At 62.8% G+C, this 56041-nt stretch carries 54 protein-coding genes and 2 tRNA genes (1 of these 56 cut by a window edge); 28 read left to right on the plus strand and 28 right to left on the minus strand.

What is annotated here, in order from left to right; all coding sequences use genetic code 11:
* Positions 1-48: 48 nt before the first annotated feature.
* The 4 genes from LOZ77_RS08695 to LOZ77_RS08710 all read left to right on the plus strand — a co-directional run bounded on the left by LOZ77_RS08695 (position 49) and on the right by LOZ77_RS08710 (position 2752).
* Positions 49-1794 carry a histidine kinase dimerization/phospho-acceptor domain-containing protein gene (locus LOZ77_RS08695; protein ID WP_230281724.1) on the plus strand — a complete coding sequence of 582 codons (1746 nt, stop codon included), beginning with the start codon at positions 49-51 and terminating at the stop codon, positions 1792-1794.
* A 73-nt stretch (positions 1795-1867) separates the two neighbouring features.
* Positions 1868-1943: transfer RNA gene (locus tag LOZ77_RS08700), tRNA-Ile, on the plus strand.
* 23 nt (positions 1944-1966) lie between these two features.
* Positions 1967-2043, plus strand: a tRNA-Pro gene (locus LOZ77_RS08705).
* 145 nt (positions 2044-2188) lie between these two features.
* On the plus strand, positions 2189-2752 hold the full coding sequence (locus LOZ77_RS08710; protein WP_230281725.1) for a superoxide dismutase family protein: 564 nt from the start codon (positions 2189-2191) through the stop codon (positions 2750-2752).
* 64 nt (positions 2753-2816) lie between these two features.
* Here the strand turns inward: LOZ77_RS08710 and LOZ77_RS08715 are convergent, their stop codons facing one another.
* The gene (locus LOZ77_RS08715; RefSeq protein WP_230281726.1) at positions 2817-4211 is read right to left on the minus strand and encodes a M20/M25/M40 family metallo-hydrolase; all 1395 of its coding nucleotides are present in this window, start codon (positions 4209-4211) and stop codon (positions 2817-2819) included.
* Positions 4212-4390: 179 nt separating this feature from the next.
* Between LOZ77_RS08715 and ettA the strand changes: the two genes are divergently transcribed.
* Entirely contained in the window at positions 4391-6064 is a 1674-nt protein-coding gene (gene ettA, locus LOZ77_RS08720) for an energy-dependent translational throttle protein EttA (RefSeq protein ID WP_230281727.1), read from the plus strand.
* A gap of 14 nt (positions 6065-6078) precedes the next feature.
* Entirely contained in the window at positions 6079-6327 is a 249-nt protein-coding gene (locus tag LOZ77_RS08725; RefSeq protein ID WP_370638074.1) for an acylphosphatase, read from the plus strand.
* A gap of 10 nt (positions 6328-6337) precedes the next feature.
* Here LOZ77_RS08725 and LOZ77_RS08730 read toward each other — a convergent pair whose 3' ends face one another.
* Positions 6338-7603, minus strand: a complete 1266-nt coding sequence (locus LOZ77_RS08730) for a chloride channel protein (RefSeq protein ID WP_230281815.1) — start codon at positions 7601-7603, stop codon at positions 6338-6340.
* A 333-nt stretch (positions 7604-7936) separates the two neighbouring features.
* Here LOZ77_RS08730 and LOZ77_RS08735 point away from each other — a divergent pair, with 333 nt between their 5' ends.
* Both LOZ77_RS08735 and LOZ77_RS08740 read left to right on the plus strand, forming a co-directional pair.
* Entirely contained in the window at positions 7937-8962 is a 1026-nt protein-coding gene (locus LOZ77_RS08735) for an RcnB family protein (RefSeq protein WP_230281728.1), read from the plus strand.
* A 200-nt stretch (positions 8963-9162) separates the two neighbouring features.
* Complete coding sequence (locus tag LOZ77_RS08740; RefSeq protein ID WP_230281729.1) at positions 9163-9837, plus strand: 2OG-Fe(II) oxygenase; 675 nt, start codon at positions 9163-9165, stop codon at positions 9835-9837.
* Here the strand turns inward: LOZ77_RS08740 and LOZ77_RS08745 are convergent.
* Both LOZ77_RS08745 and LOZ77_RS08750 read right to left on the minus strand, forming a co-directional pair.
* The gene (locus LOZ77_RS08745; protein ID WP_230281730.1) at positions 9834-10244 is read right to left on the minus strand and encodes a metallopeptidase family protein; all 411 of its coding nucleotides are present in this window, start codon (positions 10242-10244) and stop codon (positions 9834-9836) included. The genes LOZ77_RS08740 and LOZ77_RS08745 overlap by 4 nt on opposite strands.
* Positions 10241-11875: a lysine--tRNA ligase gene (locus LOZ77_RS08750; RefSeq protein ID WP_230281816.1), complete on the minus strand. Its 1635-nt coding sequence runs from the start codon at positions 11873-11875 to the stop codon at positions 10241-10243. The genes LOZ77_RS08745 and LOZ77_RS08750 overlap by 4 nt, the downstream gene beginning before the upstream one ends.
* Positions 11876-12300: 425 nt before the next feature.
* Between LOZ77_RS08750 and LOZ77_RS08755 the strand changes: the two genes are divergently transcribed.
* Both LOZ77_RS08755 and ppk2 read left to right on the plus strand, forming a co-directional pair.
* Positions 12301-12729 (plus strand): hypothetical protein, encoded by a 429-nt coding sequence (locus LOZ77_RS08755; RefSeq protein ID WP_230281731.1) that lies wholly within the window; start codon positions 12301-12303, stop codon positions 12727-12729.
* Positions 12730-12735: 6 nt separating this feature from the next.
* The gene (ppk2, locus tag LOZ77_RS08760) at positions 12736-13518 is read left to right on the plus strand and encodes a polyphosphate kinase 2 (protein ID WP_230281732.1); all 783 of its coding nucleotides are present in this window, start codon (positions 12736-12738) and stop codon (positions 13516-13518) included.
* Positions 13519-13729: 211 nt separating this feature from the next.
* On the opposite strand, the gene LOZ77_RS08765 is transcribed toward ppk2, so the two are convergent.
* A complete protein-coding gene (locus LOZ77_RS08765; RefSeq protein WP_230281733.1) occupies positions 13730-13936 on the minus strand; it encodes a hypothetical protein in 207 nt (68 codons plus the stop codon).
* A 176-nt stretch (positions 13937-14112) separates the two neighbouring features.
* Between LOZ77_RS08765 and LOZ77_RS08770 the strand changes: the two genes are divergently transcribed.
* The gene (locus LOZ77_RS08770; RefSeq protein WP_169749280.1) at positions 14113-15462 is read left to right on the plus strand and encodes an IS1380 family transposase; all 1350 of its coding nucleotides are present in this window, start codon (positions 14113-14115) and stop codon (positions 15460-15462) included.
* A gap of 103 nt (positions 15463-15565) precedes the next feature.
* Here LOZ77_RS08770 and LOZ77_RS08775 read toward each other — a convergent pair whose 3' ends face one another.
* The gene (locus tag LOZ77_RS08775) at positions 15566-16546 is read right to left on the minus strand and encodes an SIR2 family protein (protein WP_230281734.1); all 981 of its coding nucleotides are present in this window, start codon (positions 16544-16546) and stop codon (positions 15566-15568) included.
* Between the two features lie 11 nt (positions 16547-16557).
* Positions 16558-17613: a ribonucleotide-diphosphate reductase subunit beta gene (locus LOZ77_RS08780; RefSeq protein ID WP_230281735.1), complete on the minus strand. Its 1056-nt coding sequence runs from the start codon at positions 17611-17613 to the stop codon at positions 16558-16560.
* A gap of 402 nt (positions 17614-18015) precedes the next feature.
* On the opposite strand from LOZ77_RS08780, the gene LOZ77_RS08785 reads away from it, so the two are divergent.
* Together LOZ77_RS08785 and LOZ77_RS08790 are read left to right on the plus strand one after the other, a co-directional pair.
* Positions 18016-18237 carry a hypothetical protein gene (locus LOZ77_RS08785; RefSeq protein ID WP_230281736.1) on the plus strand — a complete coding sequence of 74 codons (222 nt, stop codon included), beginning with the start codon at positions 18016-18018 and terminating at the stop codon, positions 18235-18237.
* Between the two features lie 292 nt (positions 18238-18529).
* The gene (locus LOZ77_RS08790) at positions 18530-18748 is read left to right on the plus strand and encodes a DUF2171 domain-containing protein (RefSeq protein ID WP_230281737.1); all 219 of its coding nucleotides are present in this window, start codon (positions 18530-18532) and stop codon (positions 18746-18748) included.
* Between the two features lie 98 nt (positions 18749-18846).
* On the opposite strand, the gene LOZ77_RS08795 is transcribed toward LOZ77_RS08790, so the two are convergent.
* Genes LOZ77_RS08795 through LOZ77_RS08815 form a run of 5 tightly spaced genes read right to left on the minus strand, consistent with a single transcriptional unit; the run spans position 18847 to position 24962 of the window.
* Complete coding sequence (locus LOZ77_RS08795; RefSeq protein ID WP_230281738.1) at positions 18847-19146, minus strand: polyhydroxyalkanoic acid system family protein; 300 nt, start codon at positions 19144-19146, stop codon at positions 18847-18849.
* 5 nt (positions 19147-19151) lie between these two features.
* On the minus strand, positions 19152-19616 hold the full coding sequence (locus LOZ77_RS08800; RefSeq protein ID WP_230281739.1) for a PaaI family thioesterase: 465 nt from the start codon (positions 19614-19616) through the stop codon (positions 19152-19154).
* A 48-nt stretch (positions 19617-19664) separates the two neighbouring features.
* Positions 19665-21470, minus strand: coding sequence for an acyl-CoA dehydrogenase C-terminal domain-containing protein (locus tag LOZ77_RS08805; protein WP_230281740.1), 1806 nt, complete (start codon positions 21468-21470; stop codon positions 19665-19667).
* Between the two features lie 25 nt (positions 21471-21495).
* The gene (locus tag LOZ77_RS08810) at positions 21496-23829 is read right to left on the minus strand and encodes a 3-hydroxyacyl-CoA dehydrogenase/enoyl-CoA hydratase family protein (protein WP_230281741.1); all 2334 of its coding nucleotides are present in this window, start codon (positions 23827-23829) and stop codon (positions 21496-21498) included.
* The gene (locus LOZ77_RS08815; RefSeq protein WP_230281742.1) at positions 23829-24962 is read right to left on the minus strand and encodes a thiolase family protein; all 1134 of its coding nucleotides are present in this window, start codon (positions 24960-24962) and stop codon (positions 23829-23831) included. Before LOZ77_RS08815 ends, LOZ77_RS08810 begins: the two co-directional genes overlap by 1 nt.
* A gap of 407 nt (positions 24963-25369) precedes the next feature.
* On the opposite strand from LOZ77_RS08815, the gene LOZ77_RS08820 reads away from it, so the two are divergent.
* From LOZ77_RS08820 to LOZ77_RS17880, 5 genes are all read left to right on the plus strand, one after another.
* A complete protein-coding gene (locus LOZ77_RS08820; protein ID WP_230281743.1) occupies positions 25370-25744 on the plus strand; it encodes a DUF2147 domain-containing protein in 375 nt (124 codons plus the stop codon).
* Between the two features lie 50 nt (positions 25745-25794).
* Entirely contained in the window at positions 25795-27093 is a 1299-nt protein-coding gene (locus tag LOZ77_RS08825; protein WP_230281744.1) for an OmpP1/FadL family transporter, read from the plus strand.
* 68 nt (positions 27094-27161) lie between these two features.
* Positions 27162-28820 carry a long-chain fatty acid--CoA ligase gene (locus LOZ77_RS08830; RefSeq protein WP_230281817.1) on the plus strand — a complete coding sequence of 553 codons (1659 nt, stop codon included), beginning with the start codon at positions 27162-27164 and terminating at the stop codon, positions 28818-28820.
* A gap of 187 nt (positions 28821-29007) precedes the next feature.
* Complete coding sequence (locus tag LOZ77_RS08835) at positions 29008-29367, plus strand: MerR family DNA-binding transcriptional regulator (RefSeq protein WP_230281818.1); 360 nt, start codon at positions 29008-29010, stop codon at positions 29365-29367.
* A 200-nt stretch (positions 29368-29567) separates the two neighbouring features.
* The gene (locus LOZ77_RS17880; RefSeq protein ID WP_304506020.1) at positions 29568-30326 is read left to right on the plus strand and encodes a hypothetical protein; all 759 of its coding nucleotides are present in this window, start codon (positions 29568-29570) and stop codon (positions 30324-30326) included.
* Positions 30327-30356: 30 nt separating this feature from the next.
* Here LOZ77_RS17880 and LOZ77_RS08850 read toward each other — a convergent pair whose 3' ends face one another.
* On the minus strand, positions 30357-31535 hold the full coding sequence (locus tag LOZ77_RS08850) for a DUF2279 domain-containing protein (protein ID WP_230281746.1): 1179 nt from the start codon (positions 31533-31535) through the stop codon (positions 30357-30359).
* Between the two features lie 191 nt (positions 31536-31726).
* A complete protein-coding gene (locus LOZ77_RS08855) occupies positions 31727-33712 on the minus strand; it encodes a ribonucleoside-diphosphate reductase subunit alpha (RefSeq protein ID WP_370638075.1) in 1986 nt (661 codons plus the stop codon).
* A gap of 465 nt (positions 33713-34177) precedes the next feature.
* On the opposite strand from LOZ77_RS08855, the gene LOZ77_RS08860 reads away from it, so the two are divergent.
* Positions 34178-34414 carry a GlsB/YeaQ/YmgE family stress response membrane protein gene (locus LOZ77_RS08860; protein ID WP_230281748.1) on the plus strand — a complete coding sequence of 79 codons (237 nt, stop codon included), beginning with the start codon at positions 34178-34180 and terminating at the stop codon, positions 34412-34414.
* Here the strand turns inward: LOZ77_RS08860 and nadB are convergent.
* Positions 34411-36015: an L-aspartate oxidase gene (gene nadB, locus LOZ77_RS08865; RefSeq protein WP_230281749.1), complete on the minus strand. Its 1605-nt coding sequence runs from the start codon at positions 36013-36015 to the stop codon at positions 34411-34413. The two genes, LOZ77_RS08860 and nadB, sit on opposite strands and share 4 nt — an antisense overlap.
* A gap of 267 nt (positions 36016-36282) precedes the next feature.
* Between nadB and LOZ77_RS08870 the strand changes: the two genes are divergently transcribed.
* The gene (locus LOZ77_RS08870) at positions 36283-37464 is read left to right on the plus strand and encodes an acetyl-CoA C-acyltransferase family protein (protein WP_230281750.1); all 1182 of its coding nucleotides are present in this window, start codon (positions 36283-36285) and stop codon (positions 37462-37464) included.
* Positions 37465-37617: 153 nt separating this feature from the next.
* Here LOZ77_RS08870 and LOZ77_RS08875 read toward each other — a convergent pair whose 3' ends face one another.
* On the minus strand, positions 37618-38097 hold the full coding sequence (locus tag LOZ77_RS08875; protein WP_230281751.1) for a glutathione peroxidase: 480 nt from the start codon (positions 38095-38097) through the stop codon (positions 37618-37620).
* A 118-nt stretch (positions 38098-38215) separates the two neighbouring features.
* Between LOZ77_RS08875 and LOZ77_RS08880 the strand changes: the two genes are divergently transcribed.
* Entirely contained in the window at positions 38216-39013 is a 798-nt protein-coding gene (locus LOZ77_RS08880; RefSeq protein WP_230281819.1) for a glutaredoxin family protein, read from the plus strand.
* Positions 39014-39026: 13 nt separating this feature from the next.
* Here the strand turns inward: LOZ77_RS08880 and LOZ77_RS08885 are convergent, their stop codons facing one another.
* A complete protein-coding gene (locus tag LOZ77_RS08885; protein ID WP_370638064.1) occupies positions 39027-39863 on the minus strand; it encodes an outer membrane protein assembly factor BamD in 837 nt (278 codons plus the stop codon).
* A 184-nt stretch (positions 39864-40047) separates the two neighbouring features.
* On the opposite strand from LOZ77_RS08885, the gene LOZ77_RS08890 reads away from it, so the two are divergent.
* Both LOZ77_RS08890 and LOZ77_RS08895 read left to right on the plus strand, forming a co-directional pair.
* Positions 40048-40896, plus strand: coding sequence for a metallophosphoesterase family protein (locus tag LOZ77_RS08890; protein WP_230281752.1), 849 nt, complete (start codon positions 40048-40050; stop codon positions 40894-40896).
* Positions 40897-41011: 115 nt separating this feature from the next.
* Positions 41012-41317, plus strand: coding sequence for a hypothetical protein (locus LOZ77_RS08895; protein ID WP_230281753.1), 306 nt, complete (start codon positions 41012-41014; stop codon positions 41315-41317).
* 19 nt (positions 41318-41336) lie between these two features.
* Here LOZ77_RS08895 and LOZ77_RS08900 read toward each other — a convergent pair whose 3' ends face one another.
* Positions 41337-41801, minus strand: a complete 465-nt coding sequence (locus tag LOZ77_RS08900) for a helix-turn-helix transcriptional regulator (RefSeq protein ID WP_230281754.1) — start codon at positions 41799-41801, stop codon at positions 41337-41339.
* 105 nt (positions 41802-41906) lie between these two features.
* Between LOZ77_RS08900 and LOZ77_RS08905 the strand changes: the two genes are divergently transcribed.
* A complete protein-coding gene (locus LOZ77_RS08905; RefSeq protein ID WP_230281755.1) occupies positions 41907-42587 on the plus strand; it encodes a murein L,D-transpeptidase catalytic domain family protein in 681 nt (226 codons plus the stop codon).
* A gap of 152 nt (positions 42588-42739) precedes the next feature.
* Here LOZ77_RS08905 and lepA read toward each other — a convergent pair whose 3' ends face one another.
* Complete coding sequence (gene lepA / locus LOZ77_RS08910) at positions 42740-44560, minus strand: translation elongation factor 4 (protein WP_230278836.1); 1821 nt, start codon at positions 44558-44560, stop codon at positions 42740-42742.
* Positions 44561-44702: 142 nt separating this feature from the next.
* Between lepA and LOZ77_RS08915 the strand changes: the two genes are divergently transcribed.
* Both LOZ77_RS08915 and LOZ77_RS08920 read left to right on the plus strand, forming a co-directional pair.
* Positions 44703-45518, plus strand: a complete 816-nt coding sequence (locus tag LOZ77_RS08915) for an alpha/beta fold hydrolase (RefSeq protein WP_230278837.1) — start codon at positions 44703-44705, stop codon at positions 45516-45518.
* 83 nt (positions 45519-45601) lie between these two features.
* A complete protein-coding gene (locus tag LOZ77_RS08920; RefSeq protein ID WP_230278838.1) occupies positions 45602-46921 on the plus strand; it encodes an FAD-dependent oxidoreductase in 1320 nt (439 codons plus the stop codon).
* A gap of 5 nt (positions 46922-46926) precedes the next feature.
* Here LOZ77_RS08920 and LOZ77_RS08925 read toward each other — a convergent pair whose 3' ends face one another.
* The 4 genes from LOZ77_RS08925 to LOZ77_RS08940 form a co-directional block, all read right to left on the minus strand.
* Positions 46927-47298: a hypothetical protein gene (locus LOZ77_RS08925; protein WP_230278839.1), complete on the minus strand. Its 372-nt coding sequence runs from the start codon at positions 47296-47298 to the stop codon at positions 46927-46929.
* 122 nt (positions 47299-47420) lie between these two features.
* On the minus strand, positions 47421-47867 hold the full coding sequence (locus tag LOZ77_RS08930; protein ID WP_230278840.1) for a hypothetical protein: 447 nt from the start codon (positions 47865-47867) through the stop codon (positions 47421-47423).
* A 37-nt stretch (positions 47868-47904) separates the two neighbouring features.
* Complete coding sequence (dnaN, locus tag LOZ77_RS08935; RefSeq protein ID WP_230278841.1) at positions 47905-49041, minus strand: DNA polymerase III subunit beta; 1137 nt, start codon at positions 49039-49041, stop codon at positions 47905-47907.
* A 276-nt stretch (positions 49042-49317) separates the two neighbouring features.
* Positions 49318-49617, minus strand: a complete 300-nt coding sequence (locus tag LOZ77_RS08940) for a hypothetical protein (RefSeq protein ID WP_230278842.1) — start codon at positions 49615-49617, stop codon at positions 49318-49320.
* A 155-nt stretch (positions 49618-49772) separates the two neighbouring features.
* On the opposite strand from LOZ77_RS08940, the gene LOZ77_RS08945 reads away from it, so the two are divergent.
* Entirely contained in the window at positions 49773-50504 is a 732-nt protein-coding gene (locus LOZ77_RS08945; protein WP_230278843.1) for a hypothetical protein, read from the plus strand.
* A gap of 23 nt (positions 50505-50527) precedes the next feature.
* Here the strand turns inward: LOZ77_RS08945 and LOZ77_RS08950 are convergent, their stop codons facing one another.
* The 5 genes from LOZ77_RS08950 to LOZ77_RS08970 all read right to left on the minus strand — a co-directional run bounded on the left by LOZ77_RS08950 (position 50528) and on the right by LOZ77_RS08970 (position 55201).
* Positions 50528-51754 carry a carbohydrate porin gene (locus LOZ77_RS08950; protein WP_230278844.1) on the minus strand — a complete coding sequence of 409 codons (1227 nt, stop codon included), beginning with the start codon at positions 51752-51754 and terminating at the stop codon, positions 50528-50530.
* A gap of 165 nt (positions 51755-51919) precedes the next feature.
* On the minus strand, positions 51920-52357 hold the full coding sequence (locus tag LOZ77_RS08955; RefSeq protein WP_230278845.1) for a peptidylprolyl isomerase: 438 nt from the start codon (positions 52355-52357) through the stop codon (positions 51920-51922).
* Between the two features lie 186 nt (positions 52358-52543).
* Positions 52544-53293, minus strand: a complete 750-nt coding sequence (gene fabG, locus LOZ77_RS08960) for a 3-oxoacyl-[acyl-carrier-protein] reductase (RefSeq protein ID WP_230278846.1) — start codon at positions 53291-53293, stop codon at positions 52544-52546.
* Positions 53294-53335: 42 nt separating this feature from the next.
* Complete coding sequence (fabD, locus tag LOZ77_RS08965; protein WP_230278847.1) at positions 53336-54289, minus strand: ACP S-malonyltransferase; 954 nt, start codon at positions 54287-54289, stop codon at positions 53336-53338.
* A 42-nt stretch (positions 54290-54331) separates the two neighbouring features.
* On the minus strand, positions 54332-55201 hold the full coding sequence (locus LOZ77_RS08970) for an LD-carboxypeptidase (protein WP_230278848.1): 870 nt from the start codon (positions 55199-55201) through the stop codon (positions 54332-54334).
* 66 nt (positions 55202-55267) lie between these two features.
* Here LOZ77_RS08970 and LOZ77_RS08975 point away from each other — a divergent pair, with 66 nt between their 5' ends.
* Positions 55268-56041, plus strand: the 5' portion of a protein-coding gene (locus LOZ77_RS08975; protein ID WP_230278849.1) for a Mur ligase family protein. Its footprint extends 651 nt past the window's final position; the window shows 774 of its 1425 coding nt (coding positions 1-774); it begins with the start codon at positions 55268-55270; its stop codon lies beyond the right edge, outside the window.

Genomic DNA, 56041 nt, shown 5'->3' on the forward strand with positions numbered 1-56041 from the left:
TAGGGCCAGATTCGGGTTCGAGTTCGGGTTCGGGTTTTTGGGGGTTTCATGACACTGGACGATCGCTTGCGCACGGTTCTGGGGGTCGCCGTCGATGGCGAACGTGCCGCGCTTGCGCAGTTTCGCCAGCTTGTCGATTTGTTGGGGTCGGGCGGATCGGTGGCCGATGGCCAGCTGGTAGCATCGGCCTTTCTGCGCCTGTCGGTTCTGTCGCGGCGCCTGCCGGTCGCCGAACGCGTCGCGATCCTGCACGAACCGGGACTGCGCCTGCGAACGGCATCGCTGGTCGCGCAACTATGCGAAGGCGATCCGCTGGTCGCCGAAGCCGCCATCGATTCGGCCGTGCTGGATACCGACGGTTGGGACGCGGTGATACCGATGCTGTCCAACGGCCTGCGCACCCACGCCGAAACCCGCCGCCTGCATGCAAGGGTAGAGGTCGAGGAACCGGCGGCGGCTGATGCGGAGCCGGCTATCGAAGCCGACCCAACGGCCGAACTGGCCACTGCCGAGGCCGCGCCCGTCGCCCCGACCGTTGAAGAGCCCATGCCAATGACGGCGCCCGCCCCTGCGGCAACGCCCGCTCCGGCAGACATCGCGACCGCCGCATGGCGCGCGCCGCGCCCTGCCGCCTCTTCGGGCACCGCCGATATCGCCAGCCTCGTTCAACGGATAGAGGATTACCGCGAACAGCGCGCCAGCCGCGCCGCCGCGATGGGGCTTGCCGGTCCGGTCCGGCCCGCAGAGACGCCGGCCGATATCCGCGTCGCCATGGTCGATTGCCGCATCGGCCCTGACGGCCGCATCGGCTGGGCAGGCACGCTGCCTTCGCTATTGACGGGTATGGGGCTATCCAGCGCAGAGGATGCACAGGCGCGGATCGATGCGCGCTCCGCCACCGCACTGCGGCGGCAACAGGTTGTGCGGTCGGGACAGGTCACGATTGATGGCGCGCAGGCGATCACCGGCAACTGGCGGCTCGACGCCGTACCGCGCTTCGATCAGGCAGGCCGGTTTCTGGGCCATCACGCCCGCCTGACGCGCCAGCCCGAAAAGCGCGACGAGAGCGATCCGCGCGGTGACGAGGTGCGGCAGGCGCTTCACGAATTACGCACGCCTTTGGGCGCGATTCAGGGTTTTGCTGAGATCATCCAGCAGCAATTATTCGGCGACGTGCCCAACCGCTATCGCGCGCAGGCCGCCGATATCGCCGCGGAAAGCGCCCGCCTGTTGGCAGGGCTAGAAGAAGTCGAACGGCTGGTTCGCATGCGCGAAAGCGCCTTTGGCACCGGCGGCAAGGCGATGACCGAAGGGGAAACCGCGCTGGCTGCCCTGTTGGGCCAGCTAGTCGACCAGTTCGCATCCATCGAACAGGGCAATGGCGCGCAATTCGTGCTGGATGCCCCCGGTGCCGATCTGCAAGTGCCGGTCGATACGGACGAAGCGGAAACAATGTTGTGGCGTTTGCTGGCCACCTTGTCGGCGGCCTCTGCTGCGGGTGAGCGGCTGGAGGTGGTGTTGAGCGGCGAGAGCTTGGCCGAACTGGCGATCACCCTGCCCCGCGCACTGCGTGGTACCGCTTTGTTCGATGCCGATGTGGGGATCAGCGAACGCGGCGAACCGCTACTGGGCATGCTGGGCGCGGGCTTTGCGCTGCGCCTCGTCGCCGCAGAGGTTCGCGCAGCAGGCGGCAGTTTCAGTCATGACGACGAATATGTAATGCTGCGCCTGCCCATCGCGCGCCCGGACGCATTTGATCATGTCGGCGCCAGCCGAAATGCCAGCGCTGCCTGAACCGGAAATTTCATGTCAGCCCGACCATTGGCTTGCCAAGCCAAAACTCTGCGGCTAACCGCCTTGGCGCGATGGGCCTGTAGCTCAGCGGTTAGAGCTGGCCGCTCATAACGGCTAGGTCGCGGGTTCGAATCCTGCCGGGCCCACCATCCGCCTTTGCAGGCATCAGCGTCGGGGAGTGGCGCAGTCCGGTAGCGCGCCTGCTTTGGGAGCAGGATGTCGCAGGTTCGAATCCTGTCTCCCCGACCATTTCCTACTTCTCTGATAAGCCACCCCCTCCACAGGTCGCCCTTCCGAGCGGGAACGCCTTTGCTCTATCGGCATTGCACTTGCGAATGGTCTGCCGCATCACCCGATGGCTATTGGCCACTGGCCGAGAAGAAGGAACGATTTCATGACAACCCGATTTGCCGCCACTACCATTCTCGCCAGCGTGGGCGCGCTGGCATTGGCCGCTTGCGGGCAGGAGCCTGCGCCTGCCGATACCGAAACCGAAATGCCGGTCGAGGAAGTGGCCACGCAAACCGCAACGGCTGTTCTGAAAGACGCCGAAGGAAATGAAGTCGGCACCGTGACGGCCACAGGGCACGACGATATGCTAATGATCTCGGTCAGCGCGAGCGGCCTGCCCGAGGGCGAGCATGGCGCGCATATCCACCAGACGGGCGATTGTTCGGCCAGCGATTTCACCAGCGCGGGCGGCCATTGGAATCCCACCGATGCCAATCACGGCAGCGAAAGCGAAGCGCCCAATCCGCATGCAGGCGATTTGCCCAATCTGACCATCGCCGCCGATGGCACCGGTTCGATGGAAGGCACTTCGACGGGCAGCTTTGCGGGTCTGATGGATGAGGACGGATCGGCCTTTATCATCCATGCCGATCCCGACGATTACAAAACGCAGCCCACCGGCAATGCGGGCGCGCGGCTTGCCTGCGGCGTGTTCACCGCAAGTTGATCCGCGCATCCACTGTATAAGAACAAAAGGGCCGGCCTTGCGTAAAGGCCGGCCCTCTTTTGCATCATTCCGCCGCCAATTCACCCGGCGCGTTGGCCAGCAGCGCGACCGTAGCTGTCCACGCCGCCACGTTCTGGCGCAACTGCGCCGGATCGATCTTGTCCAAAGTATCGTCGGGCGTGTGGTGCAAATCGAAATAGCGGGTGCCGTCCTGCTGCAAATCGATAACCGTCGGTTCGACTGCCGCTACGATCGCGCCGGTATCCGCACCGCCCGTCGCGGGCTGCGTACCGCGAACGACACCCATTGGCGCAAGCAAGGCGGCCAGCCGGTCGGCCAGCGGCTTGCCAAGGCGGGTGCTATCGACACGCCAAACCTTGTCAGCGCCGAAGTCGCTCTCCATCGCAAAGGCATGCGCCTCGTCCTTGTGCGCCGCGCCATAGGCCTTGCCGCCGAACACGCCCACTTCCTCGGCCCCTGCGAACAACAGGCGGATCGTGCGGCGCGGCTTGCCCATGGCGGCCACGCGCTTGGCGGCGGCGGCAATGATCCCGCAGCCCGCGCCATCATCGAACGCGCCCGTCGCCAGATCCCAGCTGTCCAGATGGCATGCCAGCAAAGCCACGCCCGCCTTGGGGTCGCTGCCCGGAATCTCGGCAATCACATTGCCGCTGGTCGTCTCGCCCAGATTGCGCGGGGTCAGTACCAGTTTCAGCATCAGCGGCTTACCGGCCGCGCCCGCACGCTGCGCCATACGTTCCAGATTTTCGGCGTCGGGCAGCGATAGCGCACCAGCCGGAATCGGCGGTTGCCCTTCGTCCCACGTGGTGCCGCCTGCATGCGGATTGCGGTGGTGGTCGGTGCCGATGGACTTGATCACGATGGCCGAGGCCCCCTTGCGCGCCGCCAGTGCCGGACCGGTCCACCGCGCGGGACCGGCAAGCCCGTAACCCGAACCGTCCTGCGTCGGCTTCATCCCATGCGAGATATAGGCAATCTTGCCGCCAAGGCTGCCATCGGGCACCGCCTCCAGCGCCGCGCGCGAAGCGAATACGGCCACCTCACCGGTCAGCCCCTCGGCACCGGTCGAAGCACTATTGCCCAGTGCGGTGACATGCATCGGCTGCGGATAAGGGGATACGATCTCGGCCTCTTCCTCTCCGCGCACCCATGTCTGCATGGAAAAGGCCTCGTCCCGGACATTGGCGAAACCCTGCGCCTTCAGCCACGCCATTGCCCACTTGCGCCCGCGCGCCTCGTCCTCGGTCCCCGCCATCCGCGGACCGATTTCGGTGGTGATGCCTTCCACGAAATCCCATGCCACATCGTCATTGGCCAAAGCTTCGTCCCGTGCGGCGGCGATTTCCGCATCGGGCGCGGATTGCGCCAGCGCGGGGCCAGCGGCAAGAGTGGATACGCTGGCGGAAAGCGCGGCAAGCGCGAGGAGCTTTTTCTGCATGGGCAAATTGCTAATGCCCCCGCCCCCGCCTGTCGAGCCGCCAAAAGACGCATTTCCCCGTCAGTGGCGCAAGTTTACCGGTCGAGGGCACTGGCGGCGCTAACCGCTTGCCCGAAGCGGCCGCATTCCCTATCTGCGCGGCAACTCTTCCGAACACCATTCGTCACGAAGGACGCCCGATGGCCGCCCAATACGCATATGTCATGAAGGACATGACAAAGACCTTCCCCGGCGCGCAAAAGCCGGTGCTCTCGAACATCAACCTGCAATTCTATCAGGGTGCCAAGATCGGCATCGTCGGCCCCAATGGTGCGGGTAAGTCGACGCTGATCAAGATCATGGCCGGCATCGACAAGGATTTTCAGGGCGAGGCCTGGGCCGGTGAGAATATCACTGTCGGCTATCTTGAGCAGGAGCCCGAGCTGGACCCGACCAAGACCGTTCTGGAAAACGTCAAGGACGGCGCGCGCGAAACCGCCGACATGGTCGAACGTTTCAACGCCATCGGCATGGAAATGGCCGAGGAAGACGCCGATTTCGACGCGCTGGGCGCCGAGATGGCCGAGCTTCAGGACAAGATCGACGCGGTCGATGGCTGGACCCTCGACAACCAGCTCGAGATCGCGATGGAGGCCCTGCGCTGCCCTCCCGGCGACTGGCCGGTGACCGATCTGTCGGGCGGTGAAAAGCGCCGCGTGGCATTGACCCGCCTGCTGATCCAGAAGCCTTCGATCCTGCTGCTCGACGAACCGACCAACCACCTCGACGCGGAATCCGTCGAATGGCTCGAAAACCACCTCAAGGAATATGCCGGTGCGGTGCTTATGATCACCCACGACCGCTACTTCCTCGACAATGTGGTGGGCTGGATCCTCGAACTCGATCGCGGAAAGTACTTCCCGTACGAGGGCAATTACTCGACCTATCTGGAAAAGAAGGCCAAGCGCCTTGCTCAGGAAGAGCGTGAGGAAAGCGGACGTTCCAAGGCTCTCAAAGAAGAGCTGGAGTGGATCCGCCAGACGCCTGCCGCCCGCCAGACCAAGTCCAAGGCGCGTATCCGCAAGTTCGAAGCCCTGCAGGACGCGCAGGCCGACCGCCGCCCCGGCAAGGCCCAGATCGTTATCCAGGTGCCCGAACGTCTTGGAGGCAAGGTGATCGAGGCGAAGAACATCTCGAAAGCCTATGGCGACAAGCTTCTGTTCGAAGATTTGTCCTTCATCCTGCCGCCGGGCGGTATCGTCGGCGTGATCGGTCCGAACGGCGCGGGTAAGTCCACGCTCTTCAAGATCCTGACCGGCAAGGAAACGCCCGATAGCGGCAGCGTGGAGATCGGCTCGACCGTGCATCTCGGCTTCGTCGACCAGAGCCGCGACCACCTTAACGACAAGAACAATGTCTGGGAGGAAATCTCGGACGGCCTCGACTATATGAAGGTCAACGGCCACGACATGTCGACCCGCGCCTATGTCGGCGCGTTCAACTTCAAGGGCGCGGACCAGCAGAAGAACGTCGGCAAGCTGTCGGGCGGTGAACGCAACCGCGTCCACATGGCCAAGATGCTGAAGGAGGGTGGCAACGTCCTCCTGCTCGACGAACCGACCAACGACCTTGACGTCGAAACGCTCGCGGCATTGGAAGACGCGATCGAGAACTTTGCCGGTTGCGCCGTGGTCATCTCGCACGACCGCTTCTTCCTCGACCGTCTGGCGACGCACATTCTCGCCTTCGAGGGCAACAGCCATGTCGAATGGTTCGAAGGCAACTTCGAAGCCTATGAAGAAGACAAGCGCCGCCGTCTGGGCGATGCGGCGGACCGTCCGACGAAACTTCAGTACAAGAAGCTGACGCGCTGATCGCGCGAAAGCTGATCTGCCACGGAAAGGTCCAGGGCGTATTCTATCGCAACTGGACCGTTTCCACCGCACGCGGGCTTGGCCTGACCGGCTGGGTCCGCAATCGCGACGACGGAACGGTCGAGGCGGTGTTGGAAGGCGATGATACGGCGGTCGAAGCCATGATCGCCGCCATGCACGACGGCCCGCCCCGCTCGCGGGTCGACGGCATCGAATGTGAAGCGGTAGAGGCCATGGGCTTCACCAGTTTCGAACGCCGGTAATTTTCAAAAGCTAGGCGGCAGGCTCGCCGCGTTTTACCTTGCCCTCTGCCTTCGACAGGATGGAGCGCGGAAGGAAGTCGCGCGCCAGCTCGTGATAAAGGCGCTTGCGGCAGACCATCGAACCGGCCCAGTCGCCGATCAGTGCCGTGGCGAACAAGGGCAGGATCGCATGGCTGCTGCCAGTCGCCTCGCTCAGGATGATGACCGCGGTCAGAGGCGCGCGCACCACGCCGGTGAAATAGCCCGCCATACCCAGCAGCACGATCAGCCCTGCCCGCTCGGTCGGGAACAGCGGGGCCATCAATTCCCCGAAACCGGCGCCGACTGCCAGCGATGGGGCGAATATGCCGCCCGCGATGCCGCTGGCACTGGTCGCCAATGTCGCGGCGAATTTCGCTGGGCCGTACCATAGCGGCCCGCCCTCGCCCTCCAGCATGGCGCGGGTCGGTTCATAGCCGGTGCCCGCGGTCAGCCCGCCGCTCGCCAGCCCCAGCAGCGCCACGATCAGCCCGCAGACCAGCGCGGTCAGCAAGGGGCGCGCCTTCAGCTTTGCCGCCAGTGTCGAACCCGGCCCCCGCAACGCCAGCATGGCTCGCGTGAACAGCCCGCCCAGCACGCCGCCGACAATCCCCGCCAGCGGTGCGGCGATCAGCACCGTTTCGATCGAGAGCCCGCCGCCCATCTGCCCGAAATAGACGTAATTGCCTGCCAGACCCTGCGCCGTCAGACCCGAGATCATCACCGCCCCCATCACCAGCACGGCGACACGCTGTTCATAGGCGACGGCCAGTTCCTCGATCGCAAAGGCAATCCCCGCAAGCGGTGTGTTGAACGCCGCCGCCACGCCCGCCGCGCCGCCCGCAATAAGCACACCCGGTGTCATCGGCACCCGCAACAGGCGATGAACCGCCACCATGATCGCCGCACCCAGCTGTACCGTCGGCCCTTCGCGTCCCACCGCTCCGCCGCCTGCCAATGCGCCCAAGGTCAGGAAAATCTTGCCCACCGCCGAACGCACCGACACCAGCGCGCGCGCTGCGCGACCGCGCGGTTGGCGACTGGCGGCGATCACTTGCGGAATGCCCGATCCGCGCGCTTCGGGCGCGAGGCGGGATTCCACCAGCGTGATGCCGACGAAGATTGCGGGCGTCAGAACCAGCGGGATGAACGGGTTGATATCCCGCACGCGCATGAACAGGACATGCGCCGCATCGGCGGCATGGGCGAATAATATGGCGATCACGCCGACCAGCACCGCGCCGATCAACGTTGCCATCCGCCGGCCCCATTCGCGGCGGCTGATCAGCAGTTCGGTAAGATGGTCCGGCAAAAGGCGGCCGGACGGCCGGTTGCGCAACATGCAAGCTCACCTATGGACCCCGCGCCGAGTCGTCCACCCCGCGTTCGCCCAAAACTGCCCGTGCCTTGCGTTGCCGCCATGCTGTTCAGAAAACTTGCTAGATGAATGAATGGCTGCAGGCCGGTTCAGACTTGCGACAGACGGTTACATTTAGACATCGACCCATAGCAAAAGGCGCGAGGCAACCGGCACCGGCACCCCCCGCCCATTCGGTAACTTTCGGAGAATGCCATGATTAGGGTTGAGAGCTTGAAGAAGCTGACCGGTCTGGCGCTGGCGACCACCATGCTGGCCGGCGCGCCGGTCGCACAGGCCGCGGAAACGCGCATTGCACAACAGGCCGCCACGCAGGCTGGCAGCCCGCTGCTGCCCGTCGCGGGCTATGCCGAGGCGCAGGACCGCAACAGCCGCAGCAATAGCGCGTGGCAACGCGCCAAACAGAACGCGCAAAGCAGGCAATCATCGAACCGCCAGTCGTCTAACCGCCAGTCGTCGAGCAGGCAGCGCAGCGAGCCGCGCGGACATTCGAGCCAGGCGCGCCCTGCCAACACGCAAAAATCGTCGAACCGTCAGGCTTCGACCCAGCGCGCACAGGACCGGCCCGCCACCCGCTCTGGCAGTCAATCGATGTGGCAACCGCGTTCGGCCGCAAATCGCCCCGACACACGTCCCGCGCAGAGCAACAATGATCGCAACCGCAGCTATTCGGACCAGAACCGCAACCGCAGCTATGCCGATCGTGGATCGGACCGAGACCGCAATGAGTATCGCAATCGCGACGGCGACCGTGACCGAGACCGGAATTATGACCGGAACCGCGAACGCAGCGATCGCGACCGGTATGATCGCAACCGTAACGACCGGGACCGTAACGACCGCAACCGCTATGACAATGACCGTCGCGATAATGATCGCTGGCGTGGCAACGACCGGAACCGTCATGCCGATTATCGCAAGGATTATCGCCGGTGGGACCGCAATTGGCGTCACAACAACCGGTATAACTGGCATAACTATCGGTCGTACAACCGGAACATCTATCGCGTCGGCGCGTATTATGTGCCCTATCGCAACTGGAGCTATCGCCGGATCAGCATCGGTTTCACGCTAGGGTCGCTGTTCTACGGCTCGCGGTACTGGATCAACGATCCGTGGCGCTATCGCTTGCCGGAAGTGTACGGCCCCTATCGCTGGGTCCGTTACTACGACGATGTCCTGCTGGTCGATATGTACAGCGGACAGGTCGTGGACGTGATCTATGATTTCTTCTGGTAGGGCCAAGAGGGTCGCAGCCCTTATCTCGCAAGGGATGGCCTGACAGAAGCGGGGCCCCTGTCCGAACGGTGCTGTCTGGCGGCGGCGCTGACGGGCGGGGGCCCTTGCCGGTATGGCCGCATATTGATTGCAACCCGTTCGATGTGCTTTAGCAGGCAGCGATCCACCCCTCCCCCGACGGATGTCTGCATAGGCTGACCATGGCCAGAATCTCGAAAATCGACGAAACGAACCGCAAGCAATTGCAAGCGATGAACAGCGCCACGCTGGCACGCATCCGCGCGGATGACAGTGTGCAGGTGCTTTGTGACGAGGGGTTGCAGCTTTTCGGCATTCCCGACTTCTTCTCGCCCGAGGAATGCGAACGGCTGATGCGCATGATCGACATGGTCGCACGCCCTTCACCGGTTTTCGAGATCGACTACGGGCGGCAGGCGCGCACCAGCTTCTCGGGCGACCTCAACCACAATGACCCGTTCGTGCGCAGCCTTCACCGGCGCATGGACGATCTGCTGGGCGTCGACGAGCAATTCGGCGAAACCCTGCAGGGCCAGCGTTACGAGGTCGGTCAGGAATTCAAGCCGCATCACGACTGGTTCGACACCAGCCAGGACTACTGGAAGGGCGAAGTCGCCAGCGGCGGACAGCGTGCATGGACGCTGATGGTCTATCTGAACGAAGTCGAGGAAGGCGGAAACACCGATTTCCCCAAGGCCAATGTATCGATCCCGCCGCAACCCGGCACGCTGGTCATGTGGAGCAATGTGCTGGCCGATGGCAAACCGAACATGGATACGCTGCACGCCGGCACGCCGGTGATGAAGGGCGTCAAATATGTGGTGACCCGCTGGTATCGCGGGCGGAAATGGTTCTAATCCGGCGCGCTGTCTTCCAGCGCGTGCATGTCATCGTCTGACAGGCCGAAGTGGTGGCCGATTTCATGGACCACCACATGGAAGATAAGCGCATCCAGCCTGCCGCCGCTTTCGATCCATTCGGCAAGCAGCGGCAGGCGGAACAGCGTAACGATGGGCGGCATCGCGCCGCTGTCCCATATCGACTGCTCGTCAAGCGGGCGGCCGTGATACAGACCGGTCAGTTCCCAGGGGTTTTCGATCTCCAGCTCGGCCAGCACATCCTCATCCGCGAAATCGGCGATTTGAACGACCACCCCTTCGACATGCGGTTTGAACGCATCGGGCAGCCGTGCCATTGCAGCCAGCGCCAGCGCCTCCAGATCGGCGGCGCCGGGCGGTTCGCCGCCGATGCGCCCGTCCGTCACGCCCGCTCCAGCGCCTCGGCAATCAGGCGGCGGCTGTTTGCTACGCCGTAAAGCGCGATAAAGCTGCCCATGCGCGGTCCCTGTGACGACCCCAGCAGCGTTTCGTACAGCGCCTTGAACCAGTCGCGCAGATTGCCGAAACTGAACTCTTCGCGCTTGCCGATCTCGTAAACCGCGGTCTGCAAATCTTCCGCCGGTGTATCCTCCGCGAACGCGGCCAGCGCTTCGTCCAGCGCTTTCAATGCCTCCGCCTCGTTCGCTTGCGGGGCGCGGCGGTGCAGCGTGGGGGCAACGAATGCGTTGTTATAGGCCAGCGCCGAGGTCACCAGCGCGTCCAGCGCCGGATGGGCCGCAGGATCGGCATTCGCGACATAATTGCCAAGATAGGCCCAGACCTGTTCGCGCGTGGCATCGGCGCCCAGCACGCCCACCAGATTGAGCAGCAACCCATAGGTCACCGGCAGGCTGTCGCCCGCGCCCGGCGGCAATCCGTTCTGCCCCGCATGACCGCCATTCGCGCCCAGCAAATGCCATGCCGGATTGCCCAGCTGCTGTTCCACCGGCTGTTCGGGCAGCTTTTCGCGGAACTGCCAATATTCGTCCACCGCCCGCGGGATCACGCCTACATGCAATTGCTTGGCGCTTTTGGGATTGGCGTAGAGATAATGACCAAGGCTCTCTTCGGTCCCGTATTGCAGCCATTCCTCGATCGTCAGCCCGTTGCCCTTGGACTTTGAAATCTTCTCGCCATTCGCGTCGAGGAACAGCTCGTAGATCATACCCTCGGGCTTACGCCCGCCAAGGATCTTCGCGATCTTGCCCGATTGGGTGACGCTGTCGGTCAGATCCTTGCCGCACATTTCGTAATCCACGCCCAGCGCGACCCAGCGCATCGCCCAGTCGACCTTCCACTGCAGCTTGGACTGTCCGCCCAGGATCGACTGTTCCACCACGCTGCCGTTGCTGTCGGTAAAGCGGATCATGCCCGCGTCGGCATCGACCACTTCGACCGGAACCTGCAGCACCACGCCCGTCGTCGGGCTGACGGGCAGCACCGGCGAATAGGTTGCGCGGCGCTCTTCGCGCAGGGTGGGCAGCATCACGCCCATGATCGCATCGAAATTCCGCAGCACGTTCTTCAACGCATCGTCGAATTCGCCCGAATTATAGCGGTCACTGGCCGCGACGAATTCATAATCGAACCCGAAACGGTCCAGAAATTCGCGCAGCATCGCATTGTTGCGCCCGCCGAAACTGTCGTTGCTGCCGAACGGGTCGGGAATGCGCGACAGCGGCATGCCCAGATGTTCGGTCAGCATCTCCTTGTTCGGCACGTTGTCGGGCACCTTGCGCAGCCCGTCCATGTCGTCCGAAAACGCCACCAGCCTTGTCGGATGCCCGCCCGTCAGCACTTCATAGGCGCGGCGCACGAATGTGGTCCGCAGCACTTCCTGAAACGTGCCGATATGCGGCAGGCCGCTGGGGCCGTATCCGGTTTCGAACAGCACCGGCACCAGATTGCCTTCGGCATCGCGCTTTCCATCGGGAAAACGTTTGGCCAGCCTCTGCGCCTCTTGAAAGGGCCAGGCCTTGGAGTTCGCGGCTGCTTCGCGCAGCTGATCGGCAATCATCGTGTCCATGGCGCGGCACTTGCGGGAAACCGGCCCGAATCGCAAGGGCCAGCACGCGCATCCCGCCCTGTTTTCGCCGCAATCATGTCCGGATCGTTTCTGCTTCGTGAACCGCAGATAAACCGGCGATAAACCGCAGATGAACGCCTTCCGACCGGCGATTGTGCTGCACGATCTGCCGCTTCGCCGCTGGGCGGGGCGGGGTTTCGCACCCATATTGCCATTCGAGACCCGATGAAGGCAGCGCATGCCGACATCGCGATCAAGAAAGGCCGGATGGTCCGCACTCAGTCCCCCTCCCCCCTTGTGCGACGCCATCCGGCCAAATTCTCCTGAACCTCGTTAATAACCCCTGTTGAGCGCTTTCCACTTTCGCCTAGAGTGGCGTCCATCTTGGCGGGAAATCAGCGAAAGGGTTTCGAACTATGCGCGCTTTGCTTGTGATGATGGCCGGCACCTTGCTGCCCGCCGCGCTTTCGGGTTGCATGGCCTATAACGATGGCGGGGCAGAGCCTGCGATCCCGCCTGCGCCGACCTGCCCTGCCGAGACGAAGGAATGGACCGCGTTCATCAACGCGATGCCCGGGCCGGACGCGCAACCGACGCTGATCGTTACCGGCAGCGCGCTGGTTCCGGCGGGCACCACCGCCACGCTGACCGCGGGGCCGACCGATCGGGCCATGCCGCCTTCGCAGCGGATCGTGCTGGCGCTGGCATCCTCGCCCGATGCGGCGGGCGGCTGGCAGCAGGTTCGGGCCGAGATCAAGCCCGCGCTGCCACAATATCGCTCTGTCATCGTGGGTTGCGACGGCAATGCGGTGGCGACCATCACCGATATCCAGATCGCGCAGTAAGCGCGCATGGGCGACATCAAAAAATCGGATTATTACGATGCGCTCGACCTGCTGGAGCTGGAGCTGGTCGCCATGGCGCGCTGGGCCAAGGCCAGGGGCGAGCGGATCGTGGTGGTGTTCGAAGGGCGCGACACGGCGGGCAAGGGCGGCGCGATCAAATCGATCGCCGGATGCCTGAACCCGCGCCAGTGCCGGATCGCGGCCCTGCCCAAGCCTTCGGAAGACGAACAGGGCCAGTGGTATTTCCAGCGCTATGTAAAGCATCTGCCCACGGCGGGCGAAATCGTGCTGTTCGACCGCAGCTGGTATAATCGCGCAGGGGTCGAGCGGGTGATGGGCTGGGCCAGCGAGGACGAGGTGGCCAAGTTCTTCCGCGAGGCGCCGGTGTTCGAAAAGCTGCTGGTGGACGACGGGATCAGGCTGTTCAAATATTGGCTAAGCTGCGATCAGGCGCATCAGGAAGAGCGGTTCATGGAACGGCTGAACGATCCGCTGAAACGGTGGAAGCTGTCGCCCACCGATGTCGCGGCGCGGCCCAAATATGCGGATTACACGGCAGCAAGAGAGGCGATTTTCGCCGAGACGCACAGCGGCTGGGCACCGTGGACGATGGTCGATTTCAACGACCAGAAACGCGGACGGCTGACCCTGATCCGCAACCTGCTGGACCGCCTGCCCGACACCGACGTGCCACCCGAACCGATCGAATGGAGCGAGCTGGGCCACGAACCGCTGGGCGAGGATTTCGACCGTCTGGAGCCGATCCCGCCCTTTCCGATGAAGGATTGAGGCGCGGGCGTTCAGCCGCGTTTCGGGTGACAAAGGTGACAGTTGTCACCCTGTCCATAACCCCGCATTTCCCGCAGAATTATGCGGGTTTGCGGCGCTTGGGCGGCAGGTGACACTATGCGACAAAACGCATGAGGTCATGAGGGACGGACAGTGGGAAAGAGCCGGTGTCCGTTATGGCAGGGTGTGGGGGTGTAGGACAGTTGTAAGATCAGACAATCCTATAGCTACCGCCTAACTTTTCTGCGGTAGCCAAATCAATTTCCTTAGACAGTTCCCGATCAAAGTCGTTCATGCCTGATTTGGCACCGTTCTTGATATGAACAACCTCAACCCTGACTTTTCCTCTCTTACCATCTGAACCAATATCAAACCATCGACCAATACTTGACATTCCTTCTAAATCTGAAGGATTCATTATCACTAATTTCCCCTGCCTCTTTGTAGCCATCCAATCACGAATTAGCCCGTCTTATTCACGGGGTTGGCTACGAAGGGTTGGCGGGAGTGGCATAAGCCTCTGATCTGAATTAGGAACTGGGTGTCTACACCGGCCCTGCTGCAGGGCAGAAAATGCCACAGGCCACACCCGCCATGAACGACGATATCGCAAGCCCCTTCCGATTCCCAGCGGTCGACCGCAAGAAAGTCACAGCCGCGTTCGACGGTGGTCGGCTCACTTCGGACGGCGGCGTTCTGTTGCTGTCGCAGGCCGAGCGCGCGATGGGTATCTGCCAGCGGCTTGCGACTTGCATTGCCGATCCGCGCGATCCTGCCCGGGTGATCCATCGCCTCGACGACATCCTGCGTGCCCGCGTGTTCGCGATCGCCTGCGGCTATGAGGATGCCGACGATCTCGATGCCCTGCGCGACGATCCGGGCTTCCGCCTGGCCCTGGGCAAGCTGCCGGGATCGGGCGCGGGGCTGGCCAGCCAACCGACGATGAGCCGGTGGGAGAATGCACCGATCACGCGCGAGTTGGCGAAGATGCTGGCCGCGATGATCGACATCTACTGCGCCAGCTATCCGGCCCCGCCGGCGGCGGTGACGCTGGATATCGATGATACCTGCGATGTCGTCCATGGCTATCAGCAGTTGTCGTTCTGGAATGGTCATCATGGCGAGCGTTGCTTCCTGCCGATCCATGTCTACGACACCGCCACTGGCCGGCCGGTGGCGATGCTGCTGCGCACCGGCAAGACACCGTCTGGTGTTGAAGCTGCCGGTCACATCCGGCGCCTCGTGCGCCACATCCGCCGGCAATGGCCCGAAACGCACATCACCATCCGCGGCGACGGGCACTATGGGCGGCCCGAGGTCATGGCCGTCTGCGAGGGTTGCGGCGTCGACTACGTGTTCGGCCTGCCGACCAACGCCGTGCTACGCGCCGATCCCGAAATCGTCGTTGCCGCCGATGCCTGTGCGGTCAAACGCGCTCAGCGCCAGTACCCGGTCCTGCGCACCTATGCCGAGACCCGCTACGGGGCCAAAAGCTGGAAGTGCCAGCGCCGCGTCGTCGCCCGGATCGAGGCCAGTACGATGGGCATGGACATCCGCTATGTCGTCACTTCGCTGACCGAAGGCTCGGCCGAGCACATCTATGATACGCTCTACTGCGCGCGCGGTCAGGCCGAAAACCTGATCAAGCTGCACAAGACCCAGCTGGCCAGCGATCGCACCTCGTGCCGCTCTCCCAACGCCAATCAGATGCGCCTCATCCTGCACACCGCCGCATACTGGCTCCTGTGGCGCATTCAGCAGGAAATCCCCAAGGCAGCCTCGCTCGCGACCGCCGAGTTCGCAACGTTGCGCCTCAGGCTGCTCAAGGTCGCTGCCCGCGTCATTGAGAGCGCCACTCGCATCCGTGTCGCCTTCGCGTCAGCCTGTCCCGATGCCTCCGTTTTGAAAGCCATCGCCACCAATCTCAGGCCTGCACCTACTTAGGCGGTGCGGCTGTGCCGCCGAACTCCGAGCTCCATTCCATCAACCTCGAAAAGCCCATTGATCCTGACGCGGTGAAAAATGCCGTCGAAGACGCTCGCCCGGACTACGCCGCCAACGTCAGATCAAGGCCCATCCACTTCGCTGCTGCGGCCTCATGAATAAACCGGGTTAGAGCGTTCATGTGAAGATCTTGGAATGAGTAGCCAATTACACCTAACTTTTTTGCCCGTCGTAAATGCTTATTGAACTCGTATCTAATCTGTAAGTAAGGTCCATAATGAACAAGTTTGTCACCTTGCCCACCAAAAATCATTCCCCTTTTGAAAGCGCCTTTTTCTGACATGGTTATTCTGTCACCGTGTTCAAACCAGTTAACTGAACCATGCAATTTTAAAAGCTTAACATCTGATGGATCAAATCTAACAATCCTTCGATCATTCCAAGACGACAATCCATAGTCAAATGAGAATCCACTTCGCATGCAGGCATTCTCTATAAGTTTGTCGTAATTCAATGACCCCAAAGATATGCACTGACGCTCGACAATTCGAACCAATTGCGTGAGATATTCTTGATCTGCACTTTCATCGGTCAAGCAATCAACTAATGCGTTTAAATAATTTCCGAGGAAGGGCTTTGAATTTGCCTCGGATAAAGAATTTTCAATCATTTGAGATAAATCTCGCACCGCGGATCCATCTATAGAAGCGGATCTCCCAAGACGAATATCGAGACCTTGCACGGCTTTTGTGAAAACTTTCTCAAATCTATCCCGATTAAATTCCGCCTTGGGCAATGCATCGTCCCAAGAGTAAACGAACTCGTTTAGCGGGTCATTCTCACGCTCCACGTACCGTTTTAGAGCATCGTATACCTCTTCGATGTTTACTCGATTAAATGGGCTGCCGCCTTGCCTTGCACGCTTCGTAATTAGCTTAGCAATGACGTAAGAGAACAAGCGCGCTTCATTCGGCAATCTAGCAGAAAGCCGTTCGTAAACGCGTTCAGTTAAGCTGAGAGCATCCGGGATGCCTGCATCGACTGATGCGCCAGCTCCAAGCAAGATGACCGTATCTTGCTCCAATTTAGACTATCTCACTCCGCCGCTTCGCTATCCCCGAACAGCCCCGGACCGTCGCTCTCGATGGCGTCGTTGGCGCCGTCGCCCTTCGATGCCTTGCGGCGGTTGTCGAAATTGGCCCAGACGGTGTTCCAGTCGCCCTTGGTCGCGCCCTTGGAATATTCGGTCGCGCGGGTTTCGAAGAAATTGGCGTGCTCCACCCCGTTCAGCAGCGGCGACAGCCACGGCAGCGGGTGTTCTTCCTGCATATAGATCGCAGGCAGGCCAAGCTGGCCCAGACGCCAGTCCGCGATATAGCGGATGTATTTCTTGATTTCCTTGGCGCTCATGCCCGGAACCGGACCCTGTTCGAACGCAAGATCGATGAACGCATCTTCCAGCCGCACGGTTTTCTGGCAGATGTCGATAATGTCTTCCTTGACCGATTTGGTCAGGCAGCCACGTTCGGCGCAGAACGCATGGAACAGGCGCATGATGCCTTCGCAATGCAGCGTTTCGTCGCGCACCGACCATGCGACGATCTGGCCCATGCCCTTCATCTTGTTGAAGCGCGGGAAGTTCATCAGCATCGCAAAGCTGCCGAACAGCTGCAGCCCTTCGGTAAAGCCGCCGAACATGGCGAGGGTGCGGGCGATATCCTCGTCACTGTCGACGCCGAACATCTGCAGATAGTCGTGCTTGTCCTTCAGCTCGGAATATTCGAGGAACATGCCATATTCGCTTTCGGGCATGCCGATGGTGTCGAGCAGGTGCGAATAGGCCGCGATATGCACCGTCTCCATATTGGAGAAGGCGGTCAGCATCATCTTCACCTCGGTCGGTTTGAAGACGCGTCCGTATTTCTCGTGATAGCAGTCCTGCACCTCTACGTCGGCCTGCGTGAAGAAGCGGAAGATCTGCGTCAGCAGATTGCGTTCGTGGTCCGACAGCTTTTGCGCCCAGTCGCGGCAATCCTCGCCCAGAGGCACTTCCTCGGGCAGCCAGTGAAGTTGCTGCTGGCGCTTCCAGAAATCATAGGCCCACGGATATTCGAACGGCTTGTAGGTCTTGCGGGCTTCGAGCAGCGACATGGGCAGCGTGTTCCTTGATTCGTGTGGCCTGTATGGGCGGGGACGGACGATACCGGCGCCTATATCTGGCGTGCGTTTCGCCCGTCCCCTCGCGCGAACCACAATATCTAGCATCAATTGCCCGCCCGCGCGCCCCGCCCGCGGATAGAAAAAACGCTTATCCCCAACTGGACGAAAGCGTGCCGAAAACAGGCGGGATTGTGGCCGTTTCGCGGCGGTTTTGTTGCGGTTTGCGATGCGACGAACCGTTAGTCGCGCTGGCTTGGCATCTGGTCGCAAACCCGTGCGAATATGGCGGGAATCGGGCGGGATTCAAGGAACGGGGGGCGCTTGACCACGTTCTGATTGCAAGCCGCCGCGACGTGTTTCCCCTTCGCGTCGGGCGGCAACCGAAAACAAACGATGGAGAGAGAGAACATGGCGCAGCGCGGCTCTGATCGGGCGGCGGGGAAAGATCCGGCACCGGCGATTAAGGTCACGGCCCCGGCGGTTTCGGCCAAATGCTGGCACGGCGGCAGCTATCTGGGTGCGCCGCCGGTGAATGCGCGGGCCGATCTGGCGCAAGGCGGATGGGGCGCGAAATCGAAAGAGGATGCGGTGCTGCGCTGCCGGTTCTTGGTCTGAAGATTGCGAACATCGGCCCGGACGTTCGGTCCGCCGAGGTCGACCGGAAACAGGACCGACGATCATGCAGATAGTGCATGGCCCTACTGGCGGTTCGGGGCCATGTCTTCCCCTCCCCCACCACAGCGTGCGGGGAGGGGTTTTCTTATGCGCGCAAGGGCTTGGCGTGGAACGCACCGCCACCGTGGAACGAGGCTGACAGGCGACGGGCCGAGGAACGGCGGCGGGGGTCCGCCCGTTACTATTACGAACGTTAAATCAACGGGTTGAACAAGACCCGGAAAGGATATTCATGTTTGAGAAGCTGCGCATCAAGGAGCACATGGAAGTCGCCAATTCGGCCGGTCAGCATGTCGGCACGGTAGACGAGGTCGAGAATGACCGCATCAAGCTGACGAAGTCGGATTCGAGCGACAACATGCACCATTTCATCGCGCTCGACGATGTCGAGAAGATCGACGACAACCGGATCTATCTGAAGGACACCGCGCGCATCCCTGCCGGAGTCTGACGGACCGGACAAAATGCCAGACCGGCCCCGCCGCCATCGCGCGACGGGGCCGGTTGCGTTTGGGTCACCGGATAAGGGCCTTAAATCAGGGCCCTAAATCAGGGCTTGGCCAGCATCTTTTGCGCGCTGACCTTCACGAAATCGCCGATCTGGCCCGACATCATCTTCAGGAAGGCGGGCACGGTCACATCGGCGTCCAGCCGGTCATCCTCGATCAATATGGTCACGGGCACTTTCTGGCCCATCGCATTGATCACAAGGTCAAGCTGGCTGTCCGACACGAATTCCGACGTCAGCGACCCGCCGCCCGGAATATGCTGCTCCAGCTTGGGAAGGCCTGCTTCCAGCCGCCGCCGTGCTTCCTCGCGGCCCAGATCGTGGGGTACCTGTACTTGCATTGTTTCTATCCTTCCTCACCCGTGCCTACCTCACCCGTATCCGCCCGTTTGCGGCGGGGCGACAGCAACAGGGTCGATGTCGCGCTGGCATAGACGCGGTCGTTCGCATCGAACAGCTTCGCCTCTGTATGGGCGACGCGGCTGCCGATGCTGACCACCGTGCCGATGGCGCGGATCGGGCCGGTCTTTTCATGCATCGCGGCATGATAGGAAATCTTCAGTTCCAGCGTGATGCAATCGGTGGGCACTTTCGTGGCCGAATTGGCCGCCAGACCGCACGCGGAATCAAGGATCGTCGCCGCAAAACCGCCATGGACCGTGCCGATCGGGTTATACAGCCTGCGCGAGGGGATCGCGGTGAAGACCACGCGCCCCTCGGCCACTTCGGCCAGATCGATGTCCAGCAGTTCCATCATCGGCGGCCTGATGCCGCGTTCGATCATGGCCCCGATTTCGTCCAGTCCGGTCATCGGCCCAGTCCGGTCATCGGTTTTGCCTTTACCGCCTGTTCCGCCCGATCAGAACTCATCTTCGGTGAACGCCATCATCGATGCCTTGCCCGCGCGGATCGACAGGAACTGCGCGGTCGCCTGCGGCAGGATGCGTTCGAAGAAGAAGGTCGCGGTCTTGATCTTCGTTTCGTAGAACGCCTTATCCTCGCTGCCAAAGAACACTTGCAGACCCGCGATCTTAGTCGCCTTGGCAAAGCAATAGCCCATCGCCACCAGACCCATCAGCCGCAAATATTCGGTCGCCGCCGCACCGGCTTCTTCCGGATCGGCCAGACCCTTTTGCGCGATGGTCGCGGTCGACAATTGCAGCGCGCCGAATGCTTTTTCCAGCGCGTCGATCATCGGCTTCATCGGGCCTTCGCCCTTCGATTCCTCGATGAAATTGGACACGGGATGGAAGAAGCTGCGCAGATTGCGGCCGAAATGCGCGCCCATCTTGCGCCCGACAAGGTCCAGCGCCTGAATGCCGTTGGTGCCTTCGTAAATCTGGGTAATGCGCGCGTCGCGGACATATTGCTCCACCCCGCTTTCGCGGACGTAGCCGTGGCCGCCATAGACCTGCACCGCCAGATTGGCGCTTTCACTGGCCAGATCGGTGAACAGCGCCTTGACCACCGGGGTCATCAGCGCGGTGAATTCCTCCGCCCGCTGGCGCAGTTCGGGATCGGGCGAATGTTTCTGCGCGTCCAGCGCGCGCGACACCCATGCCGACAGCGCGCGGCACCCTTCGTTATAGGCGCGCATCGTCATCAGCATGCGGCGCACATCGGGATGGACGATGATCGGATCGGCGGGCTTGTCGGGATATTTGGTGCCCGACAGGCTGCGCCCCTGCACGCGGTCCTTCGCATACCACACCGCCGACTGATAGGCCGCCTCGCCCACGCCCAGCCCCTGTATGCCGACCGACACGCGTTCGGTGTTCATCATGGTGAACATGGCGGCCAGGCCCTCGTTCGGCTCGCCCACCAGCCAGCCGGTGGATTCGTCGAAATTCATCTGGCAGGTGGCCGATGCCTTCAGGCCCATCTTGTGTTCGATGGCCGCGCATTGCACGCCATTGGCAGGACCGACCGAGCCATCTTCCTTGGGCATGAACTTGGGGACGAGGAACAGGCTGATCCCCTTTACGCCCTTGGGCGCATCGGGCAGCCGCGCCAGCACCAGATGGACGATATTGTCGGTCAGATCATGCTCGCCTGCCGAGATGAAGATCTTGGAGCCGGTGATCTTGTAGCTGCCGTCACCCTGCGGTTCGGCCTTGGTGCGCAGCATGCCCAGATCGGTGCCGCAATGCGGTTCGGTCAGGCACATGGTACCCGACCATTCGCCGCTGACCATGCGGGGCAGCCATTCCTGCTGCATGTCCTTGCTGCCATGCCCCTCGATCGCAGTTGTCGCGCCATGGGTCAGGCCGGGATAGAGGCTGAACGACAGGTTCGCCGAACAGATCATTTCCTCGACCAGCTTGTTCACCGCCTCGGGCAGGCCCTGCCCGCCCCATTCGGGATCGCTGGCAAGCGCTGCCCAGCCGCCTTCGACGAACTGGTCATAGGCTTCCTTGAAACCGGCAGGGGTGCGAACCCTGTTGATCCCATCCGGGCCGTTTTCGTGGGTGCAGCCTTCCTCGTCACCCGAACGGTTCAGCGGCAGCAGCACTTCCTGACAAAGCTTTGCTGCCTCTTCCAGAATGGCGTCGGTCAGATCGCTGTCGAATTCCGCATGGGCAGGCAGATCGCCGAAACCGTCGTCATTATGCAGCTCGTTCAGCACAAAGCGCATGTCGCGCAGCGGAGCATTATAGACTTGCATCTTCTTATCCTCTCGTGACGCGCGATCAGTTGCGAAGCGGCTTGCCGGTTTCGAGCATATGCTCGACCCGGGCCTGCGTGCGGGGATCGCGGACCAGCGCCATGAATTTCTCGCGCTCCAGCGCCAGAATATCGGCTTCGGTGACGATATCGGTCAGATCCGCGTCGCCGCCCGTCAGCACCTCTGCCAGCGCCTCGGCCACCACGGCATCATAGGGCGTGGCCATGCCGCGCTTGCGGAACCCCTCGACCGCCAGCATCAACGCCGCCTTGCCGCTGGGGCCGGGCAGCTGGAATTCGGGCGGTTCGGGCGGGGTATAGCCATCGGCCAGTTCCAGCGCCTTTGCCTTGGCGTCGGCCAGCAGGCGGTCGCGGTTCATCGTCACCCCGTCGCTGTCGCGCAGGAAGCCATAGCCCTTGGCCTCTGCCGCCGATTTGGCGACCGTGGCGGTCGATACGATTTCGAACACCTTGGACACGGCGGGCATCGGGCCCTTGGGCTGGCGCGGGTTCTTGCGCCAGCGGTCGATCATCTCGCCGCAGCCGCCCCATCCCGGGACGATGCCGACACCGCATTCGACCAGCCCGATATAGCTTTCGGCATGGGCCTGCACCGCATCGGAATGGAGCAGGATTTCGCACCCGCCGCCCAGCGCCAGACCGGCCGGCGCGCTGACGACGGGGAACGGGGCGTATTTCAATGCCTTATAGGCATCCTGCCCGCCCGCGACCAGTTTCTCGATCTCGCTCCACGCCGCGATATTCACCGCGAACATGGCAAGGCCCAGATTGGCGCCGGCAGAGAAATTATCGCCTTCGTTATAGACGACCAGCGCCTTGTAATCACTGGCCACCAGCGGGATCGCCTTGCCGATCAGCTTCATGACCTCGCCGTCGAGCGCGTTCATCTTGCCGGTGAATTCGAACACCGCCACGCCGTCGCCCGCGTCCCACAGCGCGGCAGAGGCGTTTTTCATCAGCGGTTTGGCGTTCAGCTTGATGTCTTCCAGCAGCAGCACGCCATCGGCGCGCACGACATCGTGATAGTCCCCGTCAAGGCCCAGATACTGGCGCGTCCCGTCCTCTATGCGATAGAACGGACGCTCGCCCGCGGTCGTAAGGATAGCGGGAACCTCGCGGCCTTCGTCGGCCAGACGTTTGGCCAGCAGGCCCGGACCCAGCCGGTCGATCAGTTCGAACGGGCCGTATTTCCAGTTATAGCCCAGCTTCATCGCATCATCGATGGCGACGACATCATCGGCGATCTCGCCCACCAGCGACGCGGAATAGGCCAGCACCTTGCCCAGCACTTCCCAGGCATAATCGCCCACCTTGCCGGGGGCGGCGACCAGCGCGGCCAGATCGCGTTCCGCCTTGCCGGGCAGGCGCGCGGGCTTCGCGGGTTCGCGATATTCGCCGCTGTCCAGATCGACGGCGTATTTGGTGCGGGTTTTCTTGTCGAAGCGGTAAAAGCCCGAACCCGATTTGCGGCCCGTGCGCCCTTCGGCGATCATGCGTTCGATCAGCGGCTGGTCGCGCACCGTATCGAAATAGGGATCGCCTTCGGGCAGGTTCGCCGTCAGGCTTTGCGACAGCAGCGGCATCAGGTCGATACCGACAAGGTCGATCAGCCCGAAAATACCGGTCTTGGGAATGCCCATGGGGCGCCCGCCGATCTGGTCAGCCTCTTCCACCGTCAGCCCCTGATCCATCGCGGCATTGACCGCGACCGACAGCCAGTATGTGCCGATGCGATTGGCGATGAAGCCGGGGGTGTCCTTGGTCGGCACCACGCGCTTGCCCAGCTTGCGGTCGACGAAATCCTCTACCCTGTCGGCCACGGCGGGATCGGTGTGCGGGCCGCGCACGATCTCGATCAGGCGCATATAGCGCGGCGGGTTGAAGAAATGGGTGATCAGGAAGTCACTGCGAAACTGTTCGGTCCGCCCGTCGACCAGCTGTTCCAGCGGAATGGTCGATGTGTTGGACGACACTGCCGCGCCGGGCTTTTTCAGCTGTTCCAGCCGGGCATAGAGGCCCTGCTTGATGTCCAGCCGCTCGACAATGGCCTCGACGATCCAGTCGCATTCGGCCACGCGGTCGAGGTGGTCGTCGATATTGCCGGTTTCGACCAGCTTTGCCGCTGCCTTCGACATGAAAGGCGCCGGATCGGTTTTCAGCATTTTCGCAACCGCGCCCTTGGCCACGGCATCGCGATCATCGCCGTCCTTGGGCACGATATCGAGCAGCAGCACCGGCACGCCCGCATTGGCGACTTGCGCGGCGATGCCGGCACCCATGGTGCCCGCACCGATCACGCAGACTTTTTCGATCTGCCCAGCTTCGATCTGCCCAGCCATTATACGGCCTCCAGAACCGTGGCGATGCCCTGACCGCCGCCGATGCACTGGGTGGCCAACGCGTATTTGCCGCCCTCGCGCTTCAGCAGCGATGCCGCCTTGCCCACGATGCGCGCGCCGGTCGCGCCCAGCGGGTGGCCGATGGCGATGGCGCCGCCGTCCAGATTGATCTTCGACTGGTCGAGGCCAAGGTCGCGGATGCAGGCCAGCGACTGGCTGGCGAAGGCCTCGTTCAGTTCGATCACGTCAAGCTGGTCGGCGGTGATGCCCGCCCGCTCCAGCGCCTTGCGGCTCGATTCGATGGGGCCAAGGCCCATGGTTTCGGGGTTGCAACCCGACACGGCGACCGACTTGATCCGCGCAAGGATGGGCAGGCCATGTTCCTTCGCATATTCCTCGCTGGTGACAAGCACCGCGCTTGCCCCGTCGGTCAGCGGAGAGGATGTGCCCGCCGTAACCGAACCCTCTGCATCGAAGGCAGGCTTCAGACCGCCCAGCGCGTCCGCCGTCGTGCCGGGGCGCGGGGTGCCGTCGGTGTCGACGGTGCCGTTCTTCGTTTCGATGGGCACGATCTCATCATCGAAATGGCCGGCAGCGACTGCCGCCGCGGCCTTGTCCTGGCTGGCCACGGCAAAGGCGTCCTGCTCCTCGCGGGTCAGCTGGTATTTCTGCGCGACATTTTCGGCCGTCTCGCCCATCGACATATAGGCCGCGCTTTTCTTGGCCAGCGCCGGATTGGGCATGGGATTGAACCCCGTCATCGGCACACGGCTCATGCTTTCGATGCCCGCGCAGATGAACGCCTCGCCCGCGCCCAGCTGGATCTGGCCCGCCGCGATGTGAATGCTGCTCATCGACGAACCGCAGAAACGGTTGACCGTCATCCCGCCGACCGAGATCGGCAGATCGGCCAACAGGCCGACCAGGCGCGCGATATTGAACCCCTGCTCGCCTTCCGGAAAGGCGCAGCCCATCACGATATCCTCGACATCTTCGGGTTTGACGCCGGTCTTTTCGATCAGGCCGCGGATGGTCTGGGCAGCCAGATCGTCGGGCCGGACACGCGCAAGTGCGCCCTTGCCTGCCAGATGGAAGGGGGAACGGGCATAGCCCGCGATGACGACGTTACGCATGGATCGAAACCTCTCCGGATGTTTCGTGACTCGATGGTTGAGTCGGTGAATAACCTAATGGTGGCTAAATTGACCTATACGTCAAGTGGCCAGTGGATTTTTGTTTTCAAGACCGGCTCACCCAAGGCGTAGCCACTATGACCGGAACCACCCTGCCCTGCCAACCGTTCCGGACTTGTCACCGCTTCAACTGCCCAATTCTGCAACGATTGGTCGCATATGTGACTATTCTAACGTTTTGACACCTTGACTAACCTATACGTCACCCTGATGTATGAGCTCAACCGATTCGCCATCACGATGGCCCGAATATCGGACCCCCATGTGACGCCGGACCAACCGGCGCGCTTGTCGAGAGGATTTGCATGTCGATCATTTTCTCCCTGCTCGCAGCAGGGGCAGCCACGATGGCAACCGCCGCACCCGACGATGTCGTGGGCCGCTGGAAGACCGAAAGCCGTGGCGGCATCGTCGAAATCGCGAAATGCGGCAGCTCGATCTGCGGAAAGCTGGTCAGTTCCGACGGGCTGAAGGCCGATCCCGCGCTGAAAGACGTCAACAACAAGGACGAAAGCCTGCGCAGCCGTCCGCTGAAGAACCTTGTCCTGCTGAAAGGGTTCACCCGCAAGAAGGACGAATGGTCGGGCGGCACGATCTATAATGCCGAGGATGGCGGCACCTATAAGGCCACCATCACCATGCAGGACGCCGATCATCTGAAGCTGAAGGGCTGCATCGTCTGGCCGCTTTGCAAAACCCAGACGTGGACTCGCTTGAACTGATCCGCGTCCGGCAACCGAACAATCAAAGTTACCATCCAGGAGACATCCGAGTGAACACTCGCCTGAAATATCTGATCACTGCCTCGACCCTCGCGGCGGGCCTTGCCGTGCCGCAGGTCGCCAGCGCAGGCGGTTTCTATCTGCAGGAACAATCGGTGCGCGGCGCGGGCCGTGCCTTTTCGGGCGAAACCGCCGACACGGGCGCCGCTTCGCTGTGGTGGAACCCTGCCGCCATCGGCGGGATCGACCAGATCGAGGGCCATTTCGCCGTCAGCGTCATCCTGCCCAGCGCGGATATCGAGAATAACAATACGCTGATCGTCCGCCCCCAGCAGCAGCCCGCCCCCGTCGGCGGCGACCAGCTGTCGAGCGATCCGATCGAAACCGGCGTGCTGCCCGCGGGCGCGGTCGCCATGCCGATCAACGACCGCCTCTCGGTCGGCCTTGCCGTTTCCTCGCCCTACAGCTTCACGACCGATTACGATGCGACCAGCTGGGTGCGCTATACCGCGTTGAAGAGCCATTTGCGCACTTACGACATCCAGCCCTCGGTCGCCTATATGGTCACCCCCGAGCTTAGCGTCGGTGCGGCGCTGAACATCGAATATTCGGATGCGGAGCTGACCAATGCGCTGCCCAACCTGTCGGCGGCGCTGCCCGATGGCGAACAGGCGCTGAAGGGCGACGGCTGGGATCTCGGCTGGTCGGCGGGCGTGCAATATCGTTCCGGCCCGCTGATGCTGGGCGCGGCGTACAAGTCCAGCGTCAAGCACAGGCTGTCCGGCACGCTGACCCAGTCCGGCCTGCTTGGCCCGCTGGAAGCGAGCAACGGGGTGATCGAAACCGACGCCACCTTCCGCACGCCGTGGCAGGCCAGCGTCGGCGCGCGCTATGCCGTTTCGGACCAGCTGACCCTGAACGCACAGGTCGTTCGCATCGGCTGGGGCGAATTCGACGCGATCCGCCTTGGCGAACCCGTCAATGCCGCCATCCCCGAAGATTACCGCAATACGTGGAGCTTTGCGGGCGGCGTCGATTATGCCGTGTCCCCCGCATGGACCGTGCGCGCCGGCGTCCAGCATGACCAGACCCCCACGCAAAGCGGCGACCGCGACGCGCGCGTGCCCGATGGCAACCGCTGGAACTTTGCCGTCGGCACCAGCTATGACGTGACCCCGGGCTTCACCGTTGACGCGGCGTTCAACTATCTTGCCATCGACGATGCGACGATCGACCGGACGACGGCCGCCTATGCCGGAACGCCGGTACAGACGCCGATCATCGTCGACGGCACGGCCAGCAATGCCAATGCGCTGATCTTCTCGCTTGGCGGCCGGTTCGCATTCTGATCGGGGAGCAATAATTCATGAATTCAGCAGCGGCCTCCTCCGGTCTGACACTCACTAATCCGGAGGACATGACGCCGATGGATGGGCCCGCCTATGGCAACAGGCTCATCACCGACCTGCTCGACAGGGCGGTCGAACGTTTCCCCGAGCGTATCGCCATCGACTTCATGGGCCGCTGCTGGACCTATTCGGACATCGGCGATCTGGTCGCGCGCGCGGCGCGCGGCCTGCAGGATGCGGGGTTGAAACCGGGTGACCGGTTCGGCCTGTGCCTGCCCAATTGCCCCTATTTCGTGGTGCTGTATTTCGCCGCGCTGCGGGCAGGCGCGATCGTCGTCAATTTCAACCCGCTTTATACCGAAAGCGAGCTGGAGCATCAGATCAGGGATTCGGGCACGCGTTTCATGGCGGTGCCCGATCTGGCGATGATCCACGACAAGGTGGAACATGTCGCCGCCTCTGCCGGTCTGGAACGGATCGTGCTGTGCCCGATGCGCGACATGTTGCCGTTCCTGCAGGGGATCGGTTTCGCTCTGGTCAAGCGGCGGGACCATGCGACCATCCGGGACAAAAGCCTGCACATCCGGCTGAAAGCATTGCTGGCCAATCGCGCCGCGCCGGATCCGGTAAACAGCAAGCCCGACGATGTGGCGGTGCTGCAATATACCGGCGGCACCACCGGCGTGCCCAAGGGCGCGATGCTGACCCATGGCAATCTGACGGCGAACAGCGGCCAGATGGTGGCGCATGTCAGCGCCGCGTGGCCCGACGAAGCGGGCTGGCAGGCAAAGCAGGAACGCACGCTGGGCGTATTGCCCATGTTCCATGTTTTCGCGCTGACCACCGTGCTCAATTTTTCCATCGATACCGGCGCCGAAATGGTGCTGCTGCCGCGGTTCGAAATGGATCAGGTGCTGGCGACGATCAGGCGCAAGCCCCCGACCCAGTTCTTTGGCGTGCCCACGATCTATGTCGCGATGAACGCTTTGCCCGACAGCAAGATACCCGATCTGTCGATGGTGAAATCCTGCATCTCGGGCGGCGCGCCGCTGCCGCTGGAAGTGCGCGAATCGTTCGAACAGCGCACCGGCGCCAGCGTGGTGGAGGGGTATGGCCTCTCCGAAACCTCGCCCATCATCACCTGCAATCCGCTGCGCGGGCTGGTCAAGGACAACAGCTGCGGCCCTGCCTTTCCCGGCACGGTGATCGAGATTCGCGATCCCGAAAACCCCGGCAATCTGATGCCGCAGGGCGAGCGGGGCGAGATCTGCGCACGCGGCCCGCAAGTGATGAAGGGCTATTGGCAGCGCCCCGACGCGACCGAAGCGGTCTTTACCGACGGCGCGATCCGCACCGGCGACATCGGCTATCTGGATAAAGACGGCTATCTGTTCATTGTCGACCGGATCAAGGATGTCATCTTTTGCGGCGGCTATAACGTCTATCCGCGCATCATCGAGGATGCGGCCTATCACCACCCCGCCATTAAAGAGGCGGTCGCCATCGGCATTCCCGACCAATATCGCGGCCAGTCGCCCAAGCTGTTCGTCGCACTGGCTGAAGGCGAAAGCCTGAGCGAAGACGAGTTGCGCGCCTTTCTGGCCGAACGGCTGAGCAAGATCGAAATGCCGCGCGAATTCGAATTCCGCGAAAGCCTGCCCAAAACGCTGATCGGCAAGCTGTCCAAGAAAGAGCTGGTCGAGGAAGAACGGAAAAAGCTCGCCTGATGGGCTGTCATTTGTCAATCTATCCGATCAGGACGCTGCAAACGGGATCGCGGCGCCGGATAGGCAGTTGGGGACGGACGCAAGAGTGGCGATGAACGGAACGGGCACACAGCCCGTAGTGCACGATGACAGCGATGCCCTGCCTGACAGCGGCGGCGGCAAACATGGCGGCGGCGATAACGCGCTGATGGGCATTCAGGATGTTGCCCGCAAGCTGGGTGTGACATTGCGGACCCTGCGCTTTTACGAGAAAGAAGGGCTGATCAAGCCCGAGCGCGTGGGCACCACCCGCGTCTATACCAAGCGCGAGATCGGACGCATGCAGCTGATCCTGCGCGGCAAGAGGCTGGGCTTTTCGATCCGTGAGATCGGCGAATTCCTCGATCTTTACGACGCCGATCCCGAACATCAGGAACAGATGGAACGGCTGATCGAAAAGGTGCGCGAACGTCTGGCCGAATTGCGCGAACAGCGCGTGGCGCTGGAACTGACGATCGAGGAACTGACCAGCATCGAACGCGAAGCGGCAGCCCGGCTGAAGCGCTAGCGCGGCATAACGCGCGCGGCCCCCTTGTTCCGCGCGCGCATCGCCTCTATCGGTTTCAGCCGTAGCGGATCGGGGGACATCGACTAGCCGCGCAGCGAAATACGAGGTCTATGTCCACGCGCCATCCCCGTGGCCCTTCCCGTCAGAGGGGCCGTTTTCTGGAAAAATTCACCGATCGCTTCGGCGAACGAAGCGTCAGCGTGGCGCTCGCCATCGCGATCGAGGTGCTGCTGATCCTTGCCGTCCTGACGATGGGATCGAACGCCATCGGGGTGAAGGACGGGCAGGAAAACCTGACCAGCATCGATTTCTCTGCCAGCCCCCCACCACCTCCGGCCGAACCGGAGCCCGAGCCTGAGCCTGCCCCGCCAGAGCCCGAGCCGGTGCCCGAAGTGCAGCCCGAACCCGAAGTCCAGCCCGAACCGGAGCCCGAGCCCGAACCCGAACCCGAAATCGTGCCCGAGGAAACGCCCCTGCCCCCGCCGGTTGTGAAGACCCCGAACAAGACCGCCCCGCCCCCGCGGGCGAAACCGGCCCCGCCGCCTCCCAAGCCGGCCCCGCCGATACCCGCGCCCACGACAACCGTTTACGGCCCCATGGCCCCGTCCTCGCGCTCGTCCGTTCCCGACAGCCAGCGCGTGGGCACCGCGCCCGATGGCGAACCGCTCTATGCCGCGCAATGGTATCGCCGCCCGCGCGATGACGAGCTTGGCGGCTATCTCTCCACCGCCAGCGGCCCCGGATGGGGCATGATCGCCTGCAAGACCGCGCCCGATTACCGCGTGGAGGATTGCGTCGCGCTGGAGGAATGGCCGCTGGGATCGAACATCAACCGCGCCATACTGGCCGCCGCATGGCAGTTTCAGGTGCGACCGCCGCGTCTGGGCGGCCAATATCTGGTGGGCGAATGGGTGCGGATCAGGATCGATTACAACACGCGCCATAGCGGCCCGCAATAGGCCGCCCGCCACCGGCGAACGGCGCGGCGGTCAGAACACCAGATCGCCGCGCTGGTCCACCCGCAGCGAGGTATACGGGATCTGCGTGTAATCCAGCGCCGACCATGCCGCCTTGCCGAACTTGCTGTTCGACCCGCCGAACAGCAATTCGCCCACGTTCAGCCCGACGCCCACGAATGCGTGCCGCTTGGGGATCAGCCCCGCCTCGCGGTCCTCCGGTTCGAAATCCGAACCGAAATAGCCGAGCTGCAAATCCAGATAGCGCAGCGGTGTATCGTGCAATTCCTTGAACCCCGCACCTTTCAGCGCGAAGAAGAACCGCTGCTGCTCGAACCTCTTGGGCCCGCTATAGGTCCAGACTTCCTCGTTCGGCATGATCTCGATCTTGAAGGCGATTTTTTCCTTCACCCCCGGCACGGTGTTGCGGATGACCGAAAACCCCGCGCCCAGACCGTTCATCAGAATATCGTTCCACGACCAGCCGCTATCCGGCTCGATCGCGTCGGACAGCTCGTTATAGGCCACGAAACCGAAGGCCAGGGTCGCCGCGGTGACGGCATCGCCCTCTGACGCATTGGCCTTGCGATGCAGGCGGTTGTGCAGGATTTCGGCGGCAAGATAGGTGTTCCACGCATGGGCGAACTTGTCGACGCCGACATATTGCGTGTCCTTGCCGAACCAGCCCTCGTCCTTGAAGTGGAACCCCTCGGTCTCTCCGAACAGCTTGGTGCCCGCGCGGATCGTGAAATAGCCGAACATCAGCAGCGCTTCGGTCTTGATCGCGCCGACCTGCGAGCCGAATGTCGGATGGGTCGCATATTCGCGCGGCACGTGATCGGCCCAGCGGGTCGGCTGCACCAAGGGCGTTGCGGCCGCGACTTGCGGCACGTTGTCGGCCGGCTCCGTCGGCGGCGGGCCTGCGACCGGCGCATCACCGGTTAAATCATCGGTGCCAAAATCATCAGGCTGCGCCAGGCGCTGCCCGCCGGGTTGATGCGCGGCGATTTCCAGCAATTCCCACCGCTCCGCCACTTCGGGCGCCAGCCAGCGCGCACCGTTTTGGCGCAAGGCGATATCGGGGTCGGTATCGGCAAAATCTGCCGACCAGTCGGGAAATTCGCCGTCCAGATCGGCCAGCTCGCCCGCGCGCGCGGCGGTTGTGCCTGCCAGAGTTCCCGCAAAACACATTGCCGCCAGCGCCAGCGACATCGCTGGGCGAGCGGGACAACGACAACTGGCACCGGTGCGCAGCGAATGAAAAGATAGCATTGCCCTCATCAGGCGTGCGCACTTAGTCTTAAAACCGTAACATTTCTACCCGTCTGGCGGAAAAGCGCATGAAAAAGGCCGGCGGAATGCGCTCCGCCGGCCTTTAACCGTTCGACAGGTCTACTCGCCATTTACTGACAGGCGAGGCATTCCTCGTAATCGGTTTCGCCCGAATTCAGCTCGTATTTGGCGGCATCCAGCGTGTTGTCTGCCTCTACACCGCCTGCGAAACCGGCGCGCTGCACCGACTTCGACCGCAGATAATACAGTGACTTGATGCCCATTTCCCATGCGCGGAAGTGCAGCATCAGCAGGTCCCACTTGTCGACATCGGCAGGGATGAAGAGGTTGAGGCTCTGCGCCTGATCGATGAAGGGCGTGCGGTCGGCCGCGAATTCGAGCAGCCAGCGCTGGTCGATTTCGAAGCTGGTCTTGAACACGGCCTTTTCTTCGGGCGTCAGGAAGTCGAGGTGCTGGACCGAACCGCCGCGTTCGAGGATCGAGTTCCACACATTGGTCGAATCCTTCGACTTTTCCGCCAGCATCTTCTGCAGATGCGGGTTCTTGACGACGAACGATCCCGACAGCGTCTTGTGCGTATAGATATTCGCGGGGATCGGCTCGATACAGGCGCTGGTGCCGCCGCAGATGATGCTGATCGACGCGGTCGGCGCGATCGCCATCTTGCAGCTGAAACGCTCCATCGCGCCCATGTCCTCGGCGTCGGGGCACGGTCCGCGCTCCTTAGCCAGCATCATCGATGCCTCGTTCGCCTTGGCATTGATATGCTTGAACATCTTGAGGTTCATGGCCTTGGCCATGGCGCTTTCGAAACCGATGTTCTTCGACTGCAGAAACGAATGGAAACCCATCACGCCCATGCCGACCGAACGCTCGCGCGCGGCGGAATATTTGGCGCGCGCCATTTCGTCCGGTGCGCGGTCGATATAGTCCTGCAGCACATTGTCGAGGAAGCGCAGCACGTCCTCGATGAACAGCTTGTCGCCGTTCCACTCGTCCCACGTCTCAAGGTTCAATGAGGACAGGCAGCACACCGCCGTGCGGTCGTTGCCGAGGTGGTCCTTGCCCGTGGGCAGCGTGATTTCCGAACACAGGTTCGACGTCGAAACCTTCAGCCCCAACTCGCGGTGATGCTTGGGCATCATGCGGTTCACCGTGTCCGAGAACACGAAATAGGGCTCACCGGTGCGCAGACGAACCTCGACCAGTTTCTGGAACAGGGCACGGGCATTCACCGTCGAACGGACCGAACCGTCCTTGGGGCTCTTGAGGTCGAAATCGGCCCCGTCTCGCACCGCTTCCATGAATTCGTCGGTCAGCAACACGCCGTGGTGCAGGTTCAGCGCCTTGCGGTTGAAGTCGCCCGTGGTGGTCCGGATTTCGAGGAATTCCTCAATCTCGGGGTGGTGCACGTCGATATAGCAGGCGGCCGAACCGCGGCGCAGCGACCCCTGCGAAATCGCGAGCGTCAGGCTGTCCATCACCCGCACAAAGGGGATGATGCCGCTGGTCTTGCCGTTCAGGCCCACCGGCTCGCCAATGCCGCGCACATTGCCCCAGTAGGTGCCGATGCCGCCGCCCCGCGATGCGAGCCACACGTTTTCGTTCCACGTGCCGACGATGCCTTCCAGGCTGTCGTCGACGCTGTTCAGATAGCACGAGATCGGCAGGCCGCGTCCGGTGCCGCCATTCGACAGCACGGGCGTCGCGGGCATGAACCACAGCTTCGAGATATAGTCGTACAGGCGCTGCGCATGGTCCTGATCGTCGGCATAGGCATCGGCCACGCGCGCGAACAGGTCCTGATAGCTTTCGCCGGGAAGCAGATAGCGGTCTTCCAGCGTTTCCTTGCCGAATTCGGTCAGCTTGGCGTCGCGGCTGGCGTCGGTGACGATATTGAAGCGGCGCTCGGCCACATCCTTCGACGTCAGCACCTTCTTTTCCGCCGGAGCATCCGTCAGCGCCTTGGCCAGCACCTCGCCCGCCTTTTCAAGCGCGCCGTCGGTTGCCCCGCCGGCTACGGGTGCCGTCTCTACATCGCTGCTGCTCACCTGAACCTCACCGTCATGGCCTGTGTCACCGTTCCTGAAATCCATAGTCGCCGCCCCGTCCTTCAAAATCTCGCATGTGGCGGGGCGCATTTCGGGCCCGGTTGTCATGCAGACCGGATCGTCGAAAATAGCCCCTGCGGCCGATGCAAACCCGTTGCCGCGCCGCCCTGACCCGCCATTCGCCCCTTGTCGGGGATTTCCGGCGGCAGTTTACACTGCACAAGGTCTAGCGGTTCGCTTCATCAGCCGACCGCTAGGGATAGTGCCTCAACCGCTTGGCCAAGCAAGCGCAAGTTTTCCACCGCCTTGCCGCATGACCGGCAAGTGACAGCGCGACCCCTTGGCGCAAGAGCGATGCAAGACCCCAGACATCGTGAAAAAAACTTTTCCACCACTTCGTTGCGGGGTTTCGCCAGCACGCGATATGGGGTCTGACCCGAGGAAATTCCATGAAAGGCCACCGCGAAACGGGCGGGCCGAAACACGAATCAGGCGAAAGGCGAAATACCCATGCTCAATATCATCGGCGCGCTTGTCAGCGGGCTTGTCGTGGGGGCGCTGGCGCGCTGGTTCTATCCCGGCGATGTCGACATGGGATGGATCGAAACGATCCTGCTGGGCATTGGCGGCGCCTTGGTCGCAGGGCTGCTGACCAGCCGCGGCCGCCGCGATTTCAGCCGGCCGGGTTGCCTCGCCTCGATACTGGGTGCGATGGCGCTGATCCTGATCGGGCGGCTGGTGCTTTAGGGCACCAGCAAGGTATCGCGCGCCTCGGGCAGGGTTTCGGGGTAATCCAGCGTATAGTGCAGCCCGCGGCTTTCGTGGCGTTTCAGCGCGGAATCCACGATCAGCCCCGCGCATTGGTGCAGATTGCGCAGTTCGATCAGATCGGTCGAAACGCGGAACGATCCGTAATAATCCTCGATCTCGCGCTCCAGCAGGGCGATGCGGTGCGATGCGCGTTCCAGCCTTTTGGTGGTGCGCACGATCCCGACATAGTTCCACATGAAGCGGCGGATCTCGGTCCAGTTCTGCTTGATGACGACTTCCTCGTCCGCTTCGGAAACGCGGCTGGCGTCCCAGTCGCGGATCGCAGGCGGGCTGTCCAGATCGTCCCAGCAGGCCAATATGTCGCGCGCCGCCGCATCGCCGAACACGAAACATTCCAGCAGCGAATTGGATGCCAGCCGGTTCGCGCCGTGCAGGCCGCTTTCGGTGCATTCGCCCGCCGCCCACAGGCCCGGCAGATCGGTGCGCGCATCCAGCCCGATCAGCACGCCGCCGCAAGTGTAATGCTGCGCGGGCACGACGGGGATCGGTTCCCGTGTCATGTCGATGCCAAGGCCCAACAGCTTTTCGTGGATCGTCGGGAAATGGGTCGCCACGAATTCAGGTGCCTCGTGGCTGATATCCAGATGCACGTAATCGAGGCCGAAGCGCTTGATCTCGCTGTCGATGGCGCGGGCGACCACGTCGCGCGGGGCCAGTTCCATGCGTTCGGGATCGTAAAAGCTCATGAACCGCTTGCCGGTGCGCGGATTGATCAGCCGCCCGCCCTCGCCCCGCACAGCCTCGGTAATCAGGAAATTCTTGACGTCGAGATTATAGAGGCAGGTCGGGTGGAACTGCATCATTTCCATGTTCGACACGCGCGCACCCGCGCGCCATGCCATGGCGATGCCGTCGCCCGTCGCGCCGCGCGGTGCGGTGCTGAACTGATAGACGCGGCCCGCGCCGCCCGCCGCAAGAATCGTGGCGCGCGCGACATGGGTTTCCACCTCGCCCGTGTCCTGATCCATCGCATAGACGCCCCAGACGCGGCCCGATCCCGAATACTTCTCCTCGTGCCGGCCAGTGATCAGATCGATACACGCGCGCCCGGGCAGCAGGGTGATATTGGGGTTCTCTTCCGCCGCCTTCAGCAGCGCGGCCTGCACCGCCCAGCCGGTGGCGTCGTTCACATGGACGATCCGGCGATGCGAATGGCCGCCCTCGCGGGTCAGGTGCAAATCGCCCTCTTCCCGGTTGAACGGCACGCCCATTTCGATCAGCCTTTCGATCGATTCGGGTGCGCGTTCGATCACGAATTCCACCGTCTCGCGCCGGTTCAGCCCTGCGCCCGCGATCATCGTATCGCGGATGTGGTCGTCGAACGTATCGCCCGCGTCCAGCACGGCCGCGATGCCGCCCTGCGCCCATGCGGTCGATCCCGATTGCAGCGTCCCCTTGGCCAGCACCAGCACGCGCAGCCGTTCGGCCAGCACCAGCGCTGCCGACAGCCCCGCCGCGCCCGATCCGATAATGATGACGTCGTGATCGCGCGATCCGGTTCCGGTATTGGGCGTCATGGCTGGTCAGGAATCCTCGAATGTCGTGACGGTCCTTAACGCCGCCGGTATACCGCACCGCCTTGCCACCGCGCGGGGGCGGCAGGCAAGTGTTTCGCAAATCCGCCGGATTGCCGATCGCGCCATGACATTTAACGCTGGAACTGGACTCGCTTTCCGCATCTGCTAACCCCACATCGCAAACGCACCGCTTCCGATGCGATGTTCGGGAGCCGCGTGCCGCATTTCATCCGGCCCGTTCGCGGCCAACGCATAAGAGGATGCACCATGACCGACGTCTATCTCGTCTCTGCCGCGCGCACCGCTGTCGGCACTTTCGGCGGATCGCTCAGCAATGAAAAGCCGGGCGAACTGTGTTCGCAGACCATCAGGGCCGCGCTGGAACGCGGCGGTGTGTCGCCCGAACTGGTCGAACATACCGTCATCGGTTCGGTCATTCCGTGCGAGCCGCGCGATGCCTATGTCGCGCGCATCGCGGCGGTAGAGGCAGGCGTGCCGCATGCCGCCCCCGCGCTGACGCTTAACCGCCTGTGCGGTTCGGGCATGCAGGCGATCGTGTCGGCGGCGCAGCACATCATGCTGGGCGACCACCAGATCGCCATCGGCGGCGGCGCCGAAATCATGAGCCGTGCACCCTATTTCGTGCCGGGCGTCCGGTTCGGGCTGAAGATGGGCGACGGCCAGCTGCAGGACGGCATGCTGGGCGCGCTGCACGATCCGTTCCACCGCTATCACATGGGCATCACGGCCGAAAACGTGGCCGAGAAGTACGAGATCACCCGCGAACAGCAGGACGAATTTGCCGCCGAAAGCCAGCGCCGCGCCATGGCCGCGATCGAGGCGGGCTATTTCAAGGACCAGATCGTTCCGGTCGAGGTCAAGGTGAAGCGCAAGACGGTCGAGTTCGACACCGACGAGCATGTGAAGGCGGGCACCACGGCGGAAACGCTGGCCGGTCTGCGCCCCGCCTTCAAAAAGGACGGCGGCACGGTGACGGCGGGCAATGCTTCGGGCATCAACGACGGCGCGGCGGCGACCATCCTTGCCAGCGAGGCCGCGGTCAAGGAACACGGGTTGAAGCCGCTGGCGCGGCTTGTTTCCTATGGCCATGCGGGCGTCGATCCGGCCTATATGGGCATCGGTCCCGTTCCGGCATCGCAGATCGCGCTGAAAAAGGCAGGCATTTCCAAGGATGTGCTGGACGTGATCGAGTCGAACGAAGCCTTCGCCGCGCAGGCCTGCGCCGTGTCGAAGCAGCTCGACCTCGACCCGGCGAAGGTGAACCCCAACGGTTCGGGCATCTCGCTGGGCCACCCCATCGGCGCGACGGGCGCGATCCTTGTCACCAAGCTGGCCTACGAACTGCAGCGCACCGGCGGCAAATACGGCCTTGCCACCATGTGCATCGGCGGCGGCCAGGGCATCGCGACCGTATGGGAAGCGGTGTGAAACCGCACCGGTTTCGCGGTTGAAAAATCAAAGGGGCGGCTTCGAAAGAGGCCGCCCCTTTTTTGTGGCGTGACGGGTCGGAGGGCGTCGAGCTCGACAATTGTTCAGACAGCTTAGATCACGAACCACGTCCGGCACTATGATCCGCGCGCCCTACAACAACCCCTCCACCACCCCGCGCAATTCCGCGGGTTTGGTCGTCGGGGCGAACCGCTCCACCACCCGTCCGTCGCGGTCGATCAGGAATTTCGTAAAATTCCACTTGATCGCCCTGGTCCCCATCAGGCCCGGTGCCTGATCCTTCAGCCATTTATACAGCGGCGATGCGCCATCGCCGTTCACCTCGATCTTGGCGAACAGGGGGAAGGTCACGTCATAGTTCAGCTTGCAAAAGCTGGCGATTTCCTCGGCATTGCCGGGTTCCTGCTTGCCGAACTGGTTGCAGGGAAAGCCCAGCACGACCAGCCCGCGATCCTGCAAATCGCGATACATCGCCTCCAGCCCTTCATATTGCGGGGTAAAGCCGCACTGGCTGGCCGTATTGACGATCAGCATAACCTTGCCGCGATAATCGGACAGCGCCGCCTCGCTGCCGTCGGGCCGGATCGCGGTGAAATCATAGATGTCGGTCATGGCGCTCTCCCTTGCTGCATCTGCCAGCATTCCCGATCCGCGCCGCGCTGTCCACGGGAACCGCAGCCCCCTGCCGCAGCGTTACATCCATGCACGCCCCCGCAACCGGAAGACCGACATGAACGCGCCCGTCACCCGTCAGACCGCCGATCAGGCCTCCAGCAAGACCGCCCGGCTCTATCGCATGGTGATGCCCGGCCATATCTGCCCCTATGGGCTGAAGTCCAAGGATCTGCTGGAACGCAAGGGCTACCGCGTAGAGGATCACCATCTGACCACGCGCGATCAGACCGATGCGTTCAAGGCGCGGCACGATGTGAAAACCACGCCGCAAACCTTCATCGGGGATGACAGGATCGGCGGCTATGACGATCTGCGCCGCTTTTTCGGCAAGAGCGTGACTTCGGACAAGGACACCAGCTATTGGCCGGTGCTCATGATCTTTGGCATGGGGCTTGCGATGGCCTGCGCCGCTGCGCTTGTCGCGTTCGGCACATTGCTGACAGCGCATACGCTGCGCTGGTTCGTCGCCTTCACCATGTGCCTGCTGGCGCTGCAAAAGCTGAAGGATGTGGAGAGCTTCTCTACCATGTTCCTGAATTACGACCTGCTGGCGCGGCGTTTCGTGCCTTATGCCAAAATATACCCGTGGGCCGAGGGGCTGGCGGGCGTTCTGATGATCGCCGGTATCATGACATGGCTGTCGGCCCCGCTGGCGCTTTTCATCGGCACGATCGGCGCGGCCAGCGTAGTACAGGCAGTCTATATCGACAGGCGCGAACTGAAATGCGCCTGCGTCGGCGGCAATTCCAATGTGCCGCTGGGCTTCGTCTCGCTGACCGAGAACGTTGCCATGATGGGCATGGGGCTTTGGATGGGGGCGAACTGGATGGGGGTGCGGGCCGTTCTGGCCTGATCGAAGCGCCCGATCAGCTGATGAAATCCGCCGCCTTGTCTTCCATCAGCTCATAGGCTTTTTCATACCATTCGCTGCCGGGATAGTTCGCGCCCAACACGGCGGCCGCCTTTTTCGCTTCTTCGGGAAGGCCGATGGCCAGATAGCTTTCGGTCAGACGATAGAGCGCTTCGGGTGCGTGGCTGGTGGTCTGGTATTCGTCGGCCACTTCCTGAAAGCGCATGGTCGATGCCAGCCATTTGCCGTTCTTTTGATAGAACCGGCCGACCGCCATTTCCTTGCCCGCCAGATGGTCGTTCACCAGATCGAGCTTCAGCTGGGAATCGGCGGCATAACCGCTGCCGGGATAGCGGCGGATCACTTCGGTCAGCGCGGTTTTCGCCTGCATGGTGATCGCCTGATCGCGCTGCACGTCGCTGATCTGCTCGTAATAGCAAAGCGCGATCAGATATTGCGCATAGGGCGCGTCCTTGTTGCCCGGATGGATCGACAGGAAACGCTGCGACGCGCGGATCGACGATGTGTAATCGCGCGCCACGTAATAGGAAAACGCGCTCATCAACTGGGCGCGGCGGGCCCATTCGGAATAGGGGTGCTGGCGCTCCACCTCGTCGAACAGGGCGGCGGCCTGCTTGACCTGTCCGCGGTCCAGACGTTCCTTGGCCGCGAAATACAGCGTTTCGACATCGCGTGCGACATAGGCGGTATCGGGCGTATTCGCCCCGCCCCCACTGCCGCCGCATGCCGCGACCATCAGCACCGGCGCGGCCAGCAGCGCGGCGCGCACAGCCATCCGGCCAGAATAAAGGGCGGAACGGCGGACGGCGGGTGCGCGAAGTTGGGCAGTCATGCCGTGGCCTATAGCCCTGCCGCAGATGAACGCCAAGTGAAGTTGGCGTATCCATCCACGGGGTTGGCGGCGTCGCATCATTCCACGGCGACGGACACGATAAAAAGCACGTTTACCGCGCCGGTAATCACCCGGATATCATTGCCTTTCCTGCCGCACATGCGAAGATGGCGCCATGGTCCTGATGAAGAACCTCTTTCCGGCTTCGCTGACCGGGTCCGCGAAGAACATCACCGGCGGTTCTTCCGCACCCGATTTCCGGCGGATTTATGCAATCGGCGATATTCACGGGCGGCTGGACCTGTTCCGCAAGCTGATCGCCGATGTCGCGATCGACAACCGGCTGCGCGATCCGATGGTAACGGGCATCGTTCTGCTGGGCGATGTGATCGACCGCGGGCCGCAATCCGCGCAACTGCTGCGCGCCTGCCGCGAACTGGCCCGCATGACCGACCGCTTCATCATGCTGAAGGGCAATCACGAGGCGATGATGGTCACCGCCCTGCGCCACGATTTCAGCTTTCTGGCGCCGTGGCTACGGTATGGCGGGCGCGAGACTTTGCACAGCTTTGGCATGACCGACGCCGAGATCGACGATCCGGAACCCTTCGACCTTGCCGCCGACGCGCGCCGCCGCATTGGCGAGGACCTGCTGGACTGGGTCGATTCGCTGCCCGTCACGCTGCGCGCGATGGATTATTTGTTCGTCCATGCCGGAATCCGCCCCGGCACCCCCTTGAAAGAACAGGAAGAAGACGATCTCCTTTGGATACGGAACGAATTTCTGAATTCGGAAGAGGACTTTGGCGGGCTAGTCGTGGTACACGGACACACCGTGTTCGAAGGCAAGCCCGGCATCACCGATCACCGCATCGGCATCGATACCGGCGCCTATTACACGGGACAGCTTACCGCCGTGGGGCTGGAACAGGGCGAAGGGTGGATCTTTTCCACCACCGACCCGGACCAGCCACGGGGGCAGGCCGACAATTACGATCCCGTCGCGGAACTGGCACAGACAGGCGAAAGCTGATCCAGCGACCGGCGGGGCGCGTTGCGGCATATCGGGATGGGGGCATTCCGGCGGTCGTTGATGCATGGGACAGTTTCTTCTGCCGGCCTGAGGGGGCAGCGTTGGAGATGATGCGATGGAGCTAGGTCCGATAAGGCCGCGCCGACTTGCCGCCTTTGGCGAGGATGCGCTCGACGCCGATCTTGCCTCGATCCTGACGGATCAGGACGGGCGGCAATCGCCCGTGGCATGGCTGCACGACTGGTGGCACCGGCCCGATATCGAACGCATCTGGCAACCCCCGCCCAGCTGGCGCGACGATCTGAAATATTACGCGATAGCACTGGTCGTTTTGCAACTGGTGCTGATCATCTCGATGATCCTGCGCGACGGTTCGCTTTCGGACGATTTCGGCACGCTTGCCAGCATGGCCGGCATTTAGGGGCCAGCATGGCCGGGATCTAGCCTTCCCCCACCCGCGCGATCAGCGCGTCCAGCGCTGCGCGGCCCGCGCGCAATTCGGGCAGGATCTGGCGCAATTCGTGATTGGTAATCCGCCGCCCGCCCTCGCTATGCGCGGCTTGCATTTCGACGATTCCATGCAAAGCCTCGACAATGGCAAGCGTCGGATTGCCCGCAGCTCCCTTGCCGCCGCCATGCCCCGTCGCCAGACAGCGCACCCCCGCCAGCGCCAGCAGGGGATCGATCGCGCCGGGACCGAATTGCTGCTCGATCCGGATCAGCACGGCAGGGTCCAGCGAAGTCGCCTCTATCCGTGCATTGCGGATCGTGCCTGCCGAACAATCCAATTGATGCGCCATCTGCCGGTCGGACAGCCCCTTTGCCTTGCGAATCGCCGCAATGATGCGCCCTACCGCATGGCGGTAACTGTCGGTCGTAACCGGTGTATCGTTCGGTTTGGCCATGGAATATTTCGCCTTTGACGAATCTTGCCACGTGCAAGATGATGATCGTTCCAGCCCCGCTTTGTCCAAGACCTTGCTTGCATGGTTAGTCTATCTGCAGAAACCATGAATTTCAGCCGCCGTAATTTCATCGCATCCGCATCCACCCTGCTGGCGACCTCCGCCACGGTTGCACGCGCCGCACCGGCACCGCTCGTCTCGCAGCCGGTGGTGCAGCCCGTCGGGCCCGAACCGGTCGCCCTCGATCTGGTGCGCGGCAGCGGCGTGCGGCCCGATCTGTTCATGTCCGCGATGGAGGCGCTGGACCGCCACGGTGCCCGCGTCAGACGCGACCGCATCGGCATCGTCGATTTCTCGGCTCATTCCTCCCTGCCGCGCTTTCACCTCGTCGATCTGGACAAGGGTGAGACGCAATCGCTCCTCGTCTCGCACGGCAGCGGGTCGGACCCGGCCTATAGCGGCTGGCTTCAACGCTTTTCCAACCGTCCCGGATCAAACGCCACGTCCGAGGGCGCCTATGCGACCGCGAACTACTATACCGGCAAGCACGGGCATTCGCAGCGGCTGATCGGGCTGGACCCGACCAACGACAATGCGATGAACCGCGCCATCGTGATCCACAGCGCATGGTATGCCGAACCCGAAATCGTCGAACGCAGCGGCAAGCTGGGCCGCAGCCAGGGCTGCTTCGCCTTTTCGCGCCGCGGACTGGATCAGGTCTTTGCGCATCTGGGCGAAGGGCGGCTGATTTATGCGCGCAAGATGGGCGGCCTGGTGTCTGGCTGATGGGCTGGCGCTGGGCCACGGCAAAGCCGCGGCTGTGACGTCGAACGGCTCGCGCGGGCCTGAGGGCCCGCTTGGCCGCCGGCCGTAATTACTGCCTCTCGCTTACAAGGCTCCGGTCGCTTCGCGATCCTCGCCTTGTGGGCGGGGCATCATTATTCCTCACCCATCCTTAGGGCAGCAATGAAGGCTTCTTGCGGAATACTGACGTTCCCGTATTCCCGCATCCGCGCCTTGCCCTTTTTCTGCTTCTCCAGCAGCTTCTTCTTACGCGTGATGTCGCCGCCATAGCACTTGGCGGTCACGTCCTTGCGCAGGGCTGCGATGGTTTCGCGCGCGATCACCTTGCCGCCGATGGCCGCCTGGATCGGGATCTTGAACAAATGGCGCGGGATCAGGTCTTTCAGACGCTCGCACATGCCGCGTCCGCGTGCTTCCGCCACAGAGCGGTGTACGATCAGCGACAGCGCATCGACCGGCTCGTTGTTCACAAGGATGTTCATCTTGACCAGATCGCCTTCGCGCAGGCCAATCTGTTCATAGTCGAAGCTGGCATAGCCGCGGCTGATGCTCTTCAGCCTGTCGTAGAAGTCGAACACCACCTCGTTCAGCGGCAGTTCGTAGGTGACCTGCGCGCGGCCGCCGACATAGGTGAGGTCTTTCTGGATGCCGCGGCGGTCCTGACACAGCTTGAGGATCGGGCCGAGATATTCGTCGGGCGTATAGATCACTGCCTTGATCCATGGCTCCTCGATACTCTCGATCCTGTTCACATCGGGATAATCGGCGGGATTGTGCAGATAAAGCTCGCGCGCCTCGTCGGTGCGCGATGCGGATAGCTGCAGGCGATAGACCACCGACGGCGCCGTGGTGATGAGGTCGAGGTCATATTCGCGGCTCAGCCGTTCCTGAATGATCTCAAGATGCAACAGGCCAAGGAAACCGCAGCGGAAGCCGAAGCCCAGCGCCGCGCTCGATTCCATTTCGAACGAGAAGCTGGCGTCGTTGAGGCGCAGCTTGCCGATGCTTTCGCGCAGTTTCTCGAAATCGGCGGCGTCGACGGGGAACAGCCCGCAGAACACCACCGGCTGCACTTCCTTATACCCCGGCAGCGCCTGCGTCGCGCCGTTCTTCACCGTGGTGATCGTGTCGCCGACCTTGGCCTGCTCCACTTCCTTGATCTGCGCGGTGATGAACCCGATTTCGCCGGGGCCGAGTTCGGGCAATTGCTCGATCTTGGGGCGCATGCAGCCTACGCGGTCGACCAGATGGGTCGTGCCGCCCTGCATGAACTTGATCTGGTCGCCCTTTTTCATGACGCCGTCCATCACGCGCACCAGAATGACGACGCCGAGATAGGGATCGTACCATGAATCGACCAGCAGCGCCTTCAACGGCTTGGTCCGGTCGCCGCCGGGCGCGGGGATGCGCTTGACGACGGCTTCCAGCACTTCCTCGATCCCGATGCCGGACTTGGCGCTGGTCAGCACCGCGTCCTGCGCATCGATGCCGATAATGTCCTCGATCTCGGCCTTCACCTTCTCCGGCTCGGCAGCGGGAAGGTCTATCTTGTTGATAACGGGCACGATTTCATGGTCATGCTCGATCGACTGATAGACATTGGCCAGCGTCTGCGCCTCCACGCCCTGCGCCGCGTCCACCACCAGCAGCGCACCCTCGCACGCGGCAAGGCTGCGGCTGACCTCATAGGCAAAATCGACATGGCCAGGCGTGTCCATCAGGTTCAGCTGATAGGTAATGCCGTCCTGCGCCGTATAGTTCAGGCGCACGGTCTGCGCCTTGATGGTGATGCCGCGCTCGCGCTCAATGTCCATGTTATCAAGGACTTGCTCGCTCATCTCACGGTCGGTCAGCCCACCGGTGACCTGGATCAGCCGGTCGGCCAGGGTCGATTTGCCATGGTCGATATGGGCGATAATGCTGAAGTTGCGAATGGTGGAGAGGTCAGTGCTCATGGCAGCGCCGTTAGCAGCGTGTTGCCCCCCTGTCAGCAGGGATTGATCGGGCAGAGCGGGCAAACGCATGTTGTCCGCAAGAGCAGGCAGTCTGTCCCGATGGAGGCTGTCCTGCGTTGCACCTGCGTGCTAGCGGGCAGACATGGAATTCGACTATCGCGAGATAAGGGCCGGCGGGCTGACGATGCGTGCCGCCCTACTGGATGGCGGAAACGATGCCGCGCCGCCCTTGCTGATGCTCAACGGCATCGGCTTCAACGCGGAATTGATGGAACCGCTGGCGCTGGCATTGGCGAAACCGGGGCCCGATGCGCCGCTGGGGCGGTCGATCGTCATTCCCGACATGCCGGGATGCGGCGGATCGCCCGATTCGAACGCGCATGTGATGATGTATGCACTGTCCGAGGCCGTGATCGGAATGATGGAGGCGTTACATCCCGGTCGCCACTTCGATTGCATCGGCTTTTCATGGGGCGGCGCGCTGGCGCAGCAGATCGCGGTTCAGGCATCGCGCCGCGTCACGCGATTGGGGCTGGTATCGACCACGTCGGGCCTGCCGCTCGCGCCCGCCAATCCGGATGTGATCAAGCGGCTGTTCGATCCCAAGGAATATGTCGATCCGCGCCGCCTTACCGCCAATTTCCGCGCTCTGCTGGCCGAGGGTGGTGCCAATGCCACGCTGATGCAGCGTTTCCGCACCCCGACCCCGCAAGGGCTGGGCAATCAGCTGCTGGCCCTGACGGGATGGACGGCCGCGCCGATGCTGCCCTTTATCCGCGTGCCGGTCGCGCTGGTGGGCGTGGCGGACGATGCGGTCGTGCCCTATGCGCATCACACCATGCTGGGATGCCTGCTTCCCCATGCGCAAAAGATCGAATTGCGGTCGGGCGGCCATCTTTCCGCGCTTGCCCGGCCCGAACGGGTTTCGCACGCTTTGCGCGAATTTCTTGCCGCCTGACCCCCGCGCCCCCTTTTCATTTGCGAGCCATGCGATAGCCTGTCGCTTCGCACCCGAACGGGGCGAGATGGGAGAGAGCAACGATGCGGCATATCGCGATAATCGGGTCGGGGCCTGCGGGCTATTACACGGCGGAAGCGGCGATCAAGCAGTGGGGCGACGACATACGTGTCGACGTGTTCGACCGGCTGCCGGTTCCATACGGGCTGATCCGCACCGGCGTCGCGCCCGATCATCAGACCATCAAGGCGGTGTCGCGCCGCTATGAAAAAACCGCACTGACCGATAATGTCCGGTTTGTCGGCAATATCGCCATCGGTCAGGATATTTCGCTGGCCGATCTTCAGGCGCTGTACGACGCGGTGATTATCGCCACCGGCGCACCGCATGACCGCGATCTGGGCATTCCCGGCGCGGATCTGCCGGGCGTGATCGGCAGCGCCGCCTTTGTCGGATGGTATAACGGCCACCCGAATTTCGCCGATCTGAACCCCGACCTGTCCGGCCGGCGCGCAGTGGTGATCGGCAACGGGAATGTGGCGCTGGATATTGCGCGCATATTGTCCAAGACCCGCCGCGAATTCGAAGGGTCCGACATTACCGCCCATGCCCTCGACGCGATCGAGGGGTCGAAGCTGGACGAGATCGTGATCCTTGGCCGCCGCGGGCCGCATCAGATCGCCATGACGCCCAAGGAACTGGGCGAGCTGGGCGAGTTGGAGCGGGCGGCGCCGGTGGTCGATCCCGACGATCTGCCTCCGGTGACAGACGACGATCCGCTGGAACCCGGCCAGCGCAAATCGGTGCAATGGCTGCGCCAGTTCGCCGCGAACCGCGTAGAGAAACCGCTGCGGATCAGCTTCGATTTCTTCGCCCGCCCCGTCAGCATCGTCGGTAAAACCCGTGTCGAAGGCGTCGAGGTCGAGCGGACGAAGATCACCGACGGAAAACTCGTCGGCACGGGCGAATTCTATATGGTCCCCTGCCATCTGGTGGTCAGCGCCATCGGATATCGCAGCGCGCCCATTCCCGGTGTGCCGTTCGACGAAAAGGCGGGCCGCTTTGCCAGCGATGACGGACGCATCGCCGTATCGCCCGAAACCGGCGGGCTATATGCCGTCGGGTGGGCGCGGCGCGGCCCCACGGGGACCATCGGCACCAACAAGCCCGACGGCTTTGCCATCATCGCCAAGCTGGCCGAGGATATCGCCAGCGGCGCCATCGGCCCCGAAGGTAAGGCGGGCCGCCCCGGTTTCGATGCGCTGGCCGCCGAACGCAAGCTGGACATCGTGACCTTCCGCGACTGGCAAAAGATCGAGGAAGCCGAAGTCGCCGCTGCGCGTTCCGGCGCCCCGCGCGAAAAATTCACGCTGGTCGAGGAGATGATCCGCGCCGGACGGTAACGGGATTAGCGCCCCTGCGACTGGCCTTCGGGCGGCTGCATGCCGTCCATCATGGCCTGCAGGCGGGTGCTGAAATCGGTCGCCAGCGGCGCGCAAAGCTTGTTCGCTTCCTCGACATCGCCGACCAGCCCCTGAATCGTCTGCGGATTGATCTGCTTTTCTATCTTACCGCCGGTCCCCTGTTCATAGCGGCCGACGAAATAGGTCATCAAAAAGCCAAGCGCGCGGCGCTTGCCCTGATCCTGTTCCTGCGCGCTGGCGACCAATGCCCATGCGGCGCAGCGCAGGTTCGTGTCGGTCGTGCCCTGCGCCTGTGCCGAAGGGGCAGCAAGCGCGGCGCTGGCAATCAGGCCAAGGGCGATGGCGGTGCGTTTCATTCGAATTCTCCGTCCTTTGGCGCTGCCCATGACGGGGCCGCCCGTTCGGTTCAAGATATAGCCAGTGCCATTTGGACGAGGCGGGCTTTCGCCGCGATGAAGCACGCCTGCTACCCGTCGCATCAATGGCCCGCCTTGCCCCGCAATTCGTCCCACAGCGGGCGATCCAGCGTCAGCACCGCGATTTCGGGCCTGCCGAGGCCCAGCCGCTTCATCGGATGACCGCGAAGGGTTTCGTCGCTATCCGCGATATCGCGCCACGGGATCAGGGCGGGGGTGTTCATCGGTCGCAGCCATGGCATCGGATAGATCCGCAGCCCACGGCGACAGGCGTGGAGTTCAAGCCCGCGCCCGATCGTTACCCCGCCGATGCGGCCCGATGCGCGTTTCACAACCAGCAGCGGTTTATCGCCGCTGTCTGGGCCGCTGTCTGGGCCCCTGTCGGGATAGCGCCGCAGCACCGCGTACCAGCCGGAAGAGTTCGCGATCCGCCGCCCCAGCATGCGGATCGTCAGCCAGGACAGCGCCGTTGCCGCGGCGAATAAAAGGACGATGAAGATGGTCAGCATATCGCCCGCCCGCCTTCACCGGCTCTTTCGGGTCCGGTCAGACCCGCATCGGCATCAGCACGTAAAGCGCGGGGCTTTGCGCGTTCTGCCGGATCAAGGTGGGCGCGCCCGCATCGGCCAGATGCAGTTCCACATTGTCACCCTCTATCTGGGCAAGGATGTCCTTCAGATAATTGGCGTTAAAGCCGATCTCCAGCCCGTCGGCACCATAATCGGCGGCGATTTCCTCGGCCGCGGTGCCGTTGTCGGGGCTGGTGACAGACAGGGTCACGCGGTCGGTATCCAGCGCCATCTTGACTGCGCGGGTCTTTTCGGTGGCGATGGTGGCCACGCGGTCGACGCCCGCGAAAAAGCTCTTGGGATCGACCTTCAGCAGCTTGTCATTGCCGGTCGGGATCACGCGGCTGTAATCGGGGAAGGTTCCGTCGATCAGCTTGCTGGTCAGCACGATGCCGCTTTCGCCGCCAAGGGTGAAGCGGATCTTCGATGCCGAAAGATCGACCGCCACATTGGTGTCGAGCGATTCTTCCAGCAGCTTGCGCAGTTCGGCCACGCATTTTCGCGGCACGATCACGTCGGGCATCCCCTCTGCCCCGTCGGGACGGGCAATGGTAAAGCGGGCAAGGCGGTGCCCGTCGGTCGCCGCCGCCTTCAGCTGCGCCGCGCCATTCGGGCCATCATCGGCCACGTGCAGGAAAATGCCGTTCAGGTAATAGCGCGTTTCCTCGGTGCTGATGGCGAAACGCGTGCGGTCGATCATCTGCGCCAGCGTAGCGGCGGGAAGCTCGAAGCTGGTCGGCAGGTCGCCTTCGACGATGACGGGGAAATCGTCGCGCGGCAGGGTCGGCAGCTGGAACCGGCTGCGCCCTGCCTTGACGATCATGCGGTTCTCGCTCGTCTCAAGGCTGACCTGCGATCCGTCGGGCAGCTTGCGCGCGATATCGAACAGCAGATGCGCCGATACGGTGATCGCGCCCGCGCCCTCAACCGATGCGGCAGGCATCACCTCGACCACTTGCAGGTCAAGGTCGGTCGCCATCAGGCGGACATTGCCGTCGGCCGAAGCCTCGATCAGCACATTGGACAGGATCGGGATCGTGTTGCGGCGTTCCACCACCGACTGCACATGGGACAGGCTGTGCAGCAGGGTTGCCCGTTCGATCGTCGCCTTCATTTCAATCAGATCCCCCTAAGCCCGGTGGACGTTGGAAACCCGACCGGACGAGAATTTCGGTCAAACTTTCCTAGCGGATGGGCCATTGCGAACAAGGCGAACGGAACGAGAACGCTTCGATTCTGGGGATAAAAGCCGGTGATAGCGCCGGATCGGACCGGATTCCCCGCCCGTTGGCCCATCGGCACCATGGGAAAAACGCGCTCGGCTCATCAGCGCAATGACCATTGATCGGGTCCGGGCCGGTCAGGGCGTGGACGACAGCGAATCTCCCGCTCAACCGGCCTTTTGGGCATCCGACACATCGGTCTTGCCCGCTTTGTCGGGATTTCCCGCGATCAGATAGCGATAGACCCCCACCGCATTGATCGCCAGCAGGCCGATGTTCTGCCAGCCGATGCCTTCACCCTCGTCATTCAGAAAGCCCCACGCGATCAGCGCGATCGAGCTGGTTACGAAGATCACGAACGCCCAGCCCGTCAGCCGTTCGCCGAGATTCAGCGAGACGAGAAACGCCGCCAGCAGCGCCGCCCCCGCCCCGTAATATTGCAGGATGTCGAGTGCCGTTTCACTCATCGCCTTACCTCTGTTCACTGTGTCTCACAGGCTGCGCAAAACAGCCCCGCATCGGCATAAACCCCGATTGTCGCGCTTTGCTCCGCATCATATCGCGCGAGGGAAGCCGGAAAGACGATCCGAAATCACCGGCGGTTTTTCGAGGAATGAGGGATATGCGCAAGATTTTCACAGGGTCGCTGGCCATGGCCATGGCCGCCGCAATGGTCGCAACGCCTGCCGCCGCACAGGAAGCGGGCGAATGGGAATTTACATTCCAGCCCTATCTGATGGCCCCCAAGATGAAGGGCGATGCCGCCGTGCGCGGGATCGACGCAGAGGTCGATGTCAGCCGCAAGGACGTGATCAGCGAATTGAACATGGCCTTCCTCGGCTATGTCGAGGCGCATAACGGCCAGTGGGGCATTGGCATCGACACCAATTACATGAATCTCGACGCGAATAACGACGATGCCGTCGTCGCGGCCAATATGGCGCAGACGGGGGTTCAGCCGATGCTGTTCTATCGTGTCGCGCCGCAACTCGACCTGATGGTCGGTGCGCGTTACGTCGCGATCAAGGTCACGACCGAATCCGATATCGAGATTTTCGACGATGTCAGCCGCAAGGCGGACTGGATCGACCCCATCGTCGGCGTGCGCTTTCAGGCGCCGCTCAGCGACAGCATCGACGCTGGGCTGATCGCCAATGTCGGCGGGTTCGGCGTGGGATCGGATGTGTCGGTGCAGATCAGGCCGATGATCAATTTCGGCGTGGCCGAGAATATCACGATCGATGCCGGCTATCAGTTTCTTTACATCGATTACGAGCATGGATCGGGCGACCGCCGGTTCCTGTATGACGTATCGACCGACGGGCCGATCATTGGCGCGACGTTCAAGTTCTGACCTTTTTGTCGGGCGGCGGTGGATCAGAATGCCACCACCGCCCGCAGGTTGAAATTCACGGCATCGGGCGCATTGGCCAGCACCGGATCGACCAGCTGGGCCGAAGCGGTCAATTGCAGCATGTCGCCCAATTGCGCCGCGTAATAGATCTCGCCCCCCTGCTCGTCCCCCACCGGGAGAACCGGTGCCAGCCCGTCGGCGATGCGGTCTTCCAGCGAGAAACGGAAATAGCCGATGCCGAACCGGTCGCGCGGGCGGGCGGCAATGGGCACGCTGCCCGCCAGCCCTGCCGTCATGCTCCAGTCCAGCAGGGCGGGCGCGCCGATGGAAATGCCTGCATGGCCGAACAGGCCGAAGCCGCGCTTGGGGTCCGACGGGTCCTGCCACAAATAATGCTGCACCGCGTACCGCAGATGGGTGCCGCCCCTGTCGCCCGATAGCAGCGGAGCCGACCCTTCGGGCGGGCGGATATCGGGCAGCCCTTCGGCACTGGGCTTGCGGCTGGTGGCGAATATGGTGACGGTGTGAAAACCCTGTTTCCCGCCGATCTTCGCCGGAAGCGTGCCCGCGACCATGCCGCTGACGCCATTGCCGAACAGGCCGCCATCGATAAATTCGCGGGTCCAGTCCTCGGGATGCCAGACGCCCGCGCTGATGGCCACGCGGCCCACGGGAACGGTGACGATGCCGCCGAGGATCTTGGGCGATGCGATCAGGCCGGGCGGCGCGGCAAGGCCGATGTGCTGGAACCCCACCTTGCCCCCGCCGGCTACAATGGGAATTGCCGAAGAGCTGTCGAGCAGGTTGATCTTGCCCAGTTGCACCCGAACCTTGCCGATGCGCTGGACGATATTGACCGACAGGTCGAACGCCTCGTCATCGTTGACGGGGAAATTCATCGCGGTGTTGACGGGCAAAAGCGTGCGCGAACCGACGCGATTGATGCTGTTGCCATAGATAAACTCGCCCTGCGCGTTGATCGTCAGCCCGTCGACGATACCCGCCGTACCGCCATCGATTTTGGCATAGAGGTCGATCCGCCCGCCATAGCGCGTTGCCCCCTCGCCATTGCCCGCCGCAACGGTGGAGAGGAACTGGCTGAACTGACCGTCGAGTGTGACGATATCGGGCGCGGTTTCGGGCACGGTTTTCGGTGCTTCTTCGGGTGGCGGATCGCCCTCTTGCGCATGGGCTGGCAGCGGCAGCCATGCCAGCGCAAGGATTAGCCCCGCGCCCGTTCGATATGTCATGCCAGCCACCTGCCCCGATGATCCCTGCCGCTTCCATCGTTCAGCGGGCACCGCGCTGCAATCGGGGTTTACCCCCAGAAGGTACAGGTCACAGGCGCCGACACGAAAACGCCCCGCAAGGCCATCAGGCGATGCGGGGCGTTCCGATGTTTCCGGCAGTGCGGATCAGGCGGCGGCCCTGATCTCCACCAAAGTCAGGCCGAAGGTCAGATCCTCACCCGCCAGCGGGTGGTTGCCGTCGGCGGTCACCGTCTCGTCCCCCACGGCGGTAATAGTCAGGTTCATCTCGCTGCCGTCCTGCTGCTTGGCGGCCAGCGTCATGCCGGGCTGCGGCGCGGGCTCGGGCGGCAGGGTCGAGCGCGGGATTTCGATGATCAGATCGTCGCGGCGCTGGCCGAATGCCTGATCGGCGTCGATCGTCACATCCTGCTGCGCGCCGACTTCCATGCTTTCCAGCGCCGCTTCGATAGAGGGCATGATCTCGCCCTTGCCCATCGTAACGGTTTGCGGCCCGTTCTGGTCGGTGCCGCCGACCACGCGGCCATCGGCCGTGGTGACGGAAAAATCGATGACGACGATATCGCCGGTTTTGGGGGTTGCCATGGGTAATCCTTGAATCTTCTGGGTTCCGGCGCCTGCCCGTCCTCTAAACGGGCGCGCGCCGCTCGACTGGTGGCGCCCCTATATCGCGCAGGGGCGGGCACCGCTTGGCCACAAGACTCGCAAGGCAGGGCGGCGAAGTCAAACGAAGTCGGCCGCCCCGCCCCGATGGCAGGCTGAACCCCCGCCTTAGATCATCACCATGCCGCCGTTCACATGCAGCGTCTGGCCGGTGACATAGCCGGCTTCCTTTGACGCCAGATAGGCAACCGCCGCGCCGATATCGCCGCCCTCGCCCATGCGGCCCATCGGAATCTTGCCGTTCAGCGCGGCCTTTTGATCGTCGGGCAGCACATCGGTCATGGCCGTGCGGATAAAGCCGGGGGCGACGCAGTTCACCGTGATGTTCCGGCTGGCCAGTTCCTGCGCAAGGCTTTTGGTCATGCCGGTCAGCCCCGCCTTGGCCGCGGCATAGTTCATCTGGCCGGGATTGCCGGTGGTGCCGACCACGCTGGTGATCGAAATCATGCGGCCGAATTTGGCCTTCATCATCGGGCGGGTCGCGGCGCGCATCAGGCGGAACGCGGAATTGAGGTTGATCTGCATCACCGCATCCCAATCCTCGTCCTTCATGCGCATCATCAGCCCGTCACGCGTGATACCGGCATTATTCACCAGAATGTCGAGCTTGCCCAAGGTGTCGATGGCGGCGGGAACCAGCTCTTCCACCTGTGTCGGGTTCGACAAATCGCAGGTAATCTCGACATGGTCGCCGCCAATCTCTTCGTTCAGCTGTTCGCGAAAGCTGCGCAGCTTGCTGGCATTGGTGCCCGAAAGGGCAAGACGCGCACCCTGCTGGGCAAGGCTGCGCGCAATGGCGGAGCCGATGCCGCCGCTGGCGCCGGTGACAAGGGCGGTCATGCCGGTAAGGTCGAACATCTCTGGATAATCCTCTCGTAAATCTGCGCGGGGGTACGGGCCTTACAGCGCCTTGGCCAGCGCCTCGCAATCTTCCATCGTGACCACGCTGATCACATCGGTGTCCGTGGTCGAACGTTTGATCATCGGGGCCAGCACCTTGCCGCCCAGTTCCACGAATTGCGACACGCCCACATCGGCCATCGCGCCCATGCTCTCGCGCCAGCGGACGCGGCCCATGACCTGTTCCACCAGCAGCTTGCGGATCTGTTCGGGATCGGCAACCGGCTGCGCGGTGACATTGGCAAAGACCGGCAGGTGCGGGACACGGGGCATCGTCGCTTCGAATGCGGCATCCATGGCGGCAGCGGCAGGTTCCATCAGCGGGCAATGGAATGGGGCCGACACGGGCAGCGGCACCGCGCGGCGTGCGCCGTAATCCTTGGCCATTTCGATGGCGCGGGCAATCGCGCCCGCATGGCCCGACAGCACGACCTGCGTCGGGTCATTGTCATTGGCGACGGTGCACACTTCCTTTGCGCCGGTCGCGGGATCGGTCGCCGCGGCCTCGGCCAGTTCGCCCGCCTTTTCGATATCCGCGCCCAGCAATGCGCACATCGCGCCGACGCCCACGGGCACGGCCGCCTGCATCGATTGCCCGCGCAGTTTCAGCAGGCGCGCCGTATCGGAAAGCGAGAACGCGCCCGCCGCACACAGCGCCGTATATTCGCCAAGGCTGTGGCCCGCGACATAATCGGCCTTGTCCGCCAGCACGATGCCGAAATCCCTTTCCAGCACGCGCAGCGTGGCGATGGCATTGGCCATGATCGCGGGCTGCGCGTTTTCAGTGAGGGTCAGCGTGTCTTCGGGCCCTTCGGCCATGATCGCGGCCAGTTTCTGGCCCAGCGCATCGTCCACTTCCTCGAACACTTCACGGGCGGCGGCGCTGGCGGCGGCGAGTTCCACGCCCATGCCGATTTTCTGGCTGCCCTGTCCCGGGAACACGAATGCGCGCATCAAATTTCTCCTCTCGAGCGGGCTTTATCCGAACGCGGCGCGTTATTGCCAAGAACGCGGCTTGCCAAGAGCGAAACCGGCCATCCCCAGCGGGGCATCGCGGTCCGTCCGCCCGAACGGCACGATGCGATTGCCCGCGTCATGGCCGATATCGGCTTCGCCCAGATAGGCCATGCCCGAACGTTCGCACCAGTGGCGCGCGATTTCCTCTGCCGTCATGCCGAAGTCGCGGTCGTTTTCGGGGATATCGCTGATACGGCCCAGCCGCAGGCCAAGGATCGATTTGGGCAAAGCCTCGGTCACGTGGAAGAACAGCCGGTCGACGGCATAGAGATATTCGCTCACTTCCTCGACCATCACCACATGGCCCGACAGATCGGGCATCAGCGGCGTGCCCGACAGCATGGCCAGGGTCATCAGGTTGAAGGCAACCGTCGGCCTGCCGTCGAGATGCGGTTCCAGCCGTCCCAGATCGCCCGACAGCCATGCCAGCACGCAGCCGATGGCCTGATCCCCGTTGTCGCGCCGCACGTCCAGCGGCATCGGGGCATGCACCGGCCGCCCGATTCCCGCACGATACAGCGCGCCCAGCAGATATCCGCCGTCCGAACTGCCCAGCCACAGCTTGTTATGCGCAGCAGGCCCCATGCGCGCGATGGCATCGCTCGCGATTCGATTCGATCCGTAACCGCCGCGTGCGAACCAGACGGCATCGAACATCGGATCGTTGGCGCATTCGACCAGTGCAGCCAGCCGCAATTCGTCGGGCCCTGCGAAATGCCCTTGCTCGGCAAAGCACTGGTCGTGAAAATGCAGCTCCACATCGCCGAAACCGGCGGCCACGTCCTGCACCTGCGCGGCCAGTTCGCGCGGAAAAGCGGCAGACGGTGCACAGATGGCGACGCGGATCATGAAAACAGTGCTAGGGCCGCAGGCGCGGATTGCCAAGCGCGGCCTGTATCAATAGCCAGCATGGGCATGAGCGTTACCGATCTTTCCGCGCTGCTGGCGCGCCCGTTCTTTTTCTGCGGCATCGGCGGTTCAGGCATGTTGCCCCTTGCCTGCATATTGCGCGGGCGCGGCGCGGCGATTGCCGGATCGGACCGCAGTTACGATCAGGGCCGCAGCCCCGAAAAATTCGCATGGATCGCCGATCAGGGCATCCGCCTGTACGAACAGGACGGCAGCGGCATCACCAGTGCCGACCAGATACTGGTCGCCAGCGCCGCCATAGAGGACAGCGTGCCCGAAGTGCGCCGCGCAAAGGAGCTGGGGTGCCAACGGATGAGCCGCGCCGAATTGTTGTCGGCCCTGTTCAACGGGGCGGACACGCGCATTGCCATCGGCGGGACCAGCGGCAAATCGACCGTGACCGGCATGACCGGCTGGCTGCTGACACAGGCAGGCCGCGATCCGACCATCATGAACGGCGCGGTGATGAAGAATTTCCGTTCGGACGACGCCTTGTTCGCCAGCGCGCGGGTCGGCAGTGGCGGCGCCTTCGTGTCCGAGGTCGACGAAAGCGACGGATCGATCGCGCTATACCGGCCCGGCGTGGCAGTCCTGCTGAACGTGACGCTGGACCACAAGAGCATGGACGAATTACGCGTGCTGTTCGGCGATTATCTGGCCGCGTCGGAATGCGCCGTGGTCAATGCCGACGATGCAGAGGCGCTGGCGCTGGCAGACCGCGCAAGAGACGCGATCACCTATGGCATTGACGCGCCCGACGCGCGCATCGGCGTGGCGGGC

This window comes from Croceicoccus sp. Ery15 (genome assembly GCF_020985305.1).
Taxonomy (GTDB): domain Bacteria; phylum Pseudomonadota; class Alphaproteobacteria; order Sphingomonadales; family Sphingomonadaceae; genus Croceicoccus.

What these genes read in the sequence shown, in the direction of transcription:
- LOZ77_RS08755 (WP_230281731.1), top strand. Translation starts at nt 12,301, where the DNA reads ATGCGCGCTTTGCTTGTGATGATGGCCGGCACCTTGCTGCCCGCCGCG.
- LOZ77_RS08950 (WP_230278844.1), bottom strand. Translation starts at nt 51,754, where the DNA reads ATGACATATCGAACGGGCGCGGGGCTAATCCTTGCGCTGGCATGGCTG.
- LOZ77_RS08800 (WP_230281739.1), bottom strand. Translation starts at nt 19,616, where the DNA reads ATGACCGGACTGGACGAAATCGGGGCCATGATCGAACGCGGCATCAGG.
- fabD (WP_230278847.1), bottom strand. Translation starts at nt 54,289, where the DNA reads ATGCGCGCATTCGTGTTCCCGGGACAGGGCAGCCAGAAAATCGGCATG.
- LOZ77_RS08795 (WP_230281738.1), bottom strand. Translation starts at nt 19,146, where the DNA reads ATGCAAGTACAGGTACCCCACGATCTGGGCCGCGAGGAAGCACGGCGG.
- LOZ77_RS08740 (WP_230281729.1), top strand. Translation starts at nt 9,163, where the DNA reads ATGGCCAGAATCTCGAAAATCGACGAAACGAACCGCAAGCAATTGCAA.
- LOZ77_RS08765 (WP_230281733.1), bottom strand. Translation starts at nt 13,936, where the DNA reads ATGAATCCTTCAGATTTAGAAGGAATGTCAAGTATTGGTCGATGGTTT.
- LOZ77_RS08880 (WP_230281819.1), top strand. Translation starts at nt 38,216, where the DNA reads ATGAACGCGCCCGTCACCCGTCAGACCGCCGATCAGGCCTCCAGCAAG.
- lepA (WP_230278836.1), bottom strand. Translation starts at nt 44,560, where the DNA reads ATGAGCACTGACCTCTCCACCATTCGCAACTTCAGCATTATCGCCCAT.
- LOZ77_RS08770 (WP_169749280.1), top strand. Translation starts at nt 14,113, where the DNA reads ATGAACGACGATATCGCAAGCCCCTTCCGATTCCCAGCGGTCGACCGC.
- ppk2 (WP_230281732.1), top strand. Translation starts at nt 12,736, where the DNA reads ATGGGCGACATCAAAAAATCGGATTATTACGATGCGCTCGACCTGCTG.
- LOZ77_RS08780 (WP_230281735.1), bottom strand. Translation starts at nt 17,613, where the DNA reads ATGTCGCTGCTCGAAGCCCGCAAGACCTACAAGCCGTTCGAATATCCG.
- LOZ77_RS08855 (WP_370638075.1), bottom strand. Translation starts at nt 33,712, where the DNA reads ATGGATTTCAGGAACGGTGACACAGGCCATGACGGTGAGGTTCAGGTG.
- LOZ77_RS08945 (WP_230278843.1), top strand. Translation starts at nt 49,773, where the DNA reads ATGCGCAAGATTTTCACAGGGTCGCTGGCCATGGCCATGGCCGCCGCA.
- LOZ77_RS08890 (WP_230281752.1), top strand. Translation starts at nt 40,048, where the DNA reads ATGAAGAACCTCTTTCCGGCTTCGCTGACCGGGTCCGCGAAGAACATC.
- LOZ77_RS08810 (WP_230281741.1), bottom strand. Translation starts at nt 23,829, where the DNA reads ATGGCTGGGCAGATCGAAGCTGGGCAGATCGAAAAAGTCTGCGTGATC.
- LOZ77_RS08790 (WP_230281737.1), top strand. Translation starts at nt 18,530, where the DNA reads ATGTTTGAGAAGCTGCGCATCAAGGAGCACATGGAAGTCGCCAATTCG.
- LOZ77_RS08895 (WP_230281753.1), top strand. Translation starts at nt 41,012, where the DNA reads ATGGAGCTAGGTCCGATAAGGCCGCGCCGACTTGCCGCCTTTGGCGAG.
- LOZ77_RS08815 (WP_230281742.1), bottom strand. Translation starts at nt 24,962, where the DNA reads ATGCGTAACGTCGTCATCGCGGGCTATGCCCGTTCCCCCTTCCATCTG.
- LOZ77_RS08850 (WP_230281746.1), bottom strand. Translation starts at nt 31,535, where the DNA reads ATGTCGCTGGCGCTGGCGGCAATGTGTTTTGCGGGAACTCTGGCAGGC.
- LOZ77_RS08715 (WP_230281726.1), bottom strand. Translation starts at nt 4,211, where the DNA reads ATGCAGAAAAAGCTCCTCGCGCTTGCCGCGCTTTCCGCCAGCGTATCC.
- LOZ77_RS08830 (WP_230281817.1), top strand. Translation starts at nt 27,162, where the DNA reads ATGACGCCGATGGATGGGCCCGCCTATGGCAACAGGCTCATCACCGAC.
- LOZ77_RS08750 (WP_230281816.1), bottom strand. Translation starts at nt 11,875, where the DNA reads ATGATTGCCGATCAGCTGCGCGAAGCAGCCGCGAACTCCAAGGCCTGG.
- fabG (WP_230278846.1), bottom strand. Translation starts at nt 53,293, where the DNA reads ATGTTCGACCTTACCGGCATGACCGCCCTTGTCACCGGCGCCAGCGGC.
- LOZ77_RS08970 (WP_230278848.1), bottom strand. Translation starts at nt 55,201, where the DNA reads ATGATCCGCGTCGCCATCTGTGCACCGTCTGCCGCTTTTCCGCGCGAA.
- LOZ77_RS08940 (WP_230278842.1), bottom strand. Translation starts at nt 49,617, where the DNA reads ATGAGTGAAACGGCACTCGACATCCTGCAATATTACGGGGCGGGGGCG.
- dnaN (WP_230278841.1), bottom strand. Translation starts at nt 49,041, where the DNA reads ATGAAGGCGACGATCGAACGGGCAACCCTGCTGCACAGCCTGTCCCAT.
- LOZ77_RS08835 (WP_230281818.1), top strand. Translation starts at nt 29,008, where the DNA reads ATGGGCATTCAGGATGTTGCCCGCAAGCTGGGTGTGACATTGCGGACC.
- LOZ77_RS08730 (WP_230281815.1), bottom strand. Translation starts at nt 7,603, where the DNA reads ATGGCAACGTTGATCGGCGCGGTGCTGGTCGGCGTGATCGCCATATTA.
- LOZ77_RS08875 (WP_230281751.1), bottom strand. Translation starts at nt 38,097, where the DNA reads ATGACCGACATCTATGATTTCACCGCGATCCGGCCCGACGGCAGCGAG.
- LOZ77_RS08785 (WP_230281736.1), top strand. Translation starts at nt 18,016, where the DNA reads ATGGAGAGAGAGAACATGGCGCAGCGCGGCTCTGATCGGGCGGCGGGG.
- LOZ77_RS08920 (WP_230278838.1), top strand. Translation starts at nt 45,602, where the DNA reads ATGCGGCATATCGCGATAATCGGGTCGGGGCCTGCGGGCTATTACACG.
- ettA (WP_230281727.1), top strand. Translation starts at nt 4,391, where the DNA reads ATGGCCGCCCAATACGCATATGTCATGAAGGACATGACAAAGACCTTC.
- LOZ77_RS08885 (WP_370638064.1), bottom strand. Translation starts at nt 39,863, where the DNA reads ATGACTGCCCAACTTCGCGCACCCGCCGTCCGCCGTTCCGCCCTTTAT.
- LOZ77_RS08820 (WP_230281743.1), top strand. Translation starts at nt 25,370, where the DNA reads ATGGCAACCGCCGCACCCGACGATGTCGTGGGCCGCTGGAAGACCGAA.
- LOZ77_RS08695 (WP_230281724.1), top strand. Translation starts at nt 49, where the DNA reads ATGACACTGGACGATCGCTTGCGCACGGTTCTGGGGGTCGCCGTCGAT.
- LOZ77_RS08860 (WP_230281748.1), top strand. Translation starts at nt 34,178, where the DNA reads ATGCTCAATATCATCGGCGCGCTTGTCAGCGGGCTTGTCGTGGGGGCG.
- LOZ77_RS08805 (WP_230281740.1), bottom strand. Translation starts at nt 21,470, where the DNA reads ATGCAAGTCTATAATGCTCCGCTGCGCGACATGCGCTTTGTGCTGAAC.
- LOZ77_RS08925 (WP_230278839.1), bottom strand. Translation starts at nt 47,298, where the DNA reads ATGAAACGCACCGCCATCGCCCTTGGCCTGATTGCCAGCGCCGCGCTT.
- LOZ77_RS08915 (WP_230278837.1), top strand. Translation starts at nt 44,703, where the DNA reads ATGGAATTCGACTATCGCGAGATAAGGGCCGGCGGGCTGACGATGCGT.
- LOZ77_RS08905 (WP_230281755.1), top strand. Translation starts at nt 41,907, where the DNA reads ATGAATTTCAGCCGCCGTAATTTCATCGCATCCGCATCCACCCTGCTG.
- LOZ77_RS08710 (WP_230281725.1), top strand. Translation starts at nt 2,189, where the DNA reads ATGACAACCCGATTTGCCGCCACTACCATTCTCGCCAGCGTGGGCGCG.
- LOZ77_RS08955 (WP_230278845.1), bottom strand. Translation starts at nt 52,357, where the DNA reads ATGGCAACCCCCAAAACCGGCGATATCGTCGTCATCGATTTTTCCGTC.
- LOZ77_RS08930 (WP_230278840.1), bottom strand. Translation starts at nt 47,867, where the DNA reads ATGCTGACCATCTTCATCGTCCTTTTATTCGCCGCGGCAACGGCGCTG.
- LOZ77_RS08870 (WP_230281750.1), top strand. Translation starts at nt 36,283, where the DNA reads ATGACCGACGTCTATCTCGTCTCTGCCGCGCGCACCGCTGTCGGCACT.
- LOZ77_RS08900 (WP_230281754.1), bottom strand. Translation starts at nt 41,801, where the DNA reads ATGGCCAAACCGAACGATACACCGGTTACGACCGACAGTTACCGCCAT.
- nadB (WP_230281749.1), bottom strand. Translation starts at nt 36,015, where the DNA reads ATGACGCCCAATACCGGAACCGGATCGCGCGATCACGACGTCATCATT.